The organism is Pseudomonas paraversuta, assembly GCF_904063065.1.
GTDB classification, from domain to species: Bacteria; Pseudomonadota; Gammaproteobacteria; order Pseudomonadales; family Pseudomonadaceae; genus Aquipseudomonas; species Aquipseudomonas paraversuta.
In genome coordinates, this window is sequence record NZ_CAJFCL010000004.1 from 346029 (window position 1) to 401986 (window position 55958).

Genomic DNA, 55958 nt, shown 5'->3' on the forward strand with positions numbered 1-55958 from the left:
AGCTGGCTTGCCAGCCCCCACCTTTTTGCTAGGTCAGGCAATAGTGTCCGATCAGCTGACTCAATAGACGAACTGTCGGCTGCAAACGTGACATTTCCAGGTGTTCTCCCGGTTGATGGGCGCAGGCGATGTCGCCGGGGCCCAGCACTATGGTTTCGCAGCCAAGTTGCTGAAGATAAGGCGCTTCGGTACCAAACGCCACTGCTTGCGCGCGATGCCCGGTGAGGCGCTCGGCTACCCGCACCAATTCAGCGTCGGCAGCCTGTTCAAATGGCGGCACACCACCGGCAATCGGCGCGAAGTCGATCTGCACTTGATGCCGCTCCGCCAAAGGCTGCAGCTTGCTGCGAATGATTGCCCGCAGCTCGTTCGGGTTCATGCCCGGTAAAGGCCGCAGGTCAAACTCCAGCGAACACTGACCGCAAATCCGGTTGGGATTGTCGCCACCGTGAATGCAGCCAAAGTTCAGGGTCGGTTGCGGCACGCTGAACTGCGGGTTGCGAAACTCGTTGAGCCATTGCTGGCGCAGGCCTTTAAGCTCGCTGATGGCATCGTGCATGGCTTCCAGCGCACTGTGGCCCAGGTCAGGGTCCGATGAATGGCCGCTGCGCCCCAGAATATCGATGCGTTCCATCATCACGCCCTTGTGCATGCGGATCGGCTTGAGCCCGGTAGGCTCCCCGATCACGGCAGCGCGCCCGAGGGGACGTCCGGCTTCGACCAATGCCCGGGCGCCTGCCATCGACGTTTCTTCGTCGCACGTGACCAAAATCAGCAGTGGCTGTTTGAACGGCTGATCAAGCAGCGGACGCACAGCCTCGATCACCAGCGCAAAAAAACCTTTCATGTCACAACTGCCAAGGCCTACCCAGCGATTGTCGACTTCCGTCAGCTTCAGTGGATCGGTCTGCCACAGCGCTTCGTCGTAGGGCACGGTGTCGCTATGCCCCGCCAGTACCAGCCCGCCGGGGCCGCTGCCAAAGCTGGCGAGCAAATTGAACTTGCCCGGATTGACCTGCTGGATATCGCAGTTGAAACCCAGCTCGGCGAGCCAGGTCGCCAGCAAGTCGATCACCCCTCGATTGGATTGATCCAGATGGGGCTGGGTGCAACTGACCGACGCGGTGCCGATCAAGGCAGCGAACTGCTCTTTCATGGAAGGTAAAGGCATGCGCTGACTTCCTGTTGGCTGGGCGAGGCCCATCATAGAGCCATCCAGCAGGCAGAATAAACCCGTGCGACGCGCCGGGGCGGCTTGTCCTGTACACTGCACGGCCTTGGCAGCCACACTTTTCCCGGCTGCGCACCGATCCTGGATTTTCCGGCCATGCAAAAAGAAACTGAAATCAAACTCCGCGTCAGCCGCGAAACCCTCGCCGCCTTGCGCGAGCACCCACTGCTGAAAAAGCGCAACAAAAGTGGCTGGGAAAGCCGTGAGTTGTTGAACCAGTACTTCGACACGCCTGAGCGCGACCTGTCCAAGGCCAAGGTTGCCCTGCGCCTGCGCCGTGATGGCGAAGAAGTTATCCAGACCCTCAAGACCCGCGGCCAGAGCATTGCCGGGCTGTCGGAGCGTAACGAATACGACTGGAAGCTGGCGAAAGCCAAGCTCGACACCAAAAAACTCGACGGCGAATGCTGGCCCGAAGAGTTGGCCGAGCTGGACAAGAAAACCCTGAAACCGATCTTCACCACAGATTTTGTCCGCGAACGCGCTGAAATTTCCTGGGGCCGCGGCAAAGCCAAGGTCGTGATCGAAGCGGCGCTGGACTTCGGCCACGTGATTGCCGGCAAGCAGAAAGAAGAAATCTGCGAGCTGGAACTCGAACTGCGCGAAGGCGAGCCGGCTGCATTGCTGGAACTGGCAGCCGAGCTGGCCGAGAAGCTGGCCCTGATGCCATGCGACATCAGCAAGGCAGAACGCGGCTATCGCCTGTTCGACGCCAACAGCTATGCCGTCAGCCTGCCGGCACCTGTTCTGACCCCGCAAACACCGCTGGACGACGCCTTTGCTGCGCTGGCCTGGCACCTGTTGGGCAGCAGCCAGCGTCTGGCCGAGCAGTACCGTTTCAATGGCCACTGGCGTTTGCTGCAAGACTGGGTTCAGCAACTGACTGACCTGCGGGCACTGGTCAGCAGCCTGGGTCAGGCCGCACCACGTCAATCCACCAGCGCGTTGCGTGCCGAACTCGATGCCTTGCTTGAAGACTGGCGCCCGCTGGTACAAATCGGCCAGGACGACGAAGACGTGCGTAAAGCCGCGCCGGAGCAGTTCCTGGAAGAGCTGGAAGATCCACGCTGGGGTCAGTTCTCGCTGAACACCTCGCGCTGGTTGATGGCCCGCAGCTGGACCATTGATCGCGGCACAACCCGTGGTAATCGCCAGGGTGCTGCGCAGCTGGCCAGCTGGTTGCCGCGCCTGCTGTCGGACGAAGCCATCGCCCTGCGTCTGAACCGCTACCAGCAACAACCCGAAGATCTGGCCGAGCAACTGCCACGCATCGAACGGATTCAGGCATGGCTGCGCCTGGCGCGTAACGTGCTGGAAATCCCGGAAATCGATCGTTTGTACGGCGAAATGAACAAACTGCAGGAACTGGCCAACCAGCCAATCTCTGAAGATGCCGAGAGCAACGACTTGCTGCTCAACGCTCGCAAGCAGCAAGCGATTGCGGTGTACCAGAACCGCGCCTGGAAAACCCTGCTGCGCGGCTAAGTACCCGGCCCCTGCAGGAGCGAGCTTGCTCGCTCCTGCAGCTGCAGCCCTACTTCGTGCCTTTGGGCATGTCCGCGTCAGGGGTACGCCAGATCAACCGTGTGGTGTCATAGCCCTGTTGTTGAGCCTTGTTCAGCAACTCCTCACGGGTTTGCTGATCGATCTGCGGCTTGCGTGACAGCAGCCACAAATAACGCCGGTCCGGATTACCCACCAGCGCCGTGCTGTAGCCATCCCCCAGGTACAACACCCAGTAATCGCCCTTGGTCACCCCCGGCAGCAGGGATGACACCCAGTTGTCGAACTCGACCCACAGCTTGTCGGTTTTCCCCGCAACCTGGGGCGTCGCTGTGCCCGTGGCTTCTTCCCACTTGCCTTCTGCAGTCCGGCAACGGTTCAGTACTGCAACGTTACCGTCCGGCTTGAGACTGTAGTGCGCCTCGGATTGTGCACAGTTGCGCTGGAAGAACATCGGCAACCTTGCCTGTTCGTACCAGGTGCCCTGATAACGCTTGAGATCGACGCTTTCGACGGTTTTGGGGGCCAACGAATCAGTGTCGGAAGTGGCGCATCCGGCCAACAGCAGCGCAGCGCCGAGCGAAGCTAAAAGACCTTTCATCGCAAACGCTCCTTAGTCCTTACTTCAGACCCTGACCCGAGAAGATCAGTACTTTATCGCCCGCATATTGCACGCTGATAAAGCTGGTCTTGTCACCCCAGGTGCAGCTCGACATACCCAGTGCGCCGGAACAATCGGTCGGGCTACCCAAGAGTTTTTCGACCTCGGCCTTGGTCATGCCGGCCGACAGTTTTGCGTAATTTTCCTGATTGACCTTGCTGCATGCCGCCAGCAAAACGCAGAACGACAACATCGCCAAAGAACGCAACTTCATGGAAAAGCTCCTGATTGAGAAAGTCGGCCGAGCCGCCTGATGCAAGCTTAGAAGAGAAAAGTGCGGGGTGGTTCCCGGAGGGCGGGGGATTTGTTCCAGGGCCGGAAACAACTGTAGGAGCGAGCTTGCTCGCGAGCTGTTTTGAAAAGCTCGCGAGCAGGCTCGCTCCTACAGGAGGGTAACGCGGGGTTTTACTTGGCGTGGTACGAGGTCACGCGCGCCACTTCTTCTTTCGAACCCAGGAACACTGCTACACGTTGGTGCAGGCCTTCCGGCTGGATGTCGAGGATGCGCTGGTGGCCGTCAGTGGACGCACCACCCGCCTGCTCCACCAGGAACGACATCGGGTTGGCTTCGTACATCAGACGCAATTTACCCGGCTTGGACGGCTCGCGGCTGTCGCGCGGGTACATGAACAGACCGCCACGGGTCAGGATCCGGTGTACGTCGGCAACCATCGCGGCAACCCAGCGCATGTTGTAGTTCTTTTCCAGCGGCCCTTCTTCGCCAGCCAGCAACTCGTCGACGTAGCGCTGTACCGGAGCTTCCCAGTGACGCTGGTTGGACATGTTGATGGCGAATTCCTGAGTGGTTTCAGGAATGGTGATGTCTTCGTGGGTCAGCACGAAGCTGCCCATTTCGCGATCCAGAGTGAAGCCTTTGACGCCGTCACCCAGGGTCAGTACCAGCATGGTCTGAGGGCCGTAAATGGCATAACCGGCCGCTACCTGTTGTGTACCTGGCTGCAGGAAGGCCTTTTCATTCAAAGGCTCGTTCTGGGTCAGATATTCGTTCGGGCAACGCAGTACCGAGAAGATAGTGCCGACCGGCGCGTTGATGTCGATGTTCGACGAACCGTCCAGCGGGTCGAAAACCAGCAGGTAGGCGCCTTTCGGGTATTTGCCCGGAATCTGGTAGGCATTGTCCATTTCTTCGGACGCCATGCCGGCCAGGTGACCGCCCCATTCGTTGGCTTCGAGCAGGATTTCGTTGGAAATCACGTCGAGTTTCTTCTGCACTTCACCTTGTACGTTTTCAGTGCCCATGCTGCCCAGAACACCACCCAGGGCGCCTTTAGACACGGCGTGGTTGATCTCTTTGCAAGCACGCGCCACCACTTCGATGAGGAAACGCAAATCAGCAGGAGTGTTGTTGCTGCGGGTCTGCTCGATCAAATAGCGACTCAGGGTAACGCGGGACATGTAAGGCTCCGAACAATGGGGAGGGGGCGAAAAACCCGCGCAGTTTAACGCGTGTTGCCGTGCAAATCTTCTAATCAGACTCAGAACCGGCCGAGCGGGTTCAGCTGAATCCTTAAATCAGGCAAAAATCTGTAGCCGCTGCCGCAGGCTGCGATACGTCCCGCAGGGGCCTGGCTCTTGAAAGCACGGGCCCGGCGGTCTCGATCGCAGCCTGCGGCAGCGACTGCAAGCGCTCTACATGGCTTTCCAGATTTCAGTCGCATACTCGCGAATGGTCCGGTCCGAGGAGAACCAGCCCATGCGCGCCGTGTTCAGTACCGCCTTGCGCCACCAGGCGTCCGTGTCATGCCACAGGGTTTCGACCCGCATCTGGGCCGCCCAGTACGCATCGAAATCGGCACAGACCAGAAACCGGTCGTAATCAATCAGCGAATCGACAAAACCGGTGTATCGCGCCGGGTCATCGTGGGAGAAGACCCCGCCGCGTATGGCCTGCAATACATCATCAAGTCGATGTGAGGCTGCAATATCGGGCCCGGCGTGAAACTCGCCATTACGCTTGCGGGCTTCGACCTGCTCCGCACTGAGGCCGAAAATAAACATGTTATCGGCCCCCACCCGTTCGCACATTTCCACGTTGGCTCCGTCCATGGTGCCGATGGTCAGCGCCCCGTTGAGACCGAACTTCATATTGCTAGTGCCCGATGCCTCATAGCCCGCAGTGGATATCTGCTCGGACAAGTCAGCTGCCGGAATGATGCTCTCGGCCAGGCTGACGTTGTAGTTGGGGATAAATACCACTTTGAGCAGGCCGCGCACGGTCGGGTCGTTGTTCACAGTACGGGCAATATCATTGGCCAGTTTAATGATGAGCTTGGCCTGCTCATAACTGGCCGCCGCCTTGCCCGCGAAAATCTTGACCCGGGGTACCCAGTGGTTGCCCGGTTCGGCACGAATGGCCTGGTACAGCGCAACGGTGTGCAACAGGTTGAGCAGTTGGCGCTTGTACTCGTGAATCCGTTTGACCTGCACATCGAACATCGCTTCAGGATTGACCACCACCCCCAGCCGCTCATATATGAGCGCTGCCAACGTGCATTTGCTTTGCAGACGCTGCTCGGCGAATTGCTTGCGAAAATCTGCGCGCTCGGCAAAAGGCTCCAGCTTGATCAGCTTGTGCTCGGTTTCATCGAGGACATCAGGCCCCAGCGCGTTAACCAGCATCACGGTCAATGGCGGATTGGCCTGAAACAGCCAGCGGCGGAAGGTAACGCCATTGGTCTTGTTGTTGATCCGGTCCGGGTAAAGCTTGTGCAACTCGGAGAACACCGTGCTGCGCATCAACTGCGTGTGCAGTCCGGAAACGCCGTTGACACTGTGGGAACCGAGAAACGCCAGATTGCCCATCCGCACCCGGCGGCCATGCTCTTCTTCAATCAGGGACACGGCACGCAGCACATCGAAATCATGCACCCCCTGGTTGCGCAGCGAGTCGATGTGATAGCCGTTGATCAAGTAGATGATCTGCATATGACGCGGCAACATGCGTTCCATCAACCCCACAGGCCAGGTTTCAAGCGCTTCGGGGAGCAGGGTGTGATTGGTGTACGACAAGGTATCGACGGTGACTTTCCAGGCCGTCGGCCACTCGATGCCGTGTTCATCAACCAGGATGCGCATCAGTTCCGCAACAGCGATCGAGGGATGGGTGTCGTTGAGCTGGATGGAAACATGCTCGGCCAGATTCAGCAGCGTGTCGTGAACGTGCAGGTGTCTGCGCAACAGATCCTGCAGCGAAGCCGAGACAAAGAAAAACTCCTGGCGCAAGCGCAGCTCCTGCCCGGCCTCGTTGCTGTCTGCCGGATACAGCACACGGGAGATGCTTTCGGCACGCACCACCTCGGCCACTGCACCCAAATGGTCACCGGCGTTGAAACGCCCCAGGTTCAAGTCATGCAGGGCCCTGGCCCGCCACAGGCGCAAGGTGTTGACACTGGCACCGCGCCAGCCGACGACGGGTGTGTCATAGGCGATGGCCCGCACCGTCTCGCTGGGTTCCCAGACCTGGCGTGACTGGCCGTGTTCATCCTGCCGGGTTTCAACCGCTCCGCCAAAACCTATCAAGTACGTCACTTCGGCGCGCTCAAACTCCCACGGGTTGCCGAAGTCCAGCCAGTTCTCGGTTTGCTCTTGCTGCCAGCCGTCGACGATGCTCTGGCGGAACAGTCCGTGTTCATAACGGATGCCGTAGCCGTGGGCGGCAACGCTCAGGGTGGACATGCTTTCCATGAAACAGGCAGCCAGCCGACCCAGCCCGCCGTTGCCAAGCGCCGCATCGGGCTCCAGCAGGCGGATACGTTCCAGATCGACCCCAAGCCCGGTCATCGCCTCACGCGCCACCTCCAGCAGCCCCAGATTGTTCAGGCTGTCATAAAGCAGGCGACCGATCAGAAACTCCAGCGACAGGTAATACACCCGCTTCTGATCCTTGCGATAAATCTGCCGCGTGTGGTCCATCCAGTGCTCGACCATATGGTCGCGGGCAGCCAGTGCAATGGCTTCAAACCAGTCATGGTCAAACGCGTGTTCCGGGTCCTTGCCCACCGCGTAAGTCAGTTTGGCTACTACGGCGGCCCGAAAAGCCGCCACCTGTGCGTCACGAACAAGCGGTTCCTGGGGCATCGATACAACCTCGAGCGAGATGGAGCGATTTGAAGAACGGGTGGATCCAGCCTAGACCTTTCGACAGGAACTAAACGCTTTGATTCGGGCTTTTATGGCGGTTTCCATAAAAAAAACTGACGAAATGAACATTGCCCCAAAACGATGCGCATACGAGAAAGGGCGCCTTAAAACATGGCCCTGATCGAAAAACCGGCAAATGGTTGTTCACAGATTCACCAACCCCGGTATGATCGCGCGCCCTGATGCACGCCGGAAAACAAGCCTGATGAAGTCCAACCTGATCGCCGCCGCGGAAATCGACCGTATCGATACCTGGGCCAAATACTCCGCGCCCATGTGCGGCTCCTGCATTTCCAGCTGCTGCACGCTGCCGGTGGAGGTCAAGATCAAAGACCTGATCCGTATCGGCATCGTCGATGAGTTCGAGATGGGCGATCCGCCGAAGAACATCGCCAAGCGCCTGCAGAAAGAAGGGATCGTGGAGCGCTTCAACCAGAAGTCCGGGATTTTCACCCTGCAGCGCATGAGCAATAACGACTGCCTGTACCTGGATCGCAAGTCGCGCATGTGCACCATTTACGAAAAGCGCCCGGACACTTGCCGCAATCACCCGCGGATAGGCCCGCGCCCGGGTTATTGCGCCTATGTGCCCAAAGCGGTTGAACGCAAAAACAGCAGCGAGAAGCTGATGGTGTTTTAACCCGAAGGGGCGGCTTGCGGCGATGATAATCCTGCAACCTGCCCCATCGCTGGCAAGCCAGCTCCCACAAGGCCTGCACTGCACCCATTACCTGTGGGAGCCGGCTTGCCGGCGATGCTTACCCTGCACCTTCCCCATCGCTGGCAAGCCAGCTCCCACAAGGCCTGCACTGCACCCAATACCTGTGGGAGCCGGCTTGCCGGCGATGCTGACTCTGCACCCGCCCCATCCCTGGCAAGCAATCTCCCATCAGGCCTGCACTGCACCCAATATCTGTGGGAGCCGGCTTGCCGGCGATGCTGACCCTGCAACCCGCCCCATCGCTGGCAAGCCAGCTCCCACAAAGCCTGCACTGCACCCAATATCTGTGGGAGCCGGCTTGCCGGCGATGCTGACTCTGCAACCCGCCCCATCCCTGGCAAGCCAGCTCCCACAAGGCCTGCGCTGCACCCGATACTTGTGGGAGCCGGCTTGCCGGCGATGCTGACTCTGCACCCGCCCCATCCCTGGCAAGCAATCTCCCATCAGGCCTGCACTGCACCCAATATCTGTGGGAGCCGGCTTGCCGGCGATGCTGACCCTGCAACCCGCCCCATCGCTGGCAAGCCAGCTCCCACAAAGCCTGCACTGCACCCAATATCTGTGGGAGCCGGCTTGCCGGCGATGCTGACTCTGCAACCCGCCCCATCCCTGGCAAGCCAGCTCCCACAAGGCCTGCACTGCACCCATTACCTGTGGGAGCCGGCTTGCCGGCGATGCTGACCCTGCAACCTGCCCCATCCCTGGCCTGTACTGCACCCAATACCTGTGGGAGCCGGCTTGCCGGCGATGCTGACCCTGCAACCCGCCCCATCCCTGGCAAGCCATCTCCCACAAGGCCTGCACTGCACCCATTACCTGTGGGAGCCGGCTTGCCGGCGATGCTGACTCTGCAACCCGCCCCATCCCTGGCCTGCGCTGCACCCAAATCCCGGACACAAAAAAACGCCCCCGACCGCAAGGCCGGGGGCGTTTTTTATTCAGCTAAATAAATAGCTTATTTGCTGCTTTTCTTGCTGGCGCGGGTACGCTCGCTTTCGCCCAGGATCTTCTTACGAAGACGGATGGACTTAGGAGTCACTTCGCACAATTCGTCTTCTTGAACGAATTCCAGAGCTTGCTCCAGGGTGAAGCGGATAGGCGGAACCAAAGCGATGGTTTCGTCTTTACCCGAAGCACGCATGTTGTCGAGCTTCTTGCCTTTGGTTGGGTTAACGCCCAGGTCGTTGTCGCGGCTGTTGATGCCGACGATTTGACCTTCGTACACGTCTTCACCGTGACCCAGGAACAGTTTGCCGCGAGCCTGCAGGGTTTCCAGCGAGTAAGTCAGAGCCTTACCGGTAGCAACCGAAACCAGAACGCCGTTCTGACGGCCGGACATGTCGCCCGACTTCATCACGTCGTAACGGTCGAAGATCGAGGTCAGGATGCCAGCGCCCGAAGTCAGAGTCAGGAACTCGTTACGGAAACCGATCAGGCCACGTGCAGGGATGTTGTATTCAAGACGAACACGGCCCTTGCCATCCGGAACCATGTTGGTCAGATCGCCTTTACGGATACCGATCTGTTCCATGATTGCGCCCTGCGATTCTTCCGGCAGGTCGATGGTTACGTTTTCGTACGGTTCGTGCTTAACGCCGTCAACCATGCGGATGATTACTTCCGGACGACCAACACCCATTTCGAAGCCTTCGCGACGCATGGTTTCGATCAGTACCGACAAGTGCAGCTCACCACGACCCGACACTTTGAACTTGTCAGCGGTGTCGCCTTCTTCAACGCGCAGAGCAACGTTGTAGAGCAGTTCTTTGTCCAGACGTTCCTTGATGTTACGGCTGGTTACGAACTTGCCTTCACGGCCGCAGAACGGCGAGTCGTTAACCTGGAAGGTCATCGAAACGGTAGGTTCGTCAACAGTCAGCGGCTTCATCGCTTCGACGTTCAGTGGGTCGCACAGAGTGTCGGAGATGAACAGCTGGTCGAAGCCGCTGATGCAGACGATGTCGCCGGCAGCTGCTTCTTCAACGTCGATACGGTGCAGACCGTGGTGACCCATCAGCTTCAGGATACGACCGTTACGGCGCTTGCCGTCAGCATCGATAGCCACAACCTGGGTGTTCGGCTTGACGCGACCACGAGCGATACGGCCAACGCCGATGATGCCCAGGAAGCTGTTGTAGTCCAGTGCCGAGATTTGCATCTGGAAAGGACCGTCACGGTCAACTTTTGGAGCCGGAACGTGGTCAACAATCGCCTGGTACAGCGGGGTCATGTCTTCAGCCATGTCGGTGTGGTCAAGACCAGCAATACCGTTCAGGGCAGAGGCGTAAACCACTTTGAAGTCCAGCTGTTCTTCGGTAGCACCCAGGTTGTCGAACAGGTCGAAGATTTGATCCAGAACCCAGTCCGGACGCGCGCCTGGACGGTCAACCTTGTTGATAACCACGATTGGACGCAGGCCGGCTTCGAAAGCCTTCTTGGTCACGAAACGGGTTTGCGGCATAGGGCCGTCTTGAGCGTCAACCAGCAGCAGAACGGAGTCAACCATCGACATCACGCGCTCTACTTCACCGCCGAAGTCGGCGTGGCCCGGGGTATCCACGATGTTGATGTGGTAGCCGTTCCAGTTGATAGCGGTGTTCTTGGCAAGAATGGTAATGCCGCGCTCTTTTTCCTGGTCGTTGGAGTCCATCACGCGCTCGTCGTTGAGCTCGCCGCGTTCCAGAGTGCCGGATTGACGCAAGAGTTTGTCTACCAGGGTGGTTTTACCGTGGTCAACGTGAGCAATGATGGCGATGTTACGTAGATTTTCGATCACTTGTGTATCTCGATCAGAGGATTCGGTGTGCTGACAGGTCGTGGCAGCGATTAACAGTAGAGTCAGGTCAAGCCGTTACAACTTGACCTCGGCGTCGGGGGGCCGGTGACGCAGGCCACAGGCATACAGCCCCGGGCTCTTAGCTCGGTCGATAAACGCGCACATTGGCATGCCCCTCACTGAGCAAATGGTGAGCATGCAGGCGACTCATCACGCCTTTGTCGCAATACAACAGGTACTGACGGGTGTCATCCAGTTCCTTGAAGCGGCTGTTCAAAGCATAAAACGGCAACGCTTGTACTTCGATGCCAGCCAGTTCCAGCGGTTGATCTTCCTGAGCATCCGGGTGACGGATGTCAATCACGATCTGGCCCGCCAGCACTTCGCTGACTTCTTCGACTTGCAAGTCCTGGCCCAACTCATCGATCACCCGATCAATCGGCACCAGTTTGGCCCGCTCCAGCGCACGCTCGAGCACGGCCATATCGAACTGTTGTTCTTCGTACTCCACGCGGTTGCGTTTGGCGTGGGTCTTGGGGTTGACCGAAATCACCCCGCAATATTCAGGCATGTGCTTGGCAAAATCGGCCGTACCGATTTCAACCGCCTGATCAATGATGTCCTGCTTGTGGCTAGCGATCAGCGGACGCAGAACCAATTTGTCAGTAGCCGAGTCGATCAGCGACAAATTGGGCAGGGTCTGGCTCGAAACCTGGGAAATCGCTTCACCGGTAACCAGCACTTCGATATCGAGCCGCTCAGCGATACGGGTTGCAGCGCGCAACATCATACGCTTCAAAATGACGCCCATATGACTGTTATCGACTTTGCCGAGAATTTCCCCCAAAACTTCTTCGAAAGGAACGCTGACAAACAGCACGCGCTGGGAGCTGCCGTACTTCTTCCATATATAGTGCGCGACTTCCATCACGCCCAGTTCGTGGGCACGCCCGCCGAGGTTGAAGAAGCAAAAGTGGCTCATCAGGCCGCGGCGCATGATCTGGTAGGCGGCAACGGTGGAGTCGAAACCACCGGACATCAACACCAGGGTCTGCTCCAGCGAGCCCAGCGGGAAACCGCCGATGCTGTCGTGCTGGCTGTGAATCACAAACAACCGTTGGTCGCGAATTTCGAAGCGGACTTCGATTTCCGGTTTTTTCAGGTCGATTCCTGCCGCACCGCATTCACGACGCAGCTTGCTGCCGACGTATTTCTCGATTTCCATCGAGGTAAACGGGTGCTTGCCGCCGCGTTTGCAACGCACGGAAAAAATCTTGCCTGCCAGCGCATCGCCGAAGTGCAGTTTGCACTTCTCGACCACGTCATCGAAGTCACCCAACGGGTACTCGTCGACCTGCAGGAAATGCGTGATGCCCGGCATGCAGCTCAGGCGCGCAGTCATCTCCTTCAAGGCTTTGGGGTCGGTCACGCGCGTTTGCAGCTCGATGTTGTCCCACACGCCCGTCACCACCACAGCCGGGTCCAGATCGCGGAGCACAGCGCGGATGTTTTTAGCCAATTGGCGGACGAAACGCATCCGAACCGGACGGCTCTTAATAGTGATTTCGGGGAAGACTTTAACGATTAGTTTCATGAAAACAGCGCGCGAGCAGCCTGCCAAAAAAGGGGGGCGCGGATTATAGCGGAAATTGCTCAAGGTTTAACCAGTTATCGTACAAACGGTTTTCGATGCACCAAAACAGGTCAAAAGCGTCGGTTTTCGCTTCATTTGAGTGCGGCAAGACGCCTTAATCGGTAGTCTGCGACCCTTATCTGCTTGAGATTGGGGCATTACGCCCAAGTCGGGGCACTGGCATGCAATTTGCTCCCTTGTGAGGCAGGTTGCCTTGGCAGAGTATTCGCGCCGGCATCAACCACCTTTAACGGGCTCTCCACTACCTAGCCCGAAGCCACCCCGGAGGACACTATGTCGAAGTCGGTTCAACTCATCAAAGATCATGACGTCAAGTGGATTGATCTGCGCTTCACTGACACTAAAGGCACTCAGCACCACGTGACCATGCCGGCCCGTGATGCGCTGGATGAAAACTTCTTCACCGACGGCAAAATGTTCGACGGCTCCTCCATTGCTGGCTGGAAAGGCATCGAAGCGTCCGACATGATTCTGCTGCCGGACGACAGCACTGCCGTTCTGGACCCGTTCACCGAACAGCCAACCCTGATTCTGGTGTGCGACATCATCGAACCCTCGACCATGCAAGGCTACGATCGCGACCCGCGCGCCATCGCCACCCGTGCCGAGGAATACCTGAAGTCCACCGGTATCGGCGACACCGTATTTGTAGGTCCGGAGCCAGAGTTCTTCATCTTCGACGAAGTGAAGTTCAAGTCCGACATCTCCGGTTCCATGTTCAAGATCTACTCCGAACAAGGTTCGTGGATGTCCGACCAGGACGTGGAAGGCGGCAACCGTGGCCACCGTCCAGGTATCAAGGGCGGCTACTTCCCGGTTCCTCCGTTCGACCACGACCACGAAATCCGTACCTCCATGTGCAACGCCATGGAAGAAATGGGCCTGGTCATCGAAGTGCACCACCACGAAGTGGCAACTGCCGGCCAGAACGAAATCGGCGTGCAGTTCAACACCCTGGTGAAAAAGGCTGACGAAGTTCAGACCCTGAAGTACTGCGTACACAACGTGGCAGACGCCTACGGCCGTACCGCTACTTTCATGCCCAAGCCTCTGTACGGCGATAACGGCTCGGGTATGCACGTTCACATGTCCATCTCCAAAGATGGCAAGAACACCTTCGCAGGCGAAGGTTATGCCGGCCTGTCCGACACCGCCCTGTACTTCATCGGCGGCATCATCAAGCACGGTAAGGCCCTGAACGGCTTCACCAACCCGGCCACCAACTCCTACAAGCGTCTGGTACCAGGCTTCGAAGCTCCGGTAATGCTGGCCTACTCGGCTCGCAACCGTTCCGCTTCGATCCGTATTCCTTACGTGTCGAGCCCTAAGGCGCGCCGTATCGAAGCACGTTTCCCGGACCCGGCAGCCAACCCGTACCTGTGCTTCGCAGCACTGATGATGGCTGGCCTGGACGGTATCCAGAACAAGATCCACCCGGGCGACGCAGCTGACAAAAACCTGTACGACTTGCCGCCTGAAGAGGCCAAAGAGATCCCGCAGGTTTGTGGCAGCCTGAAAGAAGCCCTGGAAGAGCTGGATAAAGGTCGTGCGTTCCTGACCAAAGGCGGCGTTTTCAGCGACGACTTCATCGACGCTTACATCGCACTGAAAAGCGAAGAAGAAATCAAGGTTCGCACCTTTGTACACCCACTGGAATACGAGCTGTACTACAGCTGCTGATCCAGCAACGCCTGCCCGTGCAGGCGTTACCAAGAGGCCTCCTTCGGGAGGCCTTTTTTATGCCCGGCGCTTTATCCCTGGCCGATTGCGCGACCACAAAAATTCCGACAGGAACGGCTGCCATTGACCCGGCCGATAAAGGCCCCGTCCTGCATTAAAGCCATCAGCACTGCCCCAGAATGACCGCCTTTTCTTCCCACGGAATGGCGGCCTGCGATGATGCCGAAAGTACTGTTGCTGCTTGTTTTTGCCCACCCGGCTGGCGCGCAGGTCTATCGCCAGGCCCCCGACAACGCCAGCTTGATCTTCAGCAACGTACCCCTGGCAGGAGTCCAGGCAGAGCCGATATCCGTGCAACCCGCAAACCGGATCGCAGCATTCAAGTATTCGTCGACCTTGATCCCCTCCTCCATGCTGTTGCCCGAACAAGCGCCCGGGCCAGCGATCAAACCTGATCGCGACCCGCATCGTCAGGCGGTACAAGACCGTCTCGCAGAGAACTGAATCTATTCAGCAAATCTGCACTATATTGGTGCAACAACAGAGCGAAGACACACTTGCCAGCCCAATTTGGTTCAAAACGACTCACTCCAAGCGCATAAACGCCATCTAAAAGGGCTGCAACCCCCTATTTCAGGCGAATAACGCTTCTTTTCGGAGCCTTGGTTTGTTTTTTGCATTTTCCTAGTCTCAGCGCCTCACCCGCGCATGCAATCCGGGATCGGCCCATGACCATCAGTGATGCCCTGCACCGACTGCTACTCGATAATCTGACCACAGCCACACTGCTGCTCAATGCCGACCTGCGTCTTGAGTACATGAACCCGGCGGCGGAAATGCTGCTGGCCATCAGTGGCCAACGCAGTCATGGGCAATTCATCAGTGAACTGTTCACTGAGTCCACCGAAGCCTTGCACTCGCTGCGCCAGGCGGTTGAGCAAGCGCACCCGTTCACCAAGCGCGAAGCCATGCTGACTTCGCTCACCGGCCAGAACCTGACGGTGGACTACGCCGTGACCCCGATCCTGAGCCACGGCAGCACCATGTTGCTGCTTGAAGTGCACCCCCGCGACCGGCTGCTGCGCATCACCAAGGAAGAAGCCCAGCTGTCCAAGCAGGAAACCAGCAAGATGCTGGTGCGCGGCCTGGCCCATGAAATCAAGAATCCGCTGGGCGGCATTCGCGGGGCGGCCCAGTTGCTGGCCCGCCAGCTACCCGATGAAAGCCTGCGGGACTACACCAACGTCATCATCGAAGAAGCCGATCGCCTGCGTAATCTGGTAGATCGCATGCTGGGCTCCAACAAGCTGCCATCGCTGGCCATGACCAATGTGCATGAAGTGCTGGAGCGGGTGTGCAATCTGGTCGAGGCCGAAACACAGGGCAGCATCACGCTGGTGCGCGACTACGACCCGAGCCTGCCCGACCTGCTGATCGACCGTGAACAGATGATTCAGGCAGTACTCAATATTGTACGTAACGCCATGCAGGCCATTGGCAGCCAGAACGAGCTGCGCCTGGGCCGCATCAGCCTGCGTACCCGGGCCATGCGCCAGTTCACCATCGGCCATATCCGCCATCGACTGGTGACCAAAATCGAAATTATCGACAACGGCCCGGGCATCCCCCCCGAGCTGCAAGACACTCTGTTCTTTCCAATGGTCAGCGGCCGCCCTGACGGCACCGGGCTGGGACTGGCCATTACCCAGAACATCATCAGTCAGCACCAGGGATTGATCGAGTGTGAGAGCCACCCCGGCCACACACTCTTCTCGATCTTTCTACCACTGGAACAAGGAGCCGCATCGACATGAGCCGAAGTGAAACCGTGTGGATCGTCGACGACGACCGTTCTATCCGTTGGGTCCTGGAAAAAGCCTTGCAACAGGAAGGCATGACCACACAAAGTTTCGACAGCGCCGACGGGGTGATGAGCCGCCTCGCCCGCCAGCAGCCCGACGTGATCATTTCGGACATTCGCATGCCCGGCGCCAGCGGTCTGGACTTGCTGGCCAAGATTCGCGAACAGCACCCCCGCCTGCCCGTGATTATCATGACCGCCCACTCCGACCTCGACAGTGCGGTGGCGTCCTATCAGGGCGGCGCGTTCGAATACCTGCCCAAGCCGTTCGACGTCGACGAAGCCGTGTCCCTGGTCAAGCGTGCCAACCAGCACGCCCAGGAACAACAAGGCCTGGCCGTCCCTCCAGCGCTGGCACGCACGCCGGAAATCATCGGTGAAGCCCCGGCGATGCAAGAGGTGTTTCGCGCCATTGGCCGGCTTAGCCACTCCAACATCACGGTGTTGATCAATGGCGAGTCGGGCACCGGTAAAGAGCTGGTGGCCCACGCCCTGCATCGCCATAGTCCGCGCGCAGCATCGCCTTTTATTGCGTTGAATATGGCGGCCATCCCCAAGGACCTGATGGAGTCCGAGCTGTTCGGCCACGAGAAAGGCGCCTTCACCGGAGCCGCCAACCTGCGGCGCGGCCGGTTCGAGCAAGCCGATGGCGGAACCCTGTTTCTGGACGAAATCGGCGACATGCCCGCCGACACCCAAACGCGCCTGCTGCGGGTCTTGGCCGATGGCGAGTTCTACCGGGTCGGCGGTCATACGCCGGTCAAGGTCGATGTGCGGATCATTGCCGCCACCCACCAGAACCTCGAAACCCTGGTCCAGGCCGGCAAATTCCGTGAAGACCTGTTCCACCGTCTGAACGTGATCCGCATTCATATCCCGCGCCTGTCGGACCGTCGCGAGGATATCCCGACCCTGACCCGCCACTTTCTCAGCAGCGCCGCGCAAGAGCTGTCTGTCGAGCCCAAGCTGCTCAAGGCCGAGACCGAGCAATACCTGAAAAACCTGCCATGGCCGGGCAACGTGCGCCAGCTGGAGAACACCTGCCGCTGGATCACGGTGATGGCCTCGGGCCGCGAAGTGCATATCAGCGACTTGCCACCCGAGCTGCTGAACCTGCAGCAGGACACGTCGCCGGTCACCAACTGGGAACAGGCCCTGCGTCAGTGGGCTGATCAGGCGCTGGGCCGGGGTCAGTCCAACCTGCTCGACAGTGCCGTGCCGACGTTTGAACGGATCATGATCGAGACCGCCCTCAAGCACACCGCAGGCCGTCGTCGCGATGCAGCCGTGCTGCTGGGCTGGGGCCGCAACACCCTGACCCGCAAGATCAAGGAGCTGGGGATGAAGATTGATAGCGACGAGGATGACAGCGACGAGGCATGACTCGGCGGCGCGATGATGGGGGAGCCGGCTGGCCAGCGATGGCACCCCTGTGATCGGCCTGAACGATCGCGAGCAAGCTCGCTCCTGCAGGACCGCACCAGCTTCAGGCAACACGCACTATTTGTGTGCACAGCTCTGGATCAATGGTTACAGCAACATCGACAACCCAAAACAGCAGTCCCAGAAAAGCCCCGGATTCCGGGGCTTTTGCATATCAAGGAAAAAAATCAGGCAGAAAAACCAGAACTGGCATGCACCCTGCAATAACCCTGATAACGCTTTAGGGGACCTTGATACAGGCAGGTCAAGACTCCCCACTTTTACACCCGCAGCCTTGATGCCTTATGCATCGAGGCGCACAACGATTTTGGGGAACCGGTACAGGCAGGCCGCAATTCCCTCTTTTATTACTCCCGCAGGTTTACCTGCAGTCGCCAGCGCCCGTCCCGGGACGCTCCGGCCCAGTCGCCCTGCAGCGCACGGGCCGCCACCAAGGTCAGCAGCAACCCGCCATCGGTATGCCGTAGCCGCCAGTTCACCACCTTGTCACCCAGCTTTAACTGGCCGTTCTGCGGCTTGCCCCTGGCATCGAACAGCAACCCCAACGTGCCATCAACCAGCTCGCCATGCAGCTTGGGCTCATCGCTGAACCACACCACCAGCGCACCGGGCAACACCTCCACTTGCTGCAGCTCAACCGGCACAGGCGCGGTCAAACGCCCGATCATCATGCCCACCATTACACCGACTATCACCAAAGAACCTAAAACCCGTGGCCATAGTTTCGGTCGCGGGTCTTCTTCAGGCGTAGAATGCTGCCTATCTTTAAGTTCGGAGCCGTGCATGTTTCACGTCATCCTTTTTCAACCAGAAATTCCGCCGAATACCGGCAACATTATCAGGCTGTGCGCCAACAGCGGCTGCCACCTGCATTTGATCGAGCCTATCGGTTTTGAGCTGGACGACAAGCGCTTGCGCCGGGCCGGGCTCGATTACCACGAGTACGCGCCGCTCAAGCGCCATGCCGATCTGGCCAGTTGCCTCGAAAGCCTGGGCCATCCGCGACTGTTCGCCTTTACCACCAAAGGTTCACGGCCGTTCCACGACGCCCGGTTTGCCGAAGGTGATGCCTTTATCTTCGGCCCGGAAAGCCGGGGCCTGCCGCCAGAAGTGCTGGATGCGCTGGACGGCGACCACCGCCTGCGTCTACCGATGCGTGAAGGTTGCCGCAGCCTGAACCTGTCCAACACCGTGGCCGTGGCTGTGTACGAGGCCTGGCGCCAGCTGGACTTCAAGTAATACGCAAAAAAACCTGTAGGAGCGAGCTTGCCTCGCGAGCTGTTGGCCCATGGAAAAGCTCGCGAGCAAGCTCGCTCCTACAGATAGCCTTTGGACAAGGGCAATAAAAAAGCGCCATCAAGGCGCTTTTTTATTGGGCATCGACTGTTTATTGAACAGTCGGGCTGCCTTCTTCCTGCATGCGCTGCAATTCTTGCGCGTACAGGGCATCGAAGTTCACCGGAGCCAGCATCAACGCCGGGAACGAGCCACGGGTAACCAGGCTGTCCAGGGTTTCACGGGCGTACGGGAACAGGATGTTCGGGCAGAACGCGCCCAGAGTGTGGTTCATCGACGCCGGATCAAGGTTTTTGATCAGGAAGATGCCAGCCTGCTGAACTTCAGCAATGAACGCCACTTCGTCACCGTTTTTCACGGTAACCGACAAGGTCAGGACCACTTCGTGGAAGTCGCCTTCTAGCGGCTTTTGACGGGTGTTCAGATCCAGGCCAACGCTCGGCTCCCACTGCTGACGGAAGATCGCCGGGCTTTTAGGGGCCTCGAACGACAGGTCGCGCACGTAGATACGCTGCAGGGAAAATTGTGGAGCGGTGTCTTCATCGCTAACAGCAGCGGTGTTCTGTTGGTCAGTCATCACAGATCCTTGTTGATCTTGGGGCTTATAGAGAATGAGAGTCAGACGTTCAGCAGCGCATCCAATTTACCTGCGCGCTCCAGGGCAAACAGGTCATCGCATCCGCCAACGTGTTTCTCGCCAATCCAGATTTGCGGCACCGACGTACGACCTGCCTTCTGAGCCATTTCGGCCCGTACTTGAGGCTTGCCGTCGACCTTGATTTCTTCAAAGGCTACACCCTTGTTTTCAAGCAAAGCCTTGGCTCGGATGCAGTAAGGGCAATAATCGCTGGAGTAAACGGTGACCTTGGACATTTTTACTTCACCACTGGCAGGTTGTCGGCGCGCCAGCTGCCAATGCCGCCGGACAGTTTGGCAGCGTTGTAGCCGGCCTTGAGCAGCTCACGGGCGTGGGAGCCTGAATGCTGGCCCTGGGCATCAACCAGGATAATGGTCTTGCCCTTGTGCTTGTCCAGCTCGGCAATGCGCGCCATCAACTTGTCTTGCGGAATATTCAGCGAACCCACGATGTGGCCGGCGGCAAAGTCTTTTACCGGGCGAATATCAATCACCACGCCTTCGTCGCGATTGACCAGACCGGTCAGTTCGCCCGTGCTGATGCTGCGCCCGCCTCGGCTCATCTCGTGGGCGATCAACAGCGCCAACAGGATGACAAACGCGCCTACAAGCAGGTAGTGAGAAGTCGCAAATGCAATCAGGTGCTCAACCATCAGAAGGTTCCAGGGTCGTAAAATGTGGGCCAGTATACACAGCCGCCTTGGTCGGCCAAACCCCGCCCGGCGGTGACGTCACATGAACTTCGCTTTAAACTGCGCGTCTTCTTCACACCTTCCAATAAACCAGCCACAAGTGGGATCTATGACTACCACGCCTAAACCTTTGGTCCTGATCATCCTGGATGGCTTCGGTCACAGTGAAAGCCACAAGGGCAACGCCGTCTATGCGGCCAAAAAACCGGTGCTCGACCGTCTTTGCGCGAGCATGCCAAACGGCCTGATTTCAGGCTCGGGCATGGATGTCGGTCTGCCAGACGGCCAAATGGGCAACTCCGAGGTTGGCCACATGAACCTCGGCGCCGGCCGCGTGGTGTATCAGGATTTCACCCGCGTCACCAAGTCGATCCGCGACGGTGAGTTCTTCGAGAACCCGACCATTTGCGCCGCGGTCGACAAAGCCGTGGCTGCAGACAAGGCCGTGCACATCATGGGCCTGCTGTCCGAAGGCGGCGTTCACAGCCACCAGGACCACCTCGTGGCAATGGCCGAACTGGCTTTCAAGCGCGGCGCCGAAAAAATCTACCTGCACGCGTTTCTCGATGGTCGCGACACTCCGCCAAAAAGTGCAGGTTCGTCCATCGAACTGCTGGACACGGCCTTCAAGGCCCTGGGCAAAGGCCGTATCGCCAGCCTGATCGGGCGCTACTTCGCCATGGACCGCGACAACCGCTGGGACCGCGTATCCCAGGCCTACAACCTGATTGTCGACGGCAAGGGCGAGTTCAACGCCGCCACCGCCCAGGAGGGCCTGGAAGCTGCCTACGCCCGTGGCGAGAGCGACGAATTCGTCAAAGCCACCACCATTGGTGAGCCGGTCAAGGTCGAAGACGGCGACGCCGTGGTCTTCATGAACTTCCGTGCCGACCGGGCCCGCGAACTGACCCGCGTATTCGTTGAAGACGATTTCAAGGAATTCGAACGTGCACGCCAGCCGAAACTGGCCGGCTTCGTGATGCTGACCCAATACGCCGCCAGCATCCCGGCGCCTAGCGCATTTGCTCCCGGCAGCCTGGAAAACGTACTCGGCGACTATCTGGCGAAAAACGGCAAAACCCAGCTGCGCATTGCCGAAACCGAAAAATACGCCCACGTGACCTTCTTCTTCTCCGGTGGCCGCGAAGAACCGTTCCCGGGTGAAGAGCGCATTCTGATCCCGTCGCCGAAAGTGGCGACCTACGACCTGCAACCGGAAATGAGCGCACCCGAAGTCACCGACAGGATCGTCGATGCCATCGAGCACCAGCGTTACGACGTGATTGTCGTTAACTACGCCAACGGCGACATGGTCGGCCACAGCGGTGTATTCGATGCTGCGGTCAAGGCTGTTGAATGCCTGGATGCCTGTGTCGGCCGCATCGTCGAAGCGCTGGACAAGGTCGGTGGCGAAGCCCTGATCACCGCCGACCACGGCAACGTGGAGCAGATGTCCGACGACACCACTGGCCAGGCGCACACCGCCCACACCTGTGAACCGGTCCCGTTCATCTATGTAGGCAAGCGTGCATTCGAGGTCCGTGAAGGTGGCGTATTGGCCGACGTGGCACCGACCATGCTCAAGCTGCTGGGCCTGGCGCAGCCGCAAGAAATGACCGGCAAGAGCATTTTGCTCGACGCTTAAAGCCATGCACCTGCAGGAGCGAGCTTTCAAGGCTCGCGAGCATGCTCGCTCCTGCAGGAATTTCGCGTACAGGATCTGCAGCTACTATTTCACTTCCATCCATTTCTTATAGGTAACGATGGCGGGCATACTAGGCCGTCCCGTTCCCCAGGTGTCGCCCGCCCCATGCTTCGCGCCCTTATAGCCCTGACCCTCGCATGCCTGCTCCAACCGGCGTTTGCCGACGAGCGCGCACAAACCCAACAACAGCTGGAAGCTACCCGCCAGGACATTGGCGAGCTAAAAAAACGCCTTGGCCAGCTTCAGCAAGAACAATCCGGCGTGCAAAAAGACCTGCGCGGTACCGAAACCGAAATCGGCAAGCTGGAGAAGCAGGTAGAAACCCTGCAAAAAGAACTAAAAAAGAGTGAAGGCGAGCTGCTGCGCCTAGATAGCGAGAAAAAAAAACTCCACAGCGCAAAACTTGAACAGCAACGCCTGATCGCCATTCAGGCCCGTGCCGCCTATCAGGGCGGACGTCAGGAATACCTGAAGATGCTGCTCAACCAGCAAAACCCCGAGAAGTTCGCCCGAACCCTCACCTATTACGACTACCTGAGCCAGGCCCGCCTGGAGCAGCTCAAGAGTTTCAACGAAACCCTGCGCCAACTGGCCAATGTCGAAGCCGACATCAACTTGCAACAGGCCCAGTTGCTGACCCAGAAAAGCAGCCTCGATGAGCAGCGCGCCGCACTGGATAAAGTCCGCGCAGAGCGCCAGCAAGTGCTGGCCAAACTGAATTCCGACGTTAAAGACCGCGATCAAAAGCTGCAGGCTCGCGAGCAGGATCAGGCCGATCTGGCTAAAGTCCTCAAGACCATTGAAGAGACCCTCGCCCGCCAGGCCCGTGAAGCCGAGGCAGCGCGGCAAAAAGCCCTGATTGCCCAGCAGGAAGCAGAGAAGAAACGTCAACGGGAGGCTGAAGCGGTTGCCACCGACGCCCCGCGCAAACCGGTCAAATCGACGCCGGGCGCCCTGGTTTCGAGTGCCGGCGTGTCCTACGGCGGACCTTTTTCTCAGGCACGGGGCAAACTTCCATGGCCAGTTGATGGTCGATTGCTTGCGCGCTTCGGTGAAAGCCGTGGTGATGATGCCCGTACCAAGTGGGACGGGGTGATGATCAGCGCCGGTGCAGGCACCCCGGTGCATGCGGTACATGGTGGTCGCGTAGTGTTTGCCGACTGGCTCCGCGGCGCCGGCCAGCTGGTGATTCTGGACCACGGCAACGGCTACTTGAGCCTGTATGGCCACAACCAGACACTGCTCAAGTCGGCCGGCGATATCGTTAAAGCCGGAGAGGTGATTTCTACCGTCGGTAACAGCGGTGGTCAGGCGACCCCCGCACTGTATTTTGCTATTCGTCAGCAGGGCCGCCCCAGCGACCCTGCACAATGGTGTCGCGCTCAAGGATGAGCCCATCACTTTTAAAACGTAGGAGTTCGTTCAACATGCAGCATTTGTCCCGCCTCAACTCGCTGGCCCTGATGATCGCTCTGGTGATCGGCTCGCCTCTGGCATTTGCTGCCGAGCCGGCTGCTCATCCGGTGCCTGCCAACAGCGCCAAGGCGCCACTGCCGCTGGACGAGCTGCGCACATTTGCCGAGGTCATGGACCGGATCAAGGCTGCGTATGTTGAACCTGTGGATGACAAGACCCTGCTCGAAAACGCCATCAAGGGCATGCTCAGCAACCTTGACCCGCACTCCGCGTACCTGGGCCCTGAAGACTTCGCCGAGCTGCAAGAGAGCACCAGCGGCGAATTCGGCGGGCTTGGCATCGAAGTCGGCTCCGAAGACGGCAATATCAAGATCGTCTCGCCAATCGACGACACCCCGGCGAGCAAGGCCGGGATTCAGGCCGGCGACTTTATCGTGAAGATCAACGGCCAGCCCACCCGTGGCCTGAGCATGACCGAGGCGGTCGACCTGATGCGCGGCAAGATCGGTCAGAAAATCACCCTGACCCTGGTGCGTAATGGCGGCACGCCGTTCGACGTGACCCTGACCCGCGCCAACATTCAGGTCAAAAGCGTCAAGAGCCAGCTGCTTGAAGACGGCTACGGCTATATCCGCATTACCCAGTTCCAGGTCAAGACCGGCGAAGAAGTCGCCGCCGCGCTGTCCAAGCTGCGTCGGGACAACGGCAACAAAAAACTCAAGGGCATCATTCTCGACCTGCGCAACAACCCGGGCGGAGTCCTGCAATCGGCCGTTGAAGTGGTGGATCACTTCATCACCAAGGGCCTGATCGTTTACACCAAAGGCCGCATCGCCAACTCCGAGCTGCGCTTCTCCGCGACCGGCAAAGACCTGAGCGAGGGCGTTCCGCTGGTGGTGTTGATCAACGGCGGCAGCGCCTCGGCATCAGAAATCGTCGCCGGTGCCCTGCAGGACCAGAAACGTGGCGTGGTGATGGGTACCACCAGTTTCGGCAAAGGCTCGGTGCAAACCGTACTGCCGCTGAACAATGACCGCGCACTGAAGATCACCACCGCGCTGTACTTCACCCCCAACGGCCGTTCGATCCAGGCCCAGGGCATCGTGCCGGACATCGAAGTCAGCCGCGCCAAGATTACCCGCGAGCAAGACACCGAGTACTACAAAGAGGCCGACCTGCAAGGTCACCTCGGCAACGGTAACGGCGGTGCAGACAAGCCCAGCGGTTCTGGCCCCAAAGCCAAGCCGATGCCGCAGGATGACGACTTCCAGCTGAGCCAGGCCCTGAGCCTGCTCAAAGGCCTGAGCATTACGCGCGGCAACTGAGATGCGTTTTTCGTCGCTGCTTGCCCTGCTCTGCTGCCTGACCGGTGCCGCCCACGCGGCGCCGGCCAGCCCGGCCGCAACACCGCACAAGGCTTACCTGAGCCTGATCATTGATGACCTTGGGCAAAACCTGCCACGGGACCGCCGCGTGCTGGCGTTGCCCGGCCCGGTCACCACCGCCGTGATGCCCGACACCCCCCATGCCGCCGAATTTGCCCGTGAAGCCCACAAGGCCGGCAAGATCGTCATCTTGCACATGCCCATGGACCCGGCGACCGGCCCGTTTGCCTGGCACCCCGACTTGCCGATCGACGAACTGGCAAAGCGCCTCGAGGCTGCCTTCAAGGCCGTGCCCTACACCAGTGGAATCAACAACCACATGGGCAGCCGCATGACCTCACAGCCACAGGCCATGGCCTGGCTGATGGAAAACCTGCAGCAACGGCACAAGTTCTTCGTCGACAGCCGCACCAGCGCCCAGACGGTCGCCGCGGCCCAGGCGCAGAAGATTGGCCTGGCCAGCGTGTCGCGGGATGTATTTCTGGACGATGTGCGGACCGAAGAGGCGATTGCCGTTCAACTGCAAACTGCGATCAAGCTGGCGCATAAACAAGGATCGGCAGTGATGATCGGTCATCCCTACCCCCAGACCCTTGCCGTACTTGAACGCGAATTGCCCAAGCTCAAGGCCCAGGGCATTGAGTGGATCGATATCAGGCAAATGATCGGCGTGCGCAGCAACAAGGCCATGGCCGGACACGGCAAGGACGGGGTTTACCGCTAAGCCCCCTGCCCTCCCTGCTTTCCACCCTACCTACCTCCCTGTAGGAGCGAGCTTGCTCGCGAGCTCTTCAATGTAAAGCTCGCGAGCAAGCTCGCTCCTACAGATCAGATCAGGTCAGGTCAGGTCAGGCTCAGAGGTATTTGTCGCTGATCTTGTCAACCACACCTTCGGCCCGCAACTGATCCAGGGCCTTCTGCAACCTGACCACCACCTCATCCGGCACCTCTTTATTCAACGCCAGATAAAGCTGCGCCTGATTGAAACGCAGTACGGTCTTGAACCCCGAAATACCTACCTGACGCGCCAAAAATCGGCCTGCCGGATCACCTGTGGCCCACAGGTCAATCTGACCGGCCTGCAGCTTTCTGGCGTTGTCCTGATCGCGCAGCACAATCACCGGCGCCATCCCTTTTTCTTCCAGGGCCAGGGCAATGGCATCACCCTTATAGGCGCCTACCTTGTACTGCCGGGCCTGCTCAAGGGAGGTCAGGGTAATAGGGCTATTGGCCCGGGCCAGCAACACCCAGTCATCCGGGCCGATGGGCCCGACCCATTTGAACAAGGCTTCGCGCTCGGGGATCCGGGCCGTGACGAACACGCCATAATCGGGATTATCCAGGGCAAGGTGATAGATGCGCTCCCAGGGGAAACGCAGGGTCATGCTGTAACCGATATCGGCCCGTTTGAAGGTTTCGCGCAGAACTTCGACGGCAATGCCTTCCAGGTTCTGGTTCTGGGCAAAGTTCTTGCCGTTCTTGGCCATGTTGTACGGCGGGAAGTTTTCAGTCAGCAGCACCAGCGAGTAACGCGAAGTATCAGCTGCAAAAACAGCACTCGTCAGGCACAGGGCAGAAGTGGCGAGAGCGAGCAACAAAGGTTTGAACATGACAGACGACCTAAATCCATGGCGTGCCCAAGAGTGCCGTGGGCCCGCCATGCTGTCCAGTGCCTAGCGCACCACAATCCCGCGCTCAGCCATGTAGGCCTTGGCCTCTGGCACGGTGTATTCGCCAAAGTGGAAAATACTCGCCGCCAGTACCGCGCTGGCATGGCCCTCGAGGATGCCGTCCGCCAGGTGCTGCAGGTTGCCGACACCGCCCGAAGCGATCACTGGAATACCCAGCGCATCGCTGATGGCACGGGTCACGCCCAGGTCGAAGCCGCTTTTCATGCCGTCCTGATCCATGCTGGTCAGCAGGATCTCACCGGCCCCCAGGCCTTCCATCTTCATCGCCCACTCGACTGCATCGAGCCCGGTCGGCTTGCGCCCGCCATGGGTGAAGATTTCCCAGCGCGGGGTTTCGCCCGGCAAGGAAACCTTCTTCGCATCAATCGCCACCACGATGCACTGGGAACCAAAATGCTGCGCCGCCTCCCCCACGAACTCGGGGTTGAACACCGCTGCAGTATTGATCGAGACCTTGTCGGCACCGGCATTGAGCAAGTTGCGAATGTCTTGAATGCAACGCACGCCACCGCCCACGGTCAGCGGGATAAACACCTGGCTGGCCATGCGCTCGACGGTATGCAACGTGGTGTCACGGCCGTCGACGCTGGCAGTGATGTCGAGAAAGGTAATCTCGTCGGCACCCTGCTCGTCATAGCGACGGGCAATTTCCACCGGGTCACCGGCATCGCGAATGTTCTCGAACTTGACGCCCTTGACGACCCGGCCGTTATCCACGTCCAGGCAAGGGATGATGCGTTTGGCCAGCGCCATGCCGTTCTCCTCAGGCCTTGTAGGCGTCGCAGAAGGCTTGCGCCTCAGCCACGTCCAGGGTGCCTTCGTAAATCGCACGGCCGGTGATGGCACCGACGATACCGGGCGCTTTGGCGTCCATCAGGGCTTTGATATCACCCAGGTTATGGATACCGCCCGAAGCGATCACAGGAATGCTGGTGGCTGCTGCCAGGGCCGCGGTGTAGCTCACGTTGCAGCCCTGCATCATGCCGTCTTTGGCAATGTCGGTATAAACGATGGCCGATACGCCGTCAGCTTCAAAACGCTTGGCCAGGTCGATGACCTGAATGGTGCTCACTTCAGCCCAGCCATCAGTGGCGACGAAGCCGTCCTTGGCGTCCATGCCGACAATGATTTTGCCGGGGAAGGCGCGGCAGGCTTCAGCCACAAACTCAGGGTTCTTCACGGCTTTGGTGCCCAGAATCACGTAGCTGACGCCAGCCTTGACGTAATGCTCGATGGTTTCCAGCGAGCGGATGCCGCCACCGATCTGGATCGGCAACTGCGGGTAGCGCCTGGCGATGGCAGTCACCACCTCGCCATTGACCGGCATGCCTTCGAAGGCGCCGTTCAGGTCAACCAGGTGCAGGCGGCGGCAACCGCCCTCTACCCATTTGGCGGCCATGCTCACCGGGTCATCGGAGAACACGGTGGAGTCTTCCATACGGCCCTGGCGCAGACGTACACAGGCACCGTCTTTAAGATCGATAGCGGGGATAATCAGCATGCTTTTTCCTTCGTCAAAAGAGCTGCAAGCGTTGAGCTTGAAGCTGCAAGAAAGAGCGGAGTGCGATCTTGCCCCTAACTTGCAGCTTGAAGCCTGGAACTTGCAACTGACTCAATTCTTTTCGAGTGCCCACAGGTCGCTTTCGATGCTCTCGAACCTCTCTTTGAGGTGCGTCTGCACATCGAAAATCGCGCGATTGTAGTAATGCGGCGCGATTTCGCGGGTGAACAGTTCAAGGATTTCAGCCGCTTCAAATGAACCCAGGTCCAGTTCGAAGCGGTCCTGCATAAAGCGTTTGATCTTGCTGTTGGCTTCGTTCTCTTGCTCGGGGGTGAGCGTGAGAATCGGCGGCTTCTTGCGAGGCGCCATTACCAGCGTCCGTCCCAGGCCGCGAAATTTTCCAGCAGTTGCAAGCCGTGGGTATGGCTCTTCTCTGGATGGAATTGCACCGCGAAACGCGAGCCGTCAGCCAGCGCGGCCGCAAAATCGACGCCGTAGTGCCCGCCACCGACCACCTGGCGAGGATTGCCCGCCGCAATGTAGTAGCTGTGGACGAAATAGAAGCGCGACATGTCAGGGATACCATGCCACAGAGGGTGATCGACCTTCTGCTGCACTTCGTTCCAGCCCATGTGCGGCACCTTGAGGTGCTCGCCGTCTTCGTGCAGATCCTTGCCGAAAAACTTCACCTGACCGGGAAACAGGCCGATGCAATCAACCCCACCGTTCTCTTCGCTGCTGTCGAGCATGGCTTGCATGCCGACGCAAATCCCGAGAAAAGGACGGTCCTGGCTGACTTCATGCACCAGCGAGTCGAAACCCAGGCGACGGATTTCGGCCATGCAATCCCGAATGGCGCCCACACCGGGGAACACCACGCGGTCAGCTTCGCGAATCACATTGGCATCGCTGGTAATCAGTACCTTCCCGGCGCCAACGTGCTCCAGCGCCTTGGCCACCGAGTGCAAGTTACCCATGCCGTAATCGATCACCGCCACTGTCTGCATCAGAGCACGCCCTTGGTCGACGGCATTTGCCCGGCCATACGTTCGTCCAGCGCGACAGCCATGCGCAGCGCGCGGCCGAATGCCTTGAACACGGTTTCGATCTGGTGGTGGGTGTTGGTGCCGCGCAGGTTGTCGATGTGCAGGCTGACGTTGGCGTGGTTCACGAAGCCCTGGAAGAACTCCTGAAACAGATCGACATCGAAGCCGCCCACGGTGGCGCGGGTGTATGGCACGTGCATTTGCAGGCCCGGACGGCCCGAAAAGTCGATGACCACGCGCGACAGCGCTTCGTCCAGCGGCACGTAGGCGTGACCGTAACGGGTCATGCCTTTTTTATCGCCGACGGCCTGGCTGAAGGCCTTGCCCAGGGTAATGCCAACATCCTCGACGGTATGGTGATCGTCGATATGCAGGTCGCCTTTGCACTCGATGTCCAGGTCGATCAGCCCGTGTCGGGCGATCTGGTCGAGCATGTGCTCAAGAAAAGGAACGCCGATATCGAATCGGGCCTTACCGGTACCATCCAAGTTGATCGAGGCTTTGATCTGGGTTTCCAGAGTATCGCGCTCGACTGACGCCTTACGTTCGGCCATCACCAGCTCCGCAAAATCATTGGGCGAAAAAGGTGGCCATTATAGGCACGGGTCAGGCAAACAGAAACATGGAAGGGAATATGACTGACGGACTGAGTCATTCGGTAGGAGCGAGCGTGCTCGCGAGCCCTTTAAAAGCTCGCGAGCACGCTCGTTCCTGCGGGTCAGGCAGCGGTATTAATGGAACAACACCGCAGTCTTCTGCACTGTCACCCACACGCCCCACAGCAGCGGAATGCCCACTGCCAGCCAGGCGGCGATGACCAGCGGCAGACTGCCGGAGGCCGCTTTCCACTCCAGCGAGGTGCTGGCATCGGCGCCCTTGTCGTGCCCCAGCGCCTGTTCGGCCGCCAGTTGCGCGTCAGTCATGAAGTACTTGTCAGCCACCGGGCGTACCAGCAAGTTGCAGATAAAGCCCAGCACCAGCAGGCCGGCGAGGATATACAGGGTGATGTCGTAGGCCGCCGCACGCTCGACCCCGATGCTGAGCTGGTACTCACGCAAATAGTTGACCAGCACCGGCCCCAGCACACCTGCCGCAGCCCACGCAGTCAACAGCCGACCGTGAATCGCCCCCACCATCTGCGTACCGAACAGATCCGCCAGGTAAGCCGGCACTGTGGCAAAGCCGCCGCCGTACATCGACAGGATGATGCAGAACGCGGCCACAAACAGTGACACGTTGCCCAGATGGCCCAGGTTCGGAATCAGCGCATACAAGGCAAAACCCAGGGCAAAGAACACAAAGTAGGTGTTTTTACGCCCCAGGTAATCGGAGAACGAAGCCCAGAAGAAGCGCCCGCCAATGTTGAACAGGCTCAACAGACCGGTAAAGCCGGCCGCAATCGCCGCGATTTGCGCCAGCTGCGCCGCATCCAGCTGGCTGAATGTCAGGTCATTACCCAGCAATTTGCCCGCGAACACTTCCTGCAACAACGGTGAAGCCATACCCAGAATGCCGATACCGGCAGACACGTTCAGGCACAGCACCAGCCACACCAGTGCAAACTGCGGGGTTTTCCAGGCAACACTCACATGTACATGGCGCTGGGTAATCATCGCATTGGCGGCTTTTTTCGCCGGCGCAGTCCAGCCCTCAGGCTTCCAGCCGGTAGGCGGCACGCGGTACGACAACGCACCACCAATCATGAACACGAAGTAAATCGCGGCCATGACTACAAAGCTCTGCCACACGCCCACGCCGTCCGGGCCGGCAAAATGGCCCATCAGCGCAGCGGCCAACGGCGCGCCCACCATGGCGCCACCGCCAAAACCCATGATCGCCATGCCGGTCGCCATGCCGCGCTTGTCCGGGAACCACTTGATCAGCGTCGACACCGGCGAGATATAGCCCAGACCCAGACCGATACCGCCAATTACCCCCGAGCCCAGCCACATCAGCCAGATCTGGTGGGTATAAATGCCCAGTGCGGAAACCAGCAGGCCACCACACCAGCACAATGCCGAAACCACACCGGCCTTGCGCGGCCCGGCATGTTCAAGCCAGCCGCCCCATACAGCTGCCGAGCAGCCGAGGAAGATGAAAAACAGGGTGTAGATCCAGCCGAGCATGGAGATCGGCCAGTCACATTGCGAAGAGAACACCTGGGCGATAAAACTCATGTCCGGCGCACAAGCCACTGGCGCAGTCACGCCCAGGGCTTTGGACAGCGGCAGCCAGAACACGGAAAACCCGTAGGCCATGCCGATACACAAGTGAATGGCCAAGGCGGCCGGCGGAACCAGCCAGCGGTTGAAACCGGGCCTGGCGATGATGCGCTCCTTTGACAGGAACGCAGGCTTTGAGGCAAGACTGCCTTCAGCGGTGCTGGTACTCATTATTGTTTCCCCCATGGATGAAGTGCTCCCCGGACGCGCGGAACCCCCGACTTTGGTGCCCTGTAGCACGAGTCATTTTTTGTAGGATTCATTTCAAGGCGCGACAATGCGCCGCAGAAGGCCCGAAAAACAGCCGAAGATTACCACTTGAACACAGGAAAATGCCCACGCTGATGCCGTGTTTGCTCAGCGGACCGATCCGGCACTATCCACCCCCAGTCGGCCTGCCCGTGACGCTATACTCTGCGACCAACTTTAAAATTTCCCTTCACTCAGACTTACAAGGACTCGCCCATGAAAGCGTTCGGCAAAATCCTGGGTCTGGTGCTTCTCGGATTGTTGCTGATCATCGTGGCTCTGGGCTTTGCTCTGAGCCATCTGTTCGATCCCAACGACTATAAAGACGAGATCCGCCAGATAGCCCGCGACAAAGCCCACATTGAGCTCACGCTCAATGGCGACATCGGCTGGAGCCTCTTCCCCTGGCTCGGTCTGGAACTGCACGACGCCAGCGTCGCCACCCTGGCGGCACCTGACAAACCCTTTGCCGACCTGCAAATGCTGGGTCTGTCAGTGCGCGTACTGCCACTGCTGCGCAAAGAAGTGCAGATGAGCGATGTGCGGGTCGAAGGCCTGAACCTGCGCCTGACCCGGGACAAGGACGGCCACGGCAACTGGCAGGACATCGGCAAGCCGGCACCTGCGGGCGTGAGTACCGAGACCCCGGTCGCCAGCACTGAAACCGTGAGCAAGCCGGACAGCGTCAGCCAGCCGCTGAAACTGGATATCGACAGCCTGACCGTGAACAACGCCCGGGTTGAGTACAACGATGAGCAAAACGGCCAGCAATTCAGCGCCGAAAGCATCCAGTTGAGTACCGGCCCGGTTCACGAAGCCACCAGCACCCCGGTCAAACTCACTGCGTTTCTGGGCACCAACAAGCCGGTGATGCGGGTCAAAACCGAAGTCGACGGCAAGCTGCGGTTTGACCGTGTGCTCAAGCGCTATCAGATCGAAGACCTGAAAGTGGTGGGCGAAGCCTCAGGCGAGCCGCTGCAAGGCAAGACCATGACCTTCGCTGCCCAAGGGCAGATACTGGTGGATCTGGCAGCCAACGTCGCCGAATGGAGCGGCCTGAAGATATCAGCCAACCAACTGCGCGCCCTGGGTGAACTCAAGGCCAATAATCTGGACAGCACGCCACAGATCAGCGGTGGCGTGTCGATTGCCCAGCTCAACCTGGCCACCTTCCTCGACAGCATCGGCCACACTCTGCCGCCAATGGCACCGGGTAGCCTGAGCAAAGTCGAACTGGTCAGCCGCCTCTCCGGCAGCCCCAGCAGCCTGGCCTTCGACGAACTCAACCTGAAAGTCGATGACAGCAGCTTCACCGGCCGTATCGCCATTGAAGACTTCGCCAAACAAGCCCTGCGCATTCAGCTCAAAGGCGACACGTTCGACGCTGATCGCTACCTGCCGCCCAAATCGGCCGAGGCCAGCAGCGCCAGCGCCGCACGTAAAACAGAAGTGCAAGGCAACGAAGCCGGCGCATTGGCCGCATCAGGCGATACGCCATTGCCAGAGGCTCCAACCAAAAGCGGCTGGAGCACGACCAGGATCATTCCTGTCACGCGCCTCAAGAAACTGGACCTGGATGCCGATCTCAGCTTTGGCCAGCTGACCGTAACGAAACTGCCGATCCAGAACGCAGCCCTCAAGGTCAGTAGCAAAGACGGCCTGCTCACTCTGCAGAACCTCAGCGGCAACCTCTACAAAGGCACGTTCGCCGCCAACGGCAGCCTCGATGTACGTCCGATGCTGCCACTGGCCAACCTGCAAACCCGGATCAACAACGTACCGGTGGAAAAAATCCTCCAGAGCCAGGGTCAAAAACCGCCGGTGACCGGCCTGTTGACCCTCAACAGCAACGTTACAGGCAGCGGCGACAACCAGAACGCACTGGTTCAAAGCCTCAACGGCACGGCAAGCTTTGTGCTCAACAACGGCGTGCTGCTCAACGCCAACCTTGAACAACAGCTGTGCAAAGGCATCTCCGTGCTTAATCGCAAAACCCTGAGCGGCACGCCACCGGGCAAAGACACTCCGTTCAAGGAACTCAAGGGCAGCCTGGTATTCCGTAACGGCGTGGCCAGCAACCCGGACATGATCGTGCGCATTCCCGGCATGAGCGTAAAAGGTGATGGCGACATCGACCTGCGCGTGCTGGGCATGGATTACCGCATCGGTATCACCATTGAAGGCGACACCCGCGCCATGCCGGACCCGGCGTGTCAGGTCGGCAAGAACTTTGTCGGCATCGAACTGCCATTGCGCTGTCGCGGTCCGCTGGAGCTGGGCGCCAAGGCCTGCCGTCTGGACAAGGAAGGCCTGGGCAAAGTCGCCGCCAAAGTGGCGGGCAATAAAATCAGCGAGAAGCTTGAAGAGAAACTCGGCGACAAGGTCAGCCCGGAACTCAAAAACGCCCTCAAGGGGCTGTTTAACCGATGAGAGACGAGCAATTTTCTGTGGCGGTACTGGACTGGTATGACCGCCACGGCCGCCACGACCTGCCCTGGCAACAGGGCATCACCCCATACCGGGTATGGGTCTCGGAAATCATGTTGCAGCAGACCCAGGTCAGCACTGTGCTCAACTACTTCGACCGGTTCATGGCCTCTCTGCCTACGGTCCAGGCCCTGGCCGCCGCCCCGGAAGACGAAGTGCTGCACCTGTGGACCGGGCTGGGCTACTACACCCGTGCGCGCAATTTGCAGAAGACCGCGAAAATCGTCGTCGCTGAATATGGCGGCGAATTCCCGCGGGATGTCGAAAAACTGGTGGAGCTGCCCGGCATTGGCCTGTCCACTGCCGGTGCGATCGCCAGCCTGAGCATGGGCCTGCGTGCACCGATCCTCGACGGCAACGTCAAGCGGGTGCTGGCGCGCTATACGGCGCAAGAGGGATATCCCGGCGAACCCAAGGTTGCCAAACAGCTGTGGGCCACCGCAGAGCGCTTCACTCCCCAGGACCGGGTCAACGCCTATACCCAGGCGATGATGGACATGGGCGCCACGCTTTGCACTCGCAGCAAGCCCAGCTGCCTGCTGTGCCCCCTCGAAAGCGGCTGTGAAGCGCACTTGCTGGGCCTGGAGACCCGCTACCCGATCCCCAAGCCACGCAAGACCATCCCGCAAAAAAGCACCCTGATGCCAATGCTGGCCAATGCCCAGGGGGCGATTCTGCTGTACCGCCGCCCCTCAACCGGGCTGTGGGGCGGACTCTGGAGCCTGCCCGAACTGGATGACCTTAAAGACATCGAACATCTGGCACTGCAGCACGCTCTGACGCTGGGGCTGCAACAGGAACTGCCCGGCCTGACCCACACCTTTAGCCATTTCCAGCTGGCCATCGAACCCTGGCTGGTCCACGTCGAAGAGTCCGGCCATCACGTGGCCGAGGCCGACTGGCTCTGGTATAACCTCGCCACCCCGCCGCGCCTGGGCCTTGCCGCCCCGGTCAAGAAGCTGCTCAAACGCGCAGCCGAGCTATTGAATCCAGGAGAGTCGTCATGACCCGCACCATCATCTGCCGCAAGTACAAAGAAGAACTGCCCGCTCTTGAGCGCGCTCCGTTTCCGGGCTCCAAAGGCCAGGACATTTTCGATCACGTCTCGGCCAAGGCATGGGCAGACTGGCAAAAACACCAAACGCTGCTCATCAACGAGAAGCGTTTGAACATGATGAACGCCGAAGACCGAAAATATTTGCAGGGAGAAATGGATAAGTTCTTCAGCGGCGAGGAATACGCACAAGCTGAAGGCTATGTTCCGCCGACCGAATAATCCCCGGTTTTATTGGGTTTGGCCCGTAAGCGACGGTAATAGTTAAATATTTTTCAAAAAAGTGTTTGACGGATAATCGAAAAAGGCTTCTAATGCGCCCCGTTGCCCAGATAGCTCAGTCGGTAGAGCAGGGGATTGAAAATCCCCGTGTCGGCGGTTCGATTCCGTCTCTGGGCACCACATTCAGCATTGATGTGGTGTTCGCACCACCTCAAAGCAAACAAGAAACCCGCCTAGTGCGGGTTTTTTGTTGGACGCGATTTATACCCGGTGGCGCCACCTCTCTTGGCGATTGCAAAGAGATGGGGTTCAATCCTCTCCTCAGCCTGCAAAGGACACACCTTCATGGCAACGCCAAAGAAACAGCAAAAGCACGCGCAGCGGGCCAAATCCAAAGCCAAACAGAACCGCGTCGGCAAACCGGCCAAAGCTTCGGCTGCGACCCTGATCGACAATCCGTTCGATGACGTAAAAATCGACCTCAGCACCTTCAACTTCCAGGACATCCTCGACAACGGCTTTGACCCGGCCGATTACGACGATCTGTTCCAGGTCATGAAGGCCGCCGAAGCCATCAACCTGCAAACCATGTGCACGGTGTTCCTGCAATACCCGGTACTGGAGCTGGTGATCTCGGAAGAGGAAGAAGAACCGGCGACCGACTTCCTGATGGGCCTGCTGATCGAGTACCGGATTGCCATCCATGGCGACGATGAAGACAGTGCCGTGGCCTGGATCGAAACCCCGGCATTCCACAAAGCCTACGTCGAAGCTTCGCGCCTGCTGCAGGAACGCAGCACCCGGAGCGCCCACTGACAGCTGCCCTGCCCCGTCCTGTCAGCCGGGCATTCACCGAGCCTGCTGCTGACGGTTACTTGCTGGGCGGTCTTGAATGGCGCCAGCCCGCGGCGGATGCCACGCGCGCCGTCGTCATCATCAACGCCGCCACTTCGGTGCGCTGCAGCTACTACGCGCGCTTTGCCGAGTATCTGTTCAGCCATGGCATGGACGTGATGCTGTTTGACTACCGCGGCATCGGGGCTTCGCGCACAGGATCACTGCGCGGCTTCAAGGCCTCATGGTCGGACTGGGGATCGCTGGACTTTGAAGCCCTCCTCAAGCGCGCACAGCGCGAATGCCCGGGCCAGCCGATCGATGTGGTCGGTCACAGCTTTGGCGGCTGTGCAGTGGGCCTGGCGGCCTCAGGAGCGGTTATTCGCCACGTAGTGACAGTGGGGGCGCAATTTGCCTGCTGGCGCGACTATGCGCCGGCACAGCGCTGGCAGATGTTCGCCAAGTGGCACGGAGTCATGCCGCTGCTCACCCGGCTCTGCGGCTTTTTCCCCGGTACCCGCCTGGGCTGGCTCGAAGATACCCCGGCAGGCGTGGTGCGGGACTGGGTGACCTGCAGCACGCACTACGGACAACTCCCCAGCGCTCGCCAGCTTGCCACCCTGCCCTTTGCCTCAGTAAGCGCCAGAACCCTCGCCATCAGCCTTAGCGACGATCCGTTCGGCACCGTAGCGGCCATCGAGCGCCTGCTCAGCCATTTCAGCGCCAGCTCCCGCACACATTTGCGCATCAGCCCCGAAGATATCGGTGTAACAGAGATCGGCCATTTCGCGTATTTCCATAGCCGATTCCAGGACAGCCTGTGGCCGATTGCCCTGCAATGGTTACAGGCCGGAGAGTTGGCGGACGATGTACCCGGCGCCATACACCCGCCCCTCCGGACGCAAAAAAACCTGTAGGAGCGAGCTGTTGGCTGATTGAAAAGCTCGCGAGGCAAGCTCGCTCCTACAGCGCCAGCCCCGCACACATTTGCGCATCAGCCCCGAAGATATCGGTAATGGTTACAGCCGGAAGAGCTGGCGGACGATGTACCCGGCGCCATACAACACCCCCTCCGGACGCCAAAAAACCTGTAGGAGCGAGCTTGCCTCGCGAGCTGTTGGCGGACTGAAAAGCTCGCGAGCAAGCTCGCTCCTACAGCGCCAGCCCCGCACACATTTGCGCATCAGCCCCGAAGATACCGGTAATGGTTACAGGCAAGAGAGCTGGCGGACGATGTACCCGGCGCCATACAACACCCCCTCCGGACGCCAAAAAACCTGTAGGAGCGAGCTTGCCTCGCGAGCTGTTGGCGGACTGAAAAGCTCGCTCCTACAGGAGGCTGCCTCCCAATCGCACGGCCAGTGCCGCCAAAGTGATCAAGAGCACCGGTAACGTCATCACGATCCCGACCTTGAAGTAGTAACCCCAGCTAATGCGGATCCCCTTGCGCGCCAGTACGTGCAGCCACAAAAGAGTGGCCAGACTGCCGATCGGGGTGATTTTTGGCCCCAGGTCGCTGCCGATCACGTTGGCGTAGATCATGGCGTCCCTGATCACCCCGCTAGCGTTGCTGGCGTCAATGGACAGGGCTCCGATCAGTACGGTTGGCAGGTTGTTCATCACCGATGACAGCAACGCTGCCAGCAGCCCCGTCCCCAGGGTCGCGCCCCACACACCGTAGCGGGCGAAGCCGTCGAGCCAGCCCGCGAGGTAATCGGTGAGCCCGGCGTTACGCAGGCCGTAGACGACCAGGTACATGCCCAGGGAAAAAATCACGATTTGCCAGGGGGCTTCCCTGAGCACTTTGCGGGTGGAGATTTTGTGCCCGCGAGCCGCGATGCCCAGCAACAAAGCCGCGCACAGGGCCGAGATGGCACTGATGGGAATCCCCAGCGGCTCCAGGGCGAAACAGCCCGCCAACAGGATCCCCAGTACCCACCACCCCGCCACGAAGGTGGCTTTGTCATTGATGGCACTGGCCGGATCAGCCAGCTGCGCAGGGTCGTAGGCGGCGGGAATGTCGCGCCGGAAATACCACAGCAGCATGCCCAGCGTGGCAGCCACGCTCACCAGGTTGACCGGCACCATCACCGCGGCGTACTGGTTGAAGCCGATTTTGAAGTAATCCGCCGAGACGATATTGACCAAGTTCGACACCACCAGCGGCAAGCTCGCGGTGTCGGCAATGAAGCCGGCCCCCATCACAAATGCCAGGGTCGCCGCCGGTGAAAATCGCAGCGCCAACAACATGGCAACCACGATCGGGGTGAGGATCAGCGCCGCGCCGTCGTTGGCAAACAATGCCGAAACCAGGGCCCCAAGCAACACCATGCAAGCGAACAAACCTTTACCGCGGCCCCTGCCCCAGCGCGCCACATGCAAGGCCGCCCAGGCAAAGAACCCGGCTTCATCGAGCAACAGGCTGATGATGATCAGCGCCACGAAAGTGCCCGTGGCATTCCAGATGATCGCCCATACAACAGGCACATCGCCCGGCTGCACCACACCAAAGATCAGGGCCAGCAACGCACCCAGAGAAGCGCTCCAGCCCACCCCGAGCCCTCGGGGCTGCCAGATGACCAGCACAATCGTGAACACAAAAATTGCAACTGCAGCCAACATAAAACTCTCCCGACCCGGCTTAGCAGCAGCGGTTGCGTTGAGGGCGATCGCCCATGGCTGCAAGGCGCAGCATATCGTCGCGCAGCCATTGGCCGTTGGCGTTCAGGGTGGTGTCGAGAACCGCCACGACCCACTGCGGCAGCGCCGGATTCAGCCGGTAATAAACCCACTGGCCCTGACGCCGGTCCAGCAGCAGCCCGCTGCTGCGCAATTGCGCCAGATGCCTTGAGATTTTGGGCTGGCTGTCATTCAGCGCGCACATCAGCTCACACACGCACAGCTCACCTTCTTGCACGATGAGCAGCGCCGAGCGCATGCGGGTGGCATCAGCCAGACATTTAAAAATCGCCGGAGGGGAAAAATCGTCCGTCATCTCGCATCGCCTTGCATATGGGAATCCGAATATATGAATTTCCATATGTAATAACAACCAGGATAAACCGCACAGGTCAGTTGCGGGTGCTGCATCCTTCAGGCTTGTTCACTCGGGTTTTGGATGCAGGGTTGTTGCCCAGCTTGTTGTCCGGCCGACGCGGCCGCACCACCAACTCGCCGCCGCAGTTAGGACAAAGCCCGCCCAGCTTTTGCTCCGAACAGGAGGCGCAAAACGTGCATTCGAATGAACAGATCCGCGCAAGGGACGAATCAGGCGGAAGGTCACAATCACAGCATTCGCAATTGGGGCGTAATTCGAGCATGAGCACCTCGGCTGGACGAAAACATTCGTTGTTGCAGTTAAGACGCTTCCAACAAAAAGCCAATCGTTAATTTGCGCGTAAAAATTCCGGAGCTGTGCGTGAGATCAAAACCTTCTATCTGAATGAATGGCACTTTTTGATTTTCACGCCTTCATATCTTGATCAGCGCTCCTTTCAAAGCGTACACAGAGAGCCCCGTCACACGGCATGCCATACGAATCCAGCTCCCCGCCAACGCCTTCGGTTTTGCACGAGCTCCGCTCCGGCACCCAGACCCTGCATGTCGCGCTTGAGAAGCGCCTGCCGTTTTTCTCGGACAGCCTTGACCTGCAACGTTACACACGCTTGCTGGCGGCCTATTACGGGTTCTATCAGGCCATGGAGAGCAGGCTTGCAAACAGCCCCTTGATCCCGCCGGGCTTTGACCTGCACGCACGCCTAAAGACTCAGGCCCTGGAGCAAGATCTGCAGGCCCTGGGCATCAATCCCGGGACACTCTCGCTGTGCCCGACCCTGCCGCAGTTGAACAGCGAAGCCAGTGTGCTTGGGGTTTTATATGTGCTTGAGGGTGCCACGCTGGGCGGCAATATCTTGCGCAAACAAATATCCGAGCGCCTGGGGCTGCAAGCCCATGACGGTGGCGCCTTTCTCTATGTATATGGCGAAGCCACCGGCCGCAACTGGAAATCGTTCCTGGAGTTTCTCTGCGCAATGCCGCTGGACGCCGGGGCACGCGCCGAGGCCGTCAAGGCGGCCTGTTTTACTTTCAGCTGTTTCGAGCAATGGTTAGAACGTCAGGAGGTGTTGTTATGAACCCACTGGATACTGAAGCTTTTGAAGTCTTGCTGGCCAACTGCGCTGACGAGCCCATTCGTTTTCCGGGGGCCATTCAGCCCCACGGTATTTTGGTGAGCCTCTGCGGTCCCGAGCTGCTCATCCAGCAGGTCAGTGCCAATGTCGAGACGCTGTTCGGCATGCTGCCTGCAGCCCTGTTGAATCAACCGCTGTCGATGCTGACCGGCCCGCAGGCAGCCGCCGCGGTGCAACAAGCCAGCCACTTCGTCGAGCAAATCGATATGCCGCCACTGGAGCTGAATCTGCAGGGGCTGACCTGGGAGGGCTTGTTACACCGCAGCAACGGCACCCTGATTCTGGAACTTGAGTTAAAGCCCGATGAAACCGAGCTCAACAGCACGATGGCCAAAGTGCGCAACCTGAGCCGCGTACTGCAACGCCTGCAGGCGGCCAGGACACTGCCCGCGCTGTACGAAATCTGCGTCAGCGAGATTCAGGCGCTGACCGGGTATGACCGGGTACTGATTTACCACTTCCATGAAGAGGGTCACGGCCAGGTCATCGCCGAAGCCTCAGCCCCTGCGATGGAGCTGTTCAACGGCATGTTCTTTCCGGCCTCGGACATCCCGGTGCAGGCGCGCGAGCTGTATCGCACCCATTGGCTGCGCATCATTCCCGACGCGGCCTATGAGCCGGTACAGCTGGTCCCCAAACTGCGCCCAGACACGGGGCAAGCCCTGGACCTCAGCGGAGCGGCCTTGCGCAGCGTGTCGCCGATCCACTGCCAATACATGCAGAACATGGGCGTACTGTCTTCGATGAGTATCTCCCTGATGGATGGCGAACGGCTCTGGGGCCTGATCAGTTGCGGTCATCGCACCCCCCTGCATGTGCCGCACGAGCTGCGCATGGCGTGCCAGACTATTGGCCAGGTCCTGTCCTTACAGATCAGTGCCTTGCAAACCCTGGAAATCAGCCGCCAGCGAGAAGCAAAAATAGACGCTCTGGTGCACCTGAACAGCGCCATGGAGCAAGGCCCAGAAAATGTGTTCGACGGTCTGGCACTGGAGCCACGGTTGTTGATGGAACTGACCCGGGCCAGCGGTGTAGCCATCATCGAAGACAAAGTGCTGCACCGTTATGGCCAATGCCCGCACCCCGAACAAATCCGTGATCTGTACCGATGGTTCAAGCAATCCGGCGACCCTGTATTTTCCACCCACAGCCTGTCGACGGTTTATGCCCCGGCCACCGAGTACAAGGACGTCGCCAGCGGCCTGTTGGCCATGTGCCTGCCCAAGCCTGTGGACAATGCCGTGCTGTGGTTTCGCAGCGAGATCAAAGAAAGCATCCCGTGGAGTGGCGACCCGAATAAACCTCTGAACCTGGAACGCAGCGCTACCGGTTTGCGACTGAGCCCGCGCACCTCGTTCGAGCTGTGGAAAGTCGAGGTGGACGGTATCTGCGAAAAATGGAGCCACGGCGATTTGTTCGCCGCCAACGACCTGCGTCGCTCGGCACTGGAAAATGACCTGAGCCGTCAGGTTCTGCGCGAGCAGCAGGCAGTACGGGCGCGGGATGAGTTGGTGGCGGTGGTGTCACACGACTTGCGCAACCCCATGACCATCATCTCCATGCTGTGCGGGATGATGCAGAAAACCTTCAGCAGTGACGGCTCCCATGCTTCACGGCGCATCACAACCGCCATCGACACCATGCAACAGGCCACCAGCCGCATGAACATCCTGCTCGAAGATTTGCTCGATACGTCCAAGATAGAAGCCGGGCGCTACACGATCTCCCCCCAGTCACTGGACGTGACCCAGATCTTTGAAGAAGCGCTGTCGTTGCTGACGCCATTGGCCACCGACAAGGGGCTCGAGCTGACCTTCCACTCAGAGCCCGATCTGAAAATCCATGCCGACCCCGAGCGTCTGTTCCAGGTGCTGTCGAACTTGATCAGCAACGCGATCAAGTTCACCCCTGCACAAGGCACCATCAAAGTGGCCGCCATAACCAGCGGAGACGACATTGTGTTCAGCGTACGCGACTCCGGCAAAGGCATCCCGGCCGAGCAACTGCCGCACATCTTTGAACGCTACTGGACGGCGAAGGAAGGAAATACCTCTGGCACTGGCCTTGGGCTGTACATCTCTCAAGGGATCATCAAGGCCCACGGCGGCCTGTTGAGTGCACAAAGCACCCTGGGCCAAGGCAGTGAATTCCGCTTTACCGTGCGCCGCGTAGAGCCTGTCGAAGGCAGCCAGCTCCCACAAGAGCTGGCCTGACATCACCTGACCTTAGCTGAACGCGTTGATAAACCAGGTGATCATGGGGATGGCCACAATGTCGATCAGCACTGCGCCGCATAACGGCACGATGATGAAGGCCTTGTAGGAGAACACTTTGTAGTGGTCACAGATGGCACCCATGTTGGCCACGGCATTGGGTGTCGCTCCCAGACCGTGCCCCATGAAGCCTGCACACAGGACTGCAGCGTCGTAGTTGCGGCCAAACAGGCGGAACAGGACGAACACGCAGAGCAGGATCATGATCACCACTTGCACCACCAGGATCACCAGCAGCGGCAACCCCAGCTTCTCCAGTTCCCAGAACTTGAGACTCATCATGGCCATGGTCAGGAACATGCCCAGGCTCACGTCGCCAATGGTGCTCACGGCATGATCGGGCATCTCTACAGCCTGGGTGCGGTCATTGATATTGCGCAGAATGATGGCCACGAACATCGCGCCCACATAGCTCGGCAGTACGATGCCCAAATGCTGCTGCAAGCTGCCGCCCAGCCAGAAGCCCAGGACCATGATCACCACGATGCAGGTCAGCAACCGCAGCAAGGTCGCAGCATCCAGAGCCGCCGGCGGGGTGTGGACCACTTCTTCGAAAGCCTTGAGGTTGCCCACTTCCTCCGCCTTGACCGTCAATTTGTTGCGCTCGATCAACCAGCGCGCCAGCGGACTGCCCAGCAAACCGCCGGCCACCATGCCGAAGGTCGCTGCCGCCAGAGCGGCAGTGGTCGCGCCTACCGCACCGAGGTTCTCGGCAATCGGGCCGAACGCGGCCGCGGCACCGAAACCACCTTCCAGCGACACCGCACCGGCCATGATCCCCAGCAACGGGTCGATACCCAGCAGCTTGGCAACGCTGACACCCACCACGTTTTGCACCAGGGCCAGGCCCCAGCACGCACCCAGGTAGATAAACAGCAACTTGCCGCCCTTGCGCAGCAGCCCCAGGCTGCCCCCCAGGCCGACAGTGGTGAAAAACGCCACCATCAACGGCGTTTGCAGGCTGGTATCGAGGGTCAGGTCGAGCAGTTGCCGATCACGTAACAGCCAGATCACCAAGGCAAAACCAAAGCCGCCAATCACCGGTGCCGGAACACAGAGTTGGCGCAGCCAGTAGCTGCGTTTTTTCAATTGGGCACCCAGGCCCAGCAGGAGCAGCGCGAGAGCAAGGGTGCTCAACGCATCCAGTTCGAATGTCAGCATGGCGAATTTCTCTTTTTCTTATGATTCAACAAGCGGTTTCAGGGATATACGGAGTAACTCAATCAATCAGGCTGGCGAGCAGACGCGCGCCGATACGGGCGGTTCGGTTATCGGTGTCCAGGCTCGGATTGAGCTCGGCAATGTCGGCCATGCGCAATTTGCCGCTGGCTTTGGCATGGCGTACCAGATGCTCGACGATCTGCATGTCCACCCCATGGGCAGACGGCGCGCTGACCCCGGGCGCCTGGCTGGCGGGCAAAACGTCAAGACAGATGGTCATGTAGAGGTGGTCGACCTCTTGTAAAAATTCGTCGATCAGGGCTTCGCAGGCAGAGATATCCCAGCTGTTCATCTGCCGGTCGAGGCGGTAACGCACCTTCAGTTGCTCGGCCTGTTCAAACAGCGCAGCGGTGTTATTCAGCTGGCTGACGCCCAGGCAACAGTAGGTAAAGGGCATGTCGGCACGCTGGCAATACTCGGCAATCTGCCGGAAAGGAGTGCCCGAGCTGCTTTGCCCGGCATGCCGCAAATCAAAGTGGGCATCGAAGTTCAGAACCCCGATCCGCGCCTGCGGACTGCGCTGACGCAAGTGATCGGCCAGACCGCTGAAGCTGGCAAAGGCGATTTCATGGCCGCCACCCAACCCCAACGGCAAGTGCCCCTGGTCGAGCAGGAAGCTGACGTGGGAGGCGTAGATCTGCTGTGCGCCTTCAAGGTCGCTGTCGGTACAGCCCACATCGCCCGCGTCATACAGCGGCGCCTGGCCGTGCCAGGCCAGATTGGCCAGGGCCTTGCGCAAGGCCGGCGGCCCCAGGCGGGCACCGGTGCGGCCTTGATTGCGCTTGACCCCTTCATCGCAGGCCAGTCCGATCAGTGCCGCGCCCGCAGGCTGGCTCCGGGCAAAGGGCTTGACCCATTGATGCCAGCGCAGTGCGCCCTGCCCTTCGGCAGCGTCTACGCGGCCTGTCCACACCTGCATCTCGGGAACCATGGTCATGCTTGAAACTCCAGTCAAATTCAGTCGAGCCGGGCGCTCAGGCGCAGCGCTACATCCTGGGTCCAGCGGATCAGGCGTTCACTGCGGTGTTGTGCCCGGATGGCCGGGGCCATGAGGCTGATAGCACCCAGCAGGCGGTTGCGGCTGTCGACCACCGGCGCACTGACGCCCCAGATGCCGTCGTCAATTTCACTCAGGCTCACGGCATAGCCGGTCGCGCGAATCTCGGCAAAATTGCGCTGATAAGTGGCGATTTCTTCACTTTCGATGCCCTGCGCCTGAAGAATCGGCAGGCTTTGTGCCTCATCCATGTACGCCAGTAACACCCGTGCCGAAGCACCGACCAACAGCGGCTGGGCCAGCCCTTTCTGGTAACAGCAGCGCAGCGGTTGCGGGCTGTCGACCAGCTCGATGCAAATCGCCTGGCCATTACTCGGCACCATCAATGCCACGCTTTCCTGGCTCTGTTCGGCCAGGCGCTTGAGTTCAGCCTTGGCCAGCGTCACCAGCACGGCTTCGCGATCGAACTTCTTGGCCAGCTGCAAACAGGCAGGCCCCGGCAAATAGCGGCCCTGACCGTTTTCTTCGGCCAGGCCCCAGCGCAACAGGGTCTTGAGGTGTCGATAGGTGCTGCTGAGCGGCTGTGACAGCTGCTCGGACAGTTCTTTGGCGGAGATCGCCTCGCCGGATTGCCCCAGGGTGACGAGGATCTGCAGCAAACGATCAGTGGGCGTGTTGTAGTTCATATCGGCCTCATGCTCTTGCGGGCATGGTGCACGGAGTTTCCCATTAGCTGAAACTTGATTCCCACTGAGTGGGAAAAATCCGCCAGATAACGATCAGCGGTAAGCAATTCACCTGCTTGCGCCCACAAAAAAGGCCGCCATCCTGAGGGATGGCGGCCCGCTGTACTGAAGGTGGAACGCCGTCCTGGCGTCAGTTCAGTACGGGTGCCCCCAACTTCTCGATACGTCGGCGACGTGCCACCAACAGGCCCGCCACTACCACCAGAATGCTCAGCAAACCGGTGGCCATGATTTCAACTCGATGCGCTTCCTGGAACAGCATGATGGTCAGGATGGCGACGATAAACACGATGACCGCCCAGGTCAGGCCCGGGAACAGCCACATTTTGAAGGAGATGGTCTCACCCTGCGCCGTACGCTTCTGACGCATGCGCAGTTGCGAGATGGCAATCACCAGGTACACCAGCAGCGCAATGGCGCCGGAGCTGGCCAGCAGGAACTCGAACACGGCTGCCGGTGCGACATAGTTGGCAAACACGGCCAGGAAGGCTGCACCGGTAGACATCATCACCGCCCAGTAAGGGGTGCCGCTGGCGTTGGTACGCTTGGCAGCCGCCGGCGCATCACCGCGTTTGCTCAGGGAGTAGAGCATGCGCGACGAGGTGTAGAGGGCCGAGTTCAGGCAGCTGGTAACTGCGATCAGAACCACGATATCGACGATCAGCTTGGCATTCGGAATGCCCATGCGATCAAGCACGGTCTGATAGGAGCCGAACTGGGCCAGGCCCGGATCGTTCCACGGCACCAGTGCCACAACGATGAAGATCGACACCAGGTAGAACAAGCCGATACGCCAGATCACCGAGTTGGTGGCCTTGGTGATCTGCTTGCTCGGGTCTTTGGATTCAGCCGCCGCGATGGTCACGATTTCCGTGCCCATGAACGAGAACATGGTGGTCAGCATGGCGGCCAGCACAGCGCCCATGCCGTTGGGCATAAAGCCCATATTGTCCACCAGATGCGAAACGCCGCTGACCTGACTGTTTGGCAGCAGGCCGAAAATCGCCATTAGCCCCAAAATGATGAAGCCGATAATCGCCAGCACTTTAACCAGCGCAAACCAGAACTCGAATTCGCCGTAGTTCTTGACGCTGAACAGGTTGGTCGCGGTCAGCAACAGAGTGATGACCAGGGTAAATACCCAGATCTCCGTACCGGGGAACCACGCATGCAGGATGGTGCCGGCGGCGACGGCTTCCAGCGGGATGACCAGCACCCAGAACCACCAGTACAGCCAGCCAATGGTGAAGCCGGCCCAATGCCCGATGGCACGGTCGGCGTAGGTGGAGAACGAACCGGTGTCAGGGGATGCGACGGCCATTTCGGCCAGCATGCGCATCACCAGCACCACCAACGTACCCGCTGCGGCGTATGCCAGCAGCACTGCAGGACCCGCCTGTGCAATCGCGTGTCCGGAGCCGACAAACAGACCGGCACCGATGACCCCGGCAATCGACAGCATGGTCACATGCCGTGGTTTGAGCCCTTGCTCCAGGCCGTTAGGAGTTTGCGTATTGCTCATTGGGACTACCTTTGCAGTGAAAGCCATTCCGAGCGCCGCGCCTGCTTACCTTCTCGTAAAAAGTAACCAACGGGGCGTTTAGAATTATTTACGCAATAAATGAGCCAAAATGTGACAAGTGCACGGTTTGCGCGGGCTGCATCGATTCATCTCTGGCGTTGCAACCCGTTGAGAGTAATGGCTTTTTGCCAAAGCGTTACCGTAACACTCAGTCACAGGCACCAAAACGCACCAAAAATACTCAAAACTGCCCGTATGGCCCAAAAGCGGTGCGCATCTGTGCCCTTTAGTAGGTTCACGCTTCCAACACAGGGCCAAAGCTGGCAACATCGCGACCTTTTTTAAGCGACACCTGTCTGGCCGAGCGGCAAATTACAGGGTCGGTTGTTGTCCGCGCGACAGTCTGCTGTCGGGATGCGACAAACGGCCACCCTCTCGCCTTTTGTTCCTTTAGAGCAGCTGGTTGCCTTTGTGGCCCTATGCTAGCTTGGCCGCCACACAGCAGGATCGCTCCCGAACACAATGAGGAACGCACATGGCTTTGGCCACGCCCGCGCTTGAAATCCGCAACTTGCATAAACGCTACGGCGAGCTTGAGGTACTTAAAGGTATCTCGCTGACCGCACGCGACGGTGACGTGATCTCGATCCTGGGTTCTTCCGGCTCCGGCAAGTCGACCCTGCTGCGCTGCATCAACCTGCTGGAAAACCCCCATGAGGGCCAGATCCTGGTCGCAGGCGAAGAACTCAAGCTCAAGAAAGCCAAAAATGGCGAACTGGTCGCAGCCGACGGCAAGCAGATCAATCGCATGCGCAGTGAATTGGGTTTTGTATTTCAAAACTTTAATCTATGGCCGCACATGACCATCCTCGACAACATTATCGAGGCTCCCCGTCGTGTCCTGGGCCAGAGCAAGGCTGAGGCAATCGAAGTTGCCGAAGCGTTGCTGGCCAAGGTCGGCATCGCCGAAAAACGCCATGCCTATCCGTCAGAATTGTCCGGCGGCCAGCAACAACGTGCCGCAATTGCCCGCACATTGGCCATGCAGCCCAAAGTAATCCTGTTCGATGAACCCACATCGGCACTTGACCCGGAAATGGTCCAGGAAGTACTTAGTGTAATCCGCGCGCTCGCCGAAGAAGGTCGCACCATGCTGCTGGTCACCCACGAAATGGGCTTTGCCCGTCAGGTGTCTTCGCAAGTCGTGTTTTTGCACCAGGGCCTGATCGAAGAGCAAGGGTCGCCAGAACAGGTGTTCGACAACCCGGTTTCAGCGCGCTGTAAACAATTCATGTCCAGCAACCGCTAACGGAGCAACACGAATGCAAAACTATAAAAAGCTTCTCCTGGCCGCTGCCGCCAGCCTGGTATTCAGTGCCAATGCCCTGGCTGTTGATAAGTACAAAGTGGGGATCGAAGGGGCCTACCCTCCGTTCAACAACAAGAACGCCAGCGGGCAAGTGGTCGGTTTTGACTACGACATTGCCATGGCCCTGTGCGCCAAGATGAAAGCCGAGTGCGAAGTTGTGACCTCGGATTGGGACGGCATCATTCCCGCACTGAACGCCAAGAAGTACGACTTTATTGTCTCTTCCCTGTCGATCACTGACGACCGCAAACAGGCTGTCGACTTCACAGACCCGTACTACTCCAACAAACAGCAGTTCGTGGCCAAGAAAGGTGTCGATTTCAAAACCGACATTGAATCGCTGAAAAGCAAAAAACTGGGCACCCAGCGCTCAACCCAGGCCGCAACGTGGCTGGAAGATAACGTGGGTGGGGACATCGCCTTGTACGATACCCAGGAAAACGCCTATCTCGATTTGTCCTCGGGCCGTGTAGACGCACTGCTGGCTGACAAGTACGCCATCTATGGCTGGTTGAAGGATGATCCGGCGGGCAAGGACTATGAGTTCAAGGGCAACCCGATCAACGAAGACGACAAGGTCGGCATTGCTTTGCGTAAAGGCGAAAGCGACTTGCGTACCAAGTTGAACCTCGCGCTCAAAGAAATCAAAGAAGACGGCACCTACAAAAAGATCAACGACAAGTATTTCCCATTCAGCATTGAATGACCTGCCTGACCGGCGCGCCGCAAGGCTGCGCCGGTCCCTAGCAAAGCCTGCCTAATTTATGACTATCGACTTATACGGATTCGGCCCGGCGCTTGCCGCTGGCGCGCTGATGACCGTCAAACTGGCACTCACTGCGCTGTGTCTGGGCCTGGTGCTCGGGTTGCTCGGTGCACTGGCCAAAACTTCGTCCTACAAACCATTGCGATGGCTGGGCGGCGCGTATTCGACTCTGGTGCGCGGCGTTCCGGAGCTGCTGTGGGTCTTGCTGATTTACTTCGGCAGCGTGAATGCCGTACGTGCCCTCGGCGAATTCATCGGCATGCCCGACCTCACCCTCAGTGCCTTCGCGGCGGGTGTGCTGGCTCTGGGACTGTGCTTTGGCGCTTACGCCACTGAGGTTTTTCGCGGTGCCATTCTGGCCATCCCCAAAGGTCACCGCGAAGCGGGCCTGGCGCTGGGCCTGTCGAGGCCGCGGATTTTCAGCAAGCTGGTGCTGCCGCAAATGTGGCGTATCGCCCTGCCCGGCCTGGGCAACCTGTTCATGATCCTGATGAAAGACACCGCGCTGGTATCGGTCATCGGTCTGGAAGAAATCATGCGTCAGGCACAGAACGCCGTGACCTTCGCCAAACACCCGTTCACCTTCTACATGGTGGCTGCCGTGATGTACCTGGGCCTGACCGTATTGGCCATGGGCACCATGCATGTGCTTGAAAAACGCGCGGCGCGCGGCTTTGTGAGGAGAACGTAATGCTCCTGGAACTCTTCATCAAGTGGCTGCCCAAGCTGATTCAGGGCGCAACCCTGACACTGGAACTGACTGCCCTTTCGGTCATCGCCGGTCTGATTGTCGCCATTCCACTGGGTATCGCCCGCTCATCCAGCCTGTGGTACGTGCGTTCGCTGCCCTATGCCTACATCTTTTTCTTCCGTGGCACGCCGCTGCTGATCCAGCTGTTTCTGGTCTATTACGGCCTGTCGCAGTTCGATGTAGTGCGTGAAAGCGTGTTGTGGCCGTACCTGCGCAGCCCGTTCTGGTGTGCGGTGATCACCATGACCCTGCACACCGCGGCGTACATCGCCGAGATCCTGCGCGGTGCAATCCAGGCCATCCCGCCGGGTGAAATCGAAGCCGCACGCGCCCTGGGCATGTCGCGCTTCAAGACCCTGGTGCATATCGTGCTGCCCCGTGCTGCGCGTATCGGCCTGCCGGCCTACAGCAACGAAGTGATCCTGATGCTCAAGGCCAGTTCGCTGGCGAGCACCGTGACCCTGCTGGAACTGACCGGCATGACCCGCACCATCATTTCCCGCACCTACCAGACGGTGGACATGTTCCTGATAGCCGGTGTGATCTATCTGGTGATGTCGTTTGTGCTGATTCAGGGCTTCAAATTGCTGGAGCGCTGGTTGCGCGTCGATGCCTGCCAGGGGCGTTAATCACAAGGGCGAGCCCCTGCTCGCCCGCTTCGAGGCACTGGACAGGTTTTTGCGCGACCACCAGCACCTGTGGCGCCCACGGCCATTCACCGAACTGAATATGCCGTGGGAAGCGCAACATCCCGAATTGGCCCGGTGGCTGCGCGGGCGCTCCCTGCAAGACGCCGAAGCCAGTCACAACCAGCCCCAATACCTGTCTGCCCCCGCGCCGTTCCCGCAACTGGCCGCCACCTCCCTCGCCCTCGGCAGCGTCGAGCGCCTGCCCGGGCAAGCCCTGGCACCGGCCCCCCAGCGCTTGCAAGTGGACGTCCCGGGCCGCAAATGGCAGCAAATAGAAGCCTTCGCCCAAAGCCTTGACTTCAGGCAGGCCCCCGTTCACTGGCTGGACTGGTGCGCGGGCAAAGGCCATTTGGGACGCCGGTTGTTAACCGGTGAGCAGCAGCTGACGTGCCTGGAATACGACCCGGCCCTGATCGACGCAGGTCAGGCGCTGAGCCAGCGTCACCACTTGCCGGCCCGGCACGTACAACAGGACGTCCTCGCCCCTGACGTCGAATTACACCTGCGGGCCGACATGACCCCCGTCGCCCTGCATGCCTGTGGTGATCTGCATGTGCGCCTGCTGCAACTGGCCAGCGCCGTGGGTTGTGCACAACTGGCGATCTCGCCCTGCTGCTACAACCGTATCAGCGCCACCCACTATCAGCCGTTATCCACAGCGGCCCGCACCTCGACCCTGCGCCTGTCACTGCAGGACCTGAGCTTGCCGATGAGCGAAACCGTGACCGCCGGCAGCCGGGTGCGGCGCCAGCGCGATGAGTCAATGGCGCGACGCCTTAGCTTCGACCTGTGGCAACGCCAGCACCGTCAGTGCGACCAGTACTTATCCACACCCTCGCTGCCCGGAACCTGGCTCAATAAGCCTTTCGCTCAATACTGCCAAGACCTGGCGCAGCTGAAGAACTTATCCACAAACGGCGAAGAAGACTGGCCTGCACTTCAGGCAGCAGGCTGGAAACGGCTGGCACAGGTGCGCAATCTGGAGCTGGTACGCGGGCTGTTCCGCCGCCCGATGGAACTGTGGCTGGTGCTGGATCGGGCCTTGTACCTGAGTGAGCGCGGCTATGAGGTGCAGCTTGGGGAGTTCTGCGACAGCCACCTGACCCCGCGCAATCTGATGTTGCTGGCGCAGCGCTGTGGATAACTTGTGGGAGCCCCGCTCCCACAATGATTGGCTGCGGTTTAGGATCCGCGATAGGTCGAGAACCCGTAAGGGCTCAGCAGCAACGGAATGTGATAGTGCTGATCCGCATTTTTCACTTCGAAAATCACCGGAATTTCCGGAAAGAAAGTATCCCGCCCCGCTTTTTTGAAGTACTCGCCGGTTTTGAAAACCACCCGGTACTGACCCGCTTCCATTGCCTGTTTCTCCGGGAACAACTCGCCGATGCGCCCCTGTTCGTTGGTCACACCCTGTGCCAGCGGCTGCCAGTTCTGGCCAACGTGTTTTTCCAGGGTTACGTTAACCCCTGGCGAAGGCAGGCCGTTTTCAAGGTTGAGCACATGCACGCTCAAAGGGTTGCCCGCCGCCAGTGCCAGGCTCGATATTGCACTCAGGCTCAAGGCCGTCAAAGTGATTCGCAAAGCTTTCATCGGTCTTCCTCAATGGTTAAAAAACACTCAACTCAGCGTTGAGTCGTCAGGCCAATCTGTTCGGCGGCCTTGATTGCGCAGGCCTCGTCCTGCTCTGCACCACCGGCCCCCGCCACACCCAGCGCGCCCACCAGCTCACCGGCTGCAAACAGCGGCACACCACCGCCCAGCAGCAACAATTCAGCAATGGAGTTGAGGTTCGCAGCTTCGGGATTGCTGCGCGCACGCTCGGCAAACAGACGGGTCGGGGTTTTGCTCGACAGCGCGGTAAAGGCTTTACGCTGGCTGGCCAGCAGGTTGTGCGGGCCTACCGCCTCGGGGCGCATGGCCGTCAGTACGTTGCCACCGCGATCCAGCACGCTCAGCGCACCGGAGCAGTGCTGGAGCGTGGCATCGGCCAGCTGGCGGGCGGTGGCCAGGTCCAGATCAGCATGACGCGCCAGGTTTGGCGCAGCCTGGGCCGCACCGGCAACGCCCATCGCAGTCCATAACAGCAAAGTTTTCAGCATCATCGGCAAGCTCCTTAACGAGTGCCGACACCTTAGCCAGAGAGCTCCGTCAAAACCCCGTCAGTTGCATTACAAGTTTGTAATAGGCAATGCCACAGAAGACGCCTAGCCTGTGCAGACGATTGATCGAGGTGTGCGATGCGTTTGTTACTGGTTGAAGATGAAGCCAAGACGGCCGATTTCCTGGCCAAAGGCCTGGGCGAGTCAGGCTTTGCGGTAGATGTGGCGCTGAACGGGCTGGACGGACGCTATTTTGTTGAGCAGCAGGAATACGACCTGATCATCCTGGACGTGATGCTGCCGGGGCTCAACGGCTGGCAACTGCTGCAGTTGATCCGTCAGCGTGGCGCCACCCCGGTACTGTTTCTGACCGCCAAGGACGCCATCGAAGACCGGGTTCGCGGCCTGGAACTGGGGGCCGACGATTACTTGCTCAAACCCTTCGCCTTTGCCGAATTACTGGCCCGGGTGCGCACCCTGCTGCGTCGCGGGCCGTTGCGCGAGGCCGAGTCTTACACCATTGCCGACCTCGAAATCGATGTGCTGCGCCGGCGCGTCAGCCGTGGCGGTCAACGCATCAGCCTGACCAACAAGGAGTTCGCATTGCTGCACCTGCTGGCCAGCCGCCAGGGTGAAGTGTTATCGCGCACCTTGATCGCCTCCCAGGTCTGGAACCTCAACTTCGACAGTGACACCAACATGGTTGAAGTCGCCGTACGCCGCCTGCGCTCCAAGGTCGACGATCCGTACATGCCAAAACTTATCCACACCGTACGCGGTGTCGGCTACCAGCTCGAAGCCCCGGATGAATAGATCCATTGCCTGGCGTCTGGCCCTGGCGATTGCCTTGACCTGCGCTCTGGTGCTGAGTGTGATCGGAGTGTTTCTGTATCGCTCGCTGGCCTCGGAACTGACCTTTCGCGACGATCAGGCACTGCTCGGTCGTCTCGAGCAAGTCCGGGCCCTGCTGCACGACAGCGACAGCCTCGAAGCCCTGCAGGAGCGTCCGCGCCTGTATCAAAACATGCTGGGCAATCTGGACAGTGTGTTGCTGGTCAAACGTAGCGATGGGGATCGGGTCATCGCCATCAATCCGCATCAGCAAGCACTGCCCGAACTGACACCCATTGCTCAGGATTCGTCGCCGCTACGGTCTGACATCCAGACTGTGGATAACATCGCCTTGCTCACAGGGGTGGCACAAGGCCCGGGTGACGAGCGCTTGATTGTCACCGTCGGCAAACGCCTGCAAGAGCGTGAGCAAATGCTCGCCAGCTACCGGGGGCGTCTGTACATGGCGGTAGGCTTTGGTGCAGTACTCGCCTTCGGCCTTGGCTTGCTGCTGTTGCGACGCGGTCTGGTGCCTCTGCGTGAACTGGCGCAGGCCATGCGCGACATCACCCCCCGCAGCCTCGATCAACGCATGCCCGCCGACAATGTTCCGGCAGAGCTGAAAGAGCCCGTACAGGCACTTAACGCAATGCTGGTTCGCCTCGAAGACAGCTTTGGCCGACTGTCACAGTTCTCTGCCGACCTGGCCCACGAAATTCGCACGCCGCTGCACAACTTGCTGGGCAGTAACAGCCTGGCACTGAACCAGCCACGCAGCCCGGACGAGTATCAGGAACTGCTGGCGTCGAATATCGAAGAGTACGAACGGCTGAACCGCATGGTCGAAAACCTGATTTTCCTGGCCCGTGCCGATCACGGCCAACGGCCCCTGCAACTGCAAACCTTGGACTTGCAGACCGTGGGCGAGGAGCTGTGCGATTACTTTGAAGCCTTGGCAGAAGACCGTCAGTTACAGCTGAACAACTCACTGACAGGGGTGCTGAACGTCGACCAGCAGTTGCTGCAACGGGCCCTGGGTAACTTGCTGGCCAATGCCGTGCGCCATGCCGAAACCGGGACAACCATCACCTTGCAACGCCGTGATGACGCCCAATATTGCTGGGTTGGCGTACATAACCAGGGCCCGCCCATCGACCCGCAACATCTGGACAGACTGTTCGACCGGTTTTACCGCGTCGATCCCTCCCGTGCAGAACCCGGTGACAGCGGCGGGCTGGGGCTGGCGATCGTGCGCTCGATCATGTTGTTGCATCACGGACAGGTGCGGGTACGCAGCGACGCGCAGGGAACGTTGTTTGAGCTGGGGTTCCCGGCGTTGTCCATAAGCGCTTGAAAGATCAGCGCGTCGTTGATGGCGAAACCGCTGGCCGTGTTATCGAAAATGAACCAGTACTCGGTCGTAGACGCTGCGCCCATGAGCACCTGTTCTGCCAGCGCCCTGAGTCGGGCTACGCCATATTCACTGTGATAAATGCGCGGCGAGCCATGCAGGCGCCAATATTGCACCCCAGGCCACCCGCCCGTTTGAAAGCCCGTGCTTAATACCGCCGGATCAGCGGCAATCCGGCCGATATGCAGTGTCTGTAACAACTCATCGGCCGCCAGCCACGAGTCGTTACGCGGCTCCAGCACCAATGAGCCCTTGTACCGAAGGCGCACCTCCTGGAAAAACGCCCGTGCAATCTGCGGTTCATACATCAACCCGGGCGGTAATTGCACCAACACACAGCCCAGGCGATCGCCCAACTGCGTGCATTGCGCAAAAAAACTGTCCAGCTCCTCTTCGCAGCTCTGCAAGCGCCGATCATGGGTGATCGATTTGGCTAATTTGACCGAGAATCGGAAGTCCGGCCCTACGCTGTCAGCCCACCGCTGGTAAGTCTGCGCACGGTGGGGCCGGTAAAATGAACTGTTGATTTCGGTGGCCGAAAAGCGCCCGGCGTAACGCTGCAAATGCGTACCGTCACTGGCAAAACGTGGCCAGTATTCACGCCCGATGCTCCATCCGGCGCAGCCCACGAAGATGCGGTTCAAAACAACACCACAGCGGCATCGCGCATAAAGATTTCCACAGTCTTAGGCCCCACACCGTCGAATTCCAGCAAGCGACGTTCAAAGGTGTGGCGATCTTTACCGGTACTACAGAGGGCGGCGAATTTGCCGTCATATTCATCGAGCAGTTTCCTGGCCAGGGCAGACAGACGGGTGGCGGTAGTTTCGTCGTAACGCACGTAATGTGCCTTACCGAGAATCGACACCAGTTCCCGATGGGAAAGCTGCGCCAGACGCCGGGCCGAGTCACAGCCGTGCTCTTCGACCAGAACCTGATAAGCCCTGGCGGCAATCGGTGCCT

Annotated in this window: 54 protein-coding genes and 1 tRNA gene (1 of these 55 only partly in view); 26 read left to right on the forward strand and 29 right to left on the reverse strand. The window is 59.3% G+C overall.

Annotated elements, in window-relative coordinates; all coding sequences use genetic code 11:
• Positions 1 to 28 precede the first annotated feature (28 nt).
• Positions 29 to 1171: an acetylornithine deacetylase gene (argE, locus tag JQ845_RS10420; protein WP_003438651.1), complete on the reverse strand. Its 1143-nt coding sequence runs from the start codon at positions 1169 to 1171 to the stop codon at positions 29 to 31.
• Positions 1172 to 1327: 156 nt separating this feature from the next.
• On the opposite strand from argE, the gene JQ845_RS10425 reads away from it, so the two are divergent.
• Positions 1328 to 2716: a CYTH domain-containing protein gene (locus JQ845_RS10425; protein ID WP_203008959.1), complete on the forward strand. Its 1389-nt coding sequence runs from the start codon at positions 1328 to 1330 to the stop codon at positions 2714 to 2716.
• A 49-nt stretch (positions 2717 to 2765) separates the two neighbouring features.
• Here JQ845_RS10425 and JQ845_RS10430 read toward each other — a convergent pair whose 3' ends face one another.
• From JQ845_RS10430 to JQ845_RS10445, 4 genes are all read right to left on the reverse strand, one after another.
• Positions 2766 to 3335, reverse strand: a complete 570-nt coding sequence (locus tag JQ845_RS10430) for a lipocalin family protein (protein ID WP_003438640.1) — start codon at positions 3333 to 3335, stop codon at positions 2766 to 2768.
• Positions 3336 to 3354: 19 nt separating this feature from the next.
• A complete protein-coding gene (bamE, locus tag JQ845_RS10435) occupies positions 3355 to 3609 on the reverse strand; it encodes an outer membrane protein assembly factor BamE domain-containing protein (protein WP_003438636.1) in 255 nt (84 codons plus the stop codon).
• Positions 3610 to 3800: 191 nt separating this feature from the next.
• A complete protein-coding gene (locus tag JQ845_RS10440) occupies positions 3801 to 4811 on the reverse strand; it encodes a class 1 fructose-bisphosphatase (RefSeq protein WP_003438633.1) in 1011 nt (336 codons plus the stop codon).
• A gap of 234 nt (positions 4812 to 5045) precedes the next feature.
• Complete coding sequence (locus JQ845_RS10445; protein ID WP_003438630.1) at positions 5046 to 7493, reverse strand: glycogen/starch/alpha-glucan phosphorylase; 2448 nt, start codon at positions 7491 to 7493, stop codon at positions 5046 to 5048.
• A 265-nt stretch (positions 7494 to 7758) separates the two neighbouring features.
• Between JQ845_RS10445 and JQ845_RS10450 the strand changes: the two genes are divergently transcribed.
• Complete coding sequence (locus tag JQ845_RS10450) at positions 7759 to 8196, forward strand: YkgJ family cysteine cluster protein (protein WP_029612548.1); 438 nt, start codon at positions 7759 to 7761, stop codon at positions 8194 to 8196.
• A 1036-nt stretch (positions 8197 to 9232) separates the two neighbouring features.
• Here the strand turns inward: JQ845_RS10450 and typA are convergent.
• Positions 9233 to 11053, reverse strand: a complete 1821-nt coding sequence (gene typA / locus JQ845_RS10455; protein ID WP_003438614.1) for a translational GTPase TypA — start codon at positions 11051 to 11053, stop codon at positions 9233 to 9235.
• A gap of 139 nt (positions 11054 to 11192) precedes the next feature.
• Positions 11193 to 12647 (reverse strand): tRNA uracil 4-sulfurtransferase ThiI, encoded by a 1455-nt coding sequence (gene thiI / locus JQ845_RS10460; protein ID WP_029612550.1) that lies wholly within the window; start codon positions 12645 to 12647, stop codon positions 11193 to 11195.
• Between the two features lie 333 nt (positions 12648 to 12980).
• Here thiI and glnA point away from each other — a divergent pair, with 333 nt between their 5' ends.
• From glnA to ntrC, 4 genes are all read left to right on the forward strand, one after another.
• A complete protein-coding gene (glnA, locus tag JQ845_RS10465) occupies positions 12981 to 14387 on the forward strand; it encodes a glutamate--ammonia ligase (RefSeq protein ID WP_003438610.1) in 1407 nt (468 codons plus the stop codon).
• Between the two features lie 216 nt (positions 14388 to 14603).
• Complete coding sequence (locus JQ845_RS10470) at positions 14604 to 14891, forward strand: hypothetical protein (protein WP_202211135.1); 288 nt, start codon at positions 14604 to 14606, stop codon at positions 14889 to 14891.
• Between the two features lie 224 nt (positions 14892 to 15115).
• Complete coding sequence (gene glnL / locus JQ845_RS10475) at positions 15116 to 16201, forward strand: nitrogen regulation protein NR(II) (RefSeq protein ID WP_003438604.1); 1086 nt, start codon at positions 15116 to 15118, stop codon at positions 16199 to 16201.
• Complete coding sequence (gene ntrC / locus JQ845_RS10480) at positions 16198 to 17631, forward strand: nitrogen regulation protein NR(I) (RefSeq protein WP_010656315.1); 1434 nt, start codon at positions 16198 to 16200, stop codon at positions 17629 to 17631. The genes glnL and ntrC overlap by 4 nt, the downstream gene beginning before the upstream one ends.
• 407 nt (positions 17632 to 18038) lie before the next feature.
• On the opposite strand, the gene JQ845_RS10485 is transcribed toward ntrC, so the two are convergent.
• On the reverse strand, positions 18039 to 18476 hold the full coding sequence (locus JQ845_RS10485; protein WP_010656316.1) for a hypothetical protein: 438 nt from the start codon (positions 18474 to 18476) through the stop codon (positions 18039 to 18041).
• On the opposite strand from JQ845_RS10485, the gene JQ845_RS10490 reads away from it, so the two are divergent.
• Positions 18475 to 18930 (forward strand): tRNA (cytidine(34)-2'-O)-methyltransferase, encoded by a 456-nt coding sequence (locus tag JQ845_RS10490; RefSeq protein ID WP_003438595.1) that lies wholly within the window; start codon positions 18475 to 18477, stop codon positions 18928 to 18930. The two genes, JQ845_RS10485 and JQ845_RS10490, sit on opposite strands and share 2 nt — an antisense overlap.
• A 148-nt stretch (positions 18931 to 19078) precedes the next feature.
• On the opposite strand, the gene secB is transcribed toward JQ845_RS10490, so the two are convergent.
• Genes secB through JQ845_RS10505 form a run of 3 tightly spaced genes read right to left on the reverse strand, consistent with a single transcriptional unit; the run spans position 19079 to position 20276 of the window.
• A complete protein-coding gene (gene secB / locus JQ845_RS10495; protein WP_003438592.1) occupies positions 19079 to 19564 on the reverse strand; it encodes a protein-export chaperone SecB in 486 nt (161 codons plus the stop codon).
• A 41-nt stretch (positions 19565 to 19605) separates the two neighbouring features.
• Entirely contained in the window at positions 19606 to 19860 is a 255-nt protein-coding gene (grxC, locus tag JQ845_RS10500) for a glutaredoxin 3 (protein WP_003438589.1), read from the reverse strand.
• 2 nt (positions 19861 to 19862) lie between these two features.
• A complete protein-coding gene (locus JQ845_RS10505) occupies positions 19863 to 20276 on the reverse strand; it encodes a rhodanese-like domain-containing protein (protein WP_003438586.1) in 414 nt (137 codons plus the stop codon).
• A 148-nt stretch (positions 20277 to 20424) separates the two neighbouring features.
• Between JQ845_RS10505 and gpmI the strand changes: the two genes are divergently transcribed.
• The 4 genes from gpmI to JQ845_RS10525 all read left to right on the forward strand — a co-directional run bounded on the left by gpmI (position 20425) and on the right by JQ845_RS10525 (position 25545).
• A complete protein-coding gene (gene gpmI / locus JQ845_RS10510; RefSeq protein ID WP_003438583.1) occupies positions 20425 to 21960 on the forward strand; it encodes a 2,3-bisphosphoglycerate-independent phosphoglycerate mutase in 1536 nt (511 codons plus the stop codon).
• 165 nt (positions 21961 to 22125) lie between these two features.
• Positions 22126 to 23412, forward strand: a complete 1287-nt coding sequence (locus JQ845_RS10515; RefSeq protein WP_003438581.1) for a murein hydrolase activator EnvC family protein — start codon at positions 22126 to 22128, stop codon at positions 23410 to 23412.
• A gap of 35 nt (positions 23413 to 23447) precedes the next feature.
• Positions 23448 to 24761 carry a S41 family peptidase gene (locus JQ845_RS10520; RefSeq protein WP_003438574.1) on the forward strand — a complete coding sequence of 438 codons (1314 nt, stop codon included), beginning with the start codon at positions 23448 to 23450 and terminating at the stop codon, positions 24759 to 24761.
• Position 24762: 1 nt separating this feature from the next.
• Positions 24763 to 25545, forward strand: coding sequence for a divergent polysaccharide deacetylase family protein (locus JQ845_RS10525; protein ID WP_003438572.1), 783 nt, complete (start codon positions 24763 to 24765; stop codon positions 25543 to 25545).
• Between the two features lie 130 nt (positions 25546 to 25675).
• On the opposite strand, the gene JQ845_RS10530 is transcribed toward JQ845_RS10525, so the two are convergent.
• The 7 genes from JQ845_RS10530 to JQ845_RS10560 form a co-directional block, all read right to left on the reverse strand.
• A complete protein-coding gene (locus JQ845_RS10530; protein ID WP_203008960.1) occupies positions 25676 to 26431 on the reverse strand; it encodes a substrate-binding periplasmic protein in 756 nt (251 codons plus the stop codon).
• A 63-nt stretch (positions 26432 to 26494) separates the two neighbouring features.
• Entirely contained in the window at positions 26495 to 27265 is a 771-nt protein-coding gene (gene hisF, locus JQ845_RS10535) for an imidazole glycerol phosphate synthase subunit HisF (protein ID WP_003438568.1), read from the reverse strand.
• A 10-nt stretch (positions 27266 to 27275) separates the two neighbouring features.
• Positions 27276 to 28013 (reverse strand): 1-(5-phosphoribosyl)-5-[(5-phosphoribosylamino)methylideneamino]imidazole-4-carboxamide isomerase, encoded by a 738-nt coding sequence (gene hisA, locus JQ845_RS10540; protein ID WP_003438566.1) that lies wholly within the window; start codon positions 28011 to 28013, stop codon positions 27276 to 27278.
• 111 nt (positions 28014 to 28124) lie between these two features.
• Entirely contained in the window at positions 28125 to 28382 is a 258-nt protein-coding gene (locus JQ845_RS10545) for a DUF2164 domain-containing protein (protein ID WP_003438564.1), read from the reverse strand.
• Positions 28382 to 29020, reverse strand: a complete 639-nt coding sequence (gene hisH, locus JQ845_RS10550; protein WP_203008961.1) for an imidazole glycerol phosphate synthase subunit HisH — start codon at positions 29018 to 29020, stop codon at positions 28382 to 28384. The genes JQ845_RS10545 and hisH overlap by 1 nt, the downstream gene beginning before the upstream one ends.
• Positions 29020 to 29613 (reverse strand): imidazoleglycerol-phosphate dehydratase HisB, encoded by a 594-nt coding sequence (gene hisB / locus JQ845_RS10555; RefSeq protein WP_003438561.1) that lies wholly within the window; start codon positions 29611 to 29613, stop codon positions 29020 to 29022. Before hisB ends, hisH begins: the two co-directional genes overlap by 1 nt.
• A 177-nt stretch (positions 29614 to 29790) precedes the next feature.
• Positions 29791 to 31452 (reverse strand): OFA family MFS transporter, encoded by a 1662-nt coding sequence (locus JQ845_RS10560; RefSeq protein WP_003438560.1) that lies wholly within the window; start codon positions 31450 to 31452, stop codon positions 29791 to 29793.
• 294 nt (positions 31453 to 31746) lie between these two features.
• On the opposite strand from JQ845_RS10560, the gene JQ845_RS10565 reads away from it, so the two are divergent.
• The 6 genes from JQ845_RS10565 to JQ845_RS10590 all read left to right on the forward strand — a co-directional run bounded on the left by JQ845_RS10565 (position 31747) and on the right by JQ845_RS10590 (position 37044).
• On the forward strand, positions 31747 to 33960 hold the full coding sequence (locus JQ845_RS10565) for an AsmA family protein (protein WP_203008962.1): 2214 nt from the start codon (positions 31747 to 31749) through the stop codon (positions 33958 to 33960).
• Positions 33957 to 35024, forward strand: a complete 1068-nt coding sequence (mutY, locus tag JQ845_RS10570; RefSeq protein ID WP_203008963.1) for an A/G-specific adenine glycosylase — start codon at positions 33957 to 33959, stop codon at positions 35022 to 35024. The genes JQ845_RS10565 and mutY overlap by 4 nt, the downstream gene beginning before the upstream one ends.
• A complete protein-coding gene (locus tag JQ845_RS10575; protein ID WP_203008964.1) occupies positions 35021 to 35293 on the forward strand; it encodes an oxidative damage protection protein in 273 nt (90 codons plus the stop codon). Before mutY ends, JQ845_RS10575 begins: the two co-directional genes overlap by 4 nt.
• Before the next feature lie 104 nt (positions 35294 to 35397).
• Positions 35398 to 35473 (forward strand) — tRNA-Phe (locus JQ845_RS10580).
• A gap of 165 nt (positions 35474 to 35638) precedes the next feature.
• Complete coding sequence (locus JQ845_RS10585) at positions 35639 to 36109, forward strand: hypothetical protein (RefSeq protein WP_003438556.1); 471 nt, start codon at positions 35639 to 35641, stop codon at positions 36107 to 36109.
• Positions 36110 to 36117: 8 nt separating this feature from the next.
• A complete protein-coding gene (locus tag JQ845_RS10590; protein WP_408003745.1) occupies positions 36118 to 37044 on the forward strand; it encodes an alpha/beta hydrolase family protein in 927 nt (308 codons plus the stop codon).
• Positions 37045 to 37456: 412 nt separating this feature from the next.
• On the opposite strand, the gene JQ845_RS10595 is transcribed toward JQ845_RS10590, so the two are convergent.
• From JQ845_RS10595 to JQ845_RS10605, 3 genes are all read right to left on the reverse strand, one after another.
• Complete coding sequence (locus JQ845_RS10595) at positions 37457 to 38749, reverse strand: arsenic transporter (RefSeq protein WP_203008965.1); 1293 nt, start codon at positions 38747 to 38749, stop codon at positions 37457 to 37459.
• Positions 38750 to 38768: 19 nt separating this feature from the next.
• Entirely contained in the window at positions 38769 to 39122 is a 354-nt protein-coding gene (locus tag JQ845_RS10600) for a metalloregulator ArsR/SmtB family transcription factor (RefSeq protein ID WP_003438539.1), read from the reverse strand.
• Between the two features lie 76 nt (positions 39123 to 39198).
• Complete coding sequence (locus tag JQ845_RS10605; RefSeq protein ID WP_003438536.1) at positions 39199 to 39447, reverse strand: DUF1272 domain-containing protein; 249 nt, start codon at positions 39445 to 39447, stop codon at positions 39199 to 39201.
• Positions 39448 to 39654: 207 nt separating this feature from the next.
• Between JQ845_RS10605 and JQ845_RS10610 the strand changes: the two genes are divergently transcribed.
• A complete protein-coding gene (locus tag JQ845_RS10610; protein ID WP_127195687.1) occupies positions 39655 to 40260 on the forward strand; it encodes a biliverdin-producing heme oxygenase in 606 nt (201 codons plus the stop codon).
• Positions 40257 to 42530: an ATP-binding protein gene (locus tag JQ845_RS10615; RefSeq protein WP_203008966.1), complete on the forward strand. Its 2274-nt coding sequence runs from the start codon at positions 40257 to 40259 to the stop codon at positions 42528 to 42530. Before JQ845_RS10610 ends, JQ845_RS10615 begins: the two co-directional genes overlap by 4 nt.
• A gap of 12 nt (positions 42531 to 42542) precedes the next feature.
• Here JQ845_RS10615 and gltS read toward each other — a convergent pair whose 3' ends face one another.
• From gltS to gabP, 4 genes are all read right to left on the reverse strand, one after another.
• Positions 42543 to 43751 (reverse strand): sodium/glutamate symporter, encoded by a 1209-nt coding sequence (gene gltS / locus JQ845_RS10620; protein ID WP_003438528.1) that lies wholly within the window; start codon positions 43749 to 43751, stop codon positions 42543 to 42545.
• 58 nt (positions 43752 to 43809) lie between these two features.
• Positions 43810 to 44748 carry a formimidoylglutamase gene (hutG, locus tag JQ845_RS10625; RefSeq protein WP_127195685.1) on the reverse strand — a complete coding sequence of 313 codons (939 nt, stop codon included), beginning with the start codon at positions 44746 to 44748 and terminating at the stop codon, positions 43810 to 43812.
• A 20-nt stretch (positions 44749 to 44768) separates the two neighbouring features.
• Positions 44769 to 45494, reverse strand: a complete 726-nt coding sequence (locus JQ845_RS10630; protein ID WP_003438523.1) for an IclR family transcriptional regulator — start codon at positions 45492 to 45494, stop codon at positions 44769 to 44771.
• Between the two features lie 190 nt (positions 45495 to 45684).
• Complete coding sequence (gene gabP, locus JQ845_RS10635) at positions 45685 to 47076, reverse strand: GABA permease (RefSeq protein ID WP_010656840.1); 1392 nt, start codon at positions 47074 to 47076, stop codon at positions 45685 to 45687.
• 535 nt (positions 47077 to 47611) lie between these two features.
• Here gabP and JQ845_RS10640 point away from each other — a divergent pair.
• The 5 genes from JQ845_RS10640 to JQ845_RS10660 are packed head-to-tail and all read left to right on the forward strand — an operon-like array spanning position 47612 to position 51795.
• Positions 47612 to 48385: an ABC transporter ATP-binding protein gene (locus tag JQ845_RS10640; protein ID WP_003438521.1), complete on the forward strand. Its 774-nt coding sequence runs from the start codon at positions 47612 to 47614 to the stop codon at positions 48383 to 48385.
• Between the two features lie 13 nt (positions 48386 to 48398).
• Positions 48399 to 49151 carry a transporter substrate-binding domain-containing protein gene (locus JQ845_RS10645; protein ID WP_003438520.1) on the forward strand — a complete coding sequence of 251 codons (753 nt, stop codon included), beginning with the start codon at positions 48399 to 48401 and terminating at the stop codon, positions 49149 to 49151.
• A gap of 58 nt (positions 49152 to 49209) precedes the next feature.
• Positions 49210 to 49902: an ABC transporter permease gene (locus JQ845_RS10650; protein WP_003438519.1), complete on the forward strand. Its 693-nt coding sequence runs from the start codon at positions 49210 to 49212 to the stop codon at positions 49900 to 49902.
• On the forward strand, positions 49902 to 50591 hold the full coding sequence (locus JQ845_RS10655; RefSeq protein WP_003438518.1) for an ABC transporter permease: 690 nt from the start codon (positions 49902 to 49904) through the stop codon (positions 50589 to 50591). Before JQ845_RS10650 ends, JQ845_RS10655 begins: the two co-directional genes overlap by 1 nt.
• Positions 50572 to 51795: a methyltransferase gene (locus tag JQ845_RS10660; protein ID WP_203008967.1), complete on the forward strand. Its 1224-nt coding sequence runs from the start codon at positions 50572 to 50574 to the stop codon at positions 51793 to 51795. Before JQ845_RS10655 ends, JQ845_RS10660 begins: the two co-directional genes overlap by 20 nt.
• Before the next feature lie 38 nt (positions 51796 to 51833).
• Here JQ845_RS10660 and uraH read toward each other — a convergent pair whose 3' ends face one another.
• On the reverse strand, positions 51834 to 52244 hold the full coding sequence (gene uraH / locus JQ845_RS10665) for a hydroxyisourate hydrolase (protein WP_003438508.1): 411 nt from the start codon (positions 52242 to 52244) through the stop codon (positions 51834 to 51836).
• A 32-nt stretch (positions 52245 to 52276) separates the two neighbouring features.
• Positions 52277 to 52756 (reverse strand): GlcG/HbpS family heme-binding protein, encoded by a 480-nt coding sequence (locus JQ845_RS10670; RefSeq protein WP_203008968.1) that lies wholly within the window; start codon positions 52754 to 52756, stop codon positions 52277 to 52279.
• A 135-nt stretch (positions 52757 to 52891) separates the two neighbouring features.
• On the opposite strand from JQ845_RS10670, the gene JQ845_RS10675 reads away from it, so the two are divergent.
• Entirely contained in the window at positions 52892 to 53566 is a 675-nt protein-coding gene (locus JQ845_RS10675; RefSeq protein ID WP_010656843.1) for a heavy metal response regulator transcription factor, read from the forward strand.
• Positions 53559 to 54938: a heavy metal sensor histidine kinase gene (locus JQ845_RS10680; protein ID WP_203008969.1), complete on the forward strand. Its 1380-nt coding sequence runs from the start codon at positions 53559 to 53561 to the stop codon at positions 54936 to 54938. The genes JQ845_RS10675 and JQ845_RS10680 overlap by 8 nt, the downstream gene beginning before the upstream one ends.
• Here JQ845_RS10680 and JQ845_RS10685 read toward each other — a convergent pair.
• Together JQ845_RS10685 and JQ845_RS10690 are read right to left on the reverse strand one after the other, a co-directional pair.
• A complete protein-coding gene (locus JQ845_RS10685; protein ID WP_203009002.1) occupies positions 54857 to 55630 on the reverse strand; it encodes a DUF72 domain-containing protein in 774 nt (257 codons plus the stop codon). The genes JQ845_RS10680 and JQ845_RS10685 overlap by 82 nt on opposite strands.
• A 5-nt stretch (positions 55631 to 55635) precedes the next feature.
• A protein-coding gene (locus JQ845_RS10690) for an HhH-GDP family DNA glycosylase (RefSeq protein ID WP_203008970.1) crosses the window boundary here: on the reverse strand, positions 55636 to 55958 show its 3' portion. It continues 109 nt past the right edge of the window; only the last 323 of its 432 coding nucleotides appear in the window; its start codon lies off the right edge, out of view; the stop codon is at positions 55636 to 55638.

Bases quoted from the DNA above. Each gene is read 5' to 3' on its own strand.
- hisF (WP_003438568.1), bottom strand. From the start codon at position 27,265: ATGGCGCTGGCCAAACGCATCATCCCTTGCCTGGACGTGGATAACGGC.
- glnA (WP_003438610.1), top strand. From the start codon at position 12,981: ATGTCGAAGTCGGTTCAACTCATCAAAGATCATGACGTCAAGTGGATT.
- JQ845_RS10565 (WP_203008962.1), top strand. From the start codon at position 31,747: ATGAAAGCGTTCGGCAAAATCCTGGGTCTGGTGCTTCTCGGATTGTTG.
- JQ845_RS10425 (WP_203008959.1), top strand. From the start codon at position 1,328: ATGCAAAAAGAAACTGAAATCAAACTCCGCGTCAGCCGCGAAACCCTC.
- JQ845_RS10670 (WP_203008968.1), bottom strand. From the start codon at position 52,756: ATGATGCTGAAAACTTTGCTGTTATGGACTGCGATGGGCGTTGCCGGT.
- JQ845_RS10520 (WP_003438574.1), top strand. From the start codon at position 23,448: ATGCAGCATTTGTCCCGCCTCAACTCGCTGGCCCTGATGATCGCTCTG.
- JQ845_RS10640 (WP_003438521.1), top strand. From the start codon at position 47,612: ATGGCTTTGGCCACGCCCGCGCTTGAAATCCGCAACTTGCATAAACGC.
- JQ845_RS10545 (WP_003438564.1), bottom strand. From the start codon at position 28,382: ATGGCGCCTCGCAAGAAGCCGCCGATTCTCACGCTCACCCCCGAGCAA.
- gltS (WP_003438528.1), bottom strand. From the start codon at position 43,751: ATGCTGACATTCGAACTGGATGCGTTGAGCACCCTTGCTCTCGCGCTG.
- secB (WP_003438592.1), bottom strand. From the start codon at position 19,564: ATGACTGACCAACAGAACACCGCTGCTGTTAGCGATGAAGACACCGCT.
- hisH (WP_203008961.1), bottom strand. From the start codon at position 29,020: ATGCAGACAGTGGCGGTGATCGATTACGGCATGGGTAACTTGCACTCG.
- uraH (WP_003438508.1), bottom strand. From the start codon at position 52,244: ATGAAAGCTTTGCGAATCACTTTGACGGCCTTGAGCCTGAGTGCAATA.
- JQ845_RS10575 (WP_203008964.1), top strand. From the start codon at position 35,021: ATGACCCGCACCATCATCTGCCGCAAGTACAAAGAAGAACTGCCCGCT.
- JQ845_RS10605 (WP_003438536.1), bottom strand. From the start codon at position 39,447: ATGCTCGAATTACGCCCCAATTGCGAATGCTGTGATTGTGACCTTCCG.
- glnL (WP_003438604.1), top strand. From the start codon at position 15,116: ATGACCATCAGTGATGCCCTGCACCGACTGCTACTCGATAATCTGACC.
- JQ845_RS10610 (WP_127195687.1), top strand. From the start codon at position 39,655: ATGCCATACGAATCCAGCTCCCCGCCAACGCCTTCGGTTTTGCACGAG.
- mutY (WP_203008963.1), top strand. From the start codon at position 33,957: ATGAGAGACGAGCAATTTTCTGTGGCGGTACTGGACTGGTATGACCGC.
- JQ845_RS10660 (WP_203008967.1), top strand. From the start codon at position 50,572: ATGCCTGCCAGGGGCGTTAATCACAAGGGCGAGCCCCTGCTCGCCCGC.
- JQ845_RS10585 (WP_003438556.1), top strand. From the start codon at position 35,639: ATGGCAACGCCAAAGAAACAGCAAAAGCACGCGCAGCGGGCCAAATCC.
- thiI (WP_029612550.1), bottom strand. From the start codon at position 12,647: ATGAAACTAATCGTTAAAGTCTTCCCCGAAATCACTATTAAGAGCCGT.
- JQ845_RS10630 (WP_003438523.1), bottom strand. From the start codon at position 45,494: ATGAACTACAACACGCCCACTGATCGTTTGCTGCAGATCCTCGTCACC.
- JQ845_RS10485 (WP_010656316.1), bottom strand. From the start codon at position 18,476: ATGCACGGCTCCGAACTTAAAGATAGGCAGCATTCTACGCCTGAAGAA.
- hisB (WP_003438561.1), bottom strand. From the start codon at position 29,613: ATGGCCGAACGTAAGGCGTCAGTCGAGCGCGATACTCTGGAAACCCAG.
- JQ845_RS10680 (WP_203008969.1), top strand. From the start codon at position 53,559: ATGAATAGATCCATTGCCTGGCGTCTGGCCCTGGCGATTGCCTTGACC.
- JQ845_RS10490 (WP_003438595.1), top strand. From the start codon at position 18,475: ATGTTTCACGTCATCCTTTTTCAACCAGAAATTCCGCCGAATACCGGC.
- JQ845_RS10505 (WP_003438586.1), bottom strand. From the start codon at position 20,276: ATGGTTGAGCACCTGATTGCATTTGCGACTTCTCACTACCTGCTTGTA.
- JQ845_RS10560 (WP_003438560.1), bottom strand. From the start codon at position 31,452: ATGAGTACCAGCACCGCTGAAGGCAGTCTTGCCTCAAAGCCTGCGTTC.
- hutG (WP_127195685.1), bottom strand. From the start codon at position 44,748: ATGACCATGGTTCCCGAGATGCAGGTGTGGACAGGCCGCGTAGACGCT.
- JQ845_RS10615 (WP_203008966.1), top strand. From the start codon at position 40,257: ATGAACCCACTGGATACTGAAGCTTTTGAAGTCTTGCTGGCCAACTGC.
- JQ845_RS10650 (WP_003438519.1), top strand. From the start codon at position 49,210: ATGACTATCGACTTATACGGATTCGGCCCGGCGCTTGCCGCTGGCGCG.
- JQ845_RS10600 (WP_003438539.1), bottom strand. From the start codon at position 39,122: ATGACGGACGATTTTTCCCCTCCGGCGATTTTTAAATGTCTGGCTGAT.
- ntrC (WP_010656315.1), top strand. From the start codon at position 16,198: ATGAGCCGAAGTGAAACCGTGTGGATCGTCGACGACGACCGTTCTATC.
- bamE (WP_003438636.1), bottom strand. From the start codon at position 3,609: ATGAAGTTGCGTTCTTTGGCGATGTTGTCGTTCTGCGTTTTGCTGGCG.
- JQ845_RS10515 (WP_003438581.1), top strand. From the start codon at position 22,126: ATGCTTCGCGCCCTTATAGCCCTGACCCTCGCATGCCTGCTCCAACCG.
- JQ845_RS10675 (WP_010656843.1), top strand. From the start codon at position 52,892: ATGCGTTTGTTACTGGTTGAAGATGAAGCCAAGACGGCCGATTTCCTG.
- JQ845_RS10525 (WP_003438572.1), top strand. From the start codon at position 24,763: ATGCGTTTTTCGTCGCTGCTTGCCCTGCTCTGCTGCCTGACCGGTGCC.
- JQ845_RS10645 (WP_003438520.1), top strand. From the start codon at position 48,399: ATGCAAAACTATAAAAAGCTTCTCCTGGCCGCTGCCGCCAGCCTGGTA.
- JQ845_RS10440 (WP_003438633.1), bottom strand. From the start codon at position 4,811: ATGTCCCGCGTTACCCTGAGTCGCTATTTGATCGAGCAGACCCGCAGC.
- gabP (WP_010656840.1), bottom strand. From the start codon at position 47,076: ATGAGCAATACGCAAACTCCTAACGGCCTGGAGCAAGGGCTCAAACCA.
- JQ845_RS10430 (WP_003438640.1), bottom strand. From the start codon at position 3,335: ATGAAAGGTCTTTTAGCTTCGCTCGGCGCTGCGCTGCTGTTGGCCGGA.
- grxC (WP_003438589.1), bottom strand. From the start codon at position 19,860: ATGTCCAAGGTCACCGTTTACTCCAGCGATTATTGCCCTTACTGCATC.
- gpmI (WP_003438583.1), top strand. From the start codon at position 20,425: ATGACTACCACGCCTAAACCTTTGGTCCTGATCATCCTGGATGGCTTC.
- JQ845_RS10595 (WP_203008965.1), bottom strand. From the start codon at position 38,749: ATGTTGGCTGCAGTTGCAATTTTTGTGTTCACGATTGTGCTGGTCATC.
- JQ845_RS10530 (WP_203008960.1), bottom strand. From the start codon at position 26,431: ATGTTCAAACCTTTGTTGCTCGCTCTCGCCACTTCTGCCCTGTGCCTG.
- argE (WP_003438651.1), bottom strand. From the start codon at position 1,171: ATGCCTTTACCTTCCATGAAAGAGCAGTTCGCTGCCTTGATCGGCACC.
- hisA (WP_003438566.1), bottom strand. From the start codon at position 28,013: ATGCTGATTATCCCCGCTATCGATCTTAAAGACGGTGCCTGTGTACGT.
- JQ845_RS10470 (WP_202211135.1), top strand. From the start codon at position 14,604: ATGATGCCGAAAGTACTGTTGCTGCTTGTTTTTGCCCACCCGGCTGGC.
- JQ845_RS10445 (WP_003438630.1), bottom strand. From the start codon at position 7,493: ATGCCCCAGGAACCGCTTGTTCGTGACGCACAGGTGGCGGCTTTTCGG.
- JQ845_RS10655 (WP_003438518.1), top strand. From the start codon at position 49,902: ATGCTCCTGGAACTCTTCATCAAGTGGCTGCCCAAGCTGATTCAGGGC.